This is a genomic window from Nannocystis exedens (assembly GCF_002343915.1).
GTDB lineage: Bacteria > Myxococcota_A > Polyangia > Nannocystales > Nannocystaceae > Nannocystis > Nannocystis exedens.
Genome location: NZ_NETK01000001.1, coordinates 8,260,592 through 8,318,262, shown reverse-complemented (window position 1 = coordinate 8,318,262; position 57,671 = coordinate 8,260,592). Strand labels below are relative to the sequence as shown.

Sequence of the window (57,671 nt, the reverse complement as noted above, 5' to 3'; positions counted from 1 at the left end):
CGGCCCACAAGCACGTGTTCAGCGAGTGGCCGCTGGGCGTGTCGTCGGCCGAGACGCGTGAGCTGGCGGCGCTGGCCGAGCGCGCCGGCGTGCGCACCGTGATCGGCCTGCAGCGGCGGCTGGCGCCGAGCATCCGTTACCTGCGCGACCTGCTGGCCCAGGGCTACCTCGGCCGCCTGCGTTCGGCGACGCTGCACGTGGCGCTGCCGCTGCTGGGGGCCACGCGCCCGCAGAGCTACGCCTACACCGCCGACGCGGCCAGCGGCGTCAACACGCTGGCGACCGTCAGCGCCCACTTCCTCGACACGGTGCTCGCGGCCGTCGGCGACTTCCACACCCTGTCGGCGGTGGTGGCCCGCCAGTTCGACGAGACGCGGATCGCCGAGACCGGCGAGATCTTGCCGGTCACCGCGCCCGACCAGGTGCTCATCAGCGGCACGCTGGCCAGCGGTGCGGTGCTCTCGGCCCACTTCGAAGGCGGCAAGCGCAACGGCCCGATCCTTCAGACCGTGCTCACCGGCACCGAGGGCGACCTCGTGATCGGCCCCGACCTCTCGCTCTCGGGCGCCCGCGGCGACGATCAGCCGCTCGCGCCGCTGCCGACGCCCGCGCGCTACTCCTGGTCGCCGCGCGGCGACCTCACCGGCGACGCCCACCAGGTCGCGGAGCTGTACACCGCGTTCGCCCGCGACCTCGTCGAGGGCACGTCGGTCGCCCCGAGCTTCCGCGACGCCGTCAAGCTTCACCACCTCGTCGACACCATCGCCGAGGCCTCGGCCACCGGCCAGCGCAAGCTGTGGCAGCGCCTGTGACGGCAGGTCTCCCGCGTGTCGAGCTCCGACGACACCGCAGTGCTTGAACCAGGCGGCAGCGTCGACGGGCGAAACAACACCGGTGATCCTTTCGCTGGCGTGGCCGTCGACGAAGCGGGCCCCCGATCGTCGTTCGGGTCGAACCGAACGATTGACCGCGCGCACGACCTGCCCGACGCTGGGGACAGATGAGCCAGCCCCCGGCCACGTTTCGCCTCGAGGACTTTCAATTCCAGACCGACTTCGCCGACGCCGACGGCGTCGACTGGTCGACACGCGCGGTGCGAGCGCTCGTCGCGGCCGCGGGCGTCGACGGGTTCGTCGTGCCGATGAACGCCGCAGGGACGTGGGGAAAAGTCGACCGGGCGAAGCGCGTGGGCGTGAACATCGTCGGCGTGAAAGCAGGGTGCTTGCTCGCGTCGTATGCCGCGTTCGATGCGTCGGGAGCGCCGTGCGCGTGGAGCAGCGACCTCAACCCCGGCAACCTCACCAAGCGCTCCGCTCCCGCGTTCGCACTCTATGCCGACGAGGCCAAGGCGAAGGCCGGCTACGACGCGACGAGTGCGACGCGGCGGGACTTCATCAAGGTCGACGCGGCGCTGAAGAGACGACTCGCGCCCGCCGCGAAGGCGAAGCCCGCGACATCCGCGATGACGCATGAGGGAGACATCCTCGCGCTCGCGGCGTCCCCCGATGGTCGCTACCTCGTCTCGACGGGACACGACGGCGCGATCTGCATCTGGGATTCGTCGACGGGCGCGCAGCTGCATCGCATCACCTCCGCCGGCGGACGTGGCATGCAGTTCCTCCATGCGGTGGCGTTCAGCCCCGACTCGAAGAGCGTCATCGGTGGCGCACGGGCGTTGAAGCGCTTCGATCTGGCGACGGGCGAGCTGCTCGTCGAGTACGCGGGTCATCCCAAGGGCGAGGTCGTCGACGTGCAGGTGTCGCCGAAGGGCAAGTACATCGCGTCGGTCAGCACGAGCGCCGTGAAGGGCGGCGACAACACCGTCGCCCTGTGGGACGCGAAGACGGGCAAGCAGCTCGGCAATTGGGCGCACGGCAATCACGCGGGCGGGCCGATCGCGCGCTTTCAGACCGACGAGAAGCGGCTGCTCGTGGCGATGGAAGGCGACGAGGGGAACGAGCTGATCGAGCTCGCAGTGCCGTCGATGAAGCTCCTCAAGCGCGAGCCGCACGAGTGGTCCGACGAGACGTCGGAGCGCACGGGCTACAAGGAGTCGGATACGTCGCCCGACGGGAGACTCCGCGTGTTCGCCGACGAGGTCGTCGCGGGCAAGAAGCGCAAGAAGCTCGACGCGGATGGAGCTGTCGACAAGACGATGTTCTTCACGTCGCCGGACGGGCTGCGCATCGCCGGCGTCGTCGACGACCGGCGCCTCGGCGTGTGGGATCCCGCGACGGGCAAGCGGCTCCTCCCCCGGGCCTGAGGCCAGCAGCCCGGGGTAGCAGGCGCCGGGACGAAATCGCTCAGGCGAGCCTCGCGTGAGCGACGGATCCGGGCAGTCGAGCGCTCGGCGAAAAATGCCGCGAGTCGCGACCGAAGGACTGGACTGAGGCCTGAGCTCCCGTCATTCATCGACATCCGCCTCCGCGGCCAGGTGCCTCCTCGGAGGGTTCACGTCACGACGCGGTCCACCGAACGGTTACCGCTGGTGTCCGTCACGAGCTCGACGGTCCGTGCCCCGAGTGCGTCGCTGCCTCGAGGCGACCGGCCGGCGAGTGACACGGCTCGGGGTCGTTCCCCGCGTGTGCGCTGGCTTCTGCCGTGAGGTCCAGCAGCGCGCGCACGGCCGGTGACGCGGCGCGCCCGGACGCCGCTTGCAGCCAGAGACATGCAGTGAGGCCATCGCCGCGAGGATGGACCGGCCGGGCGCGTCCGGTCTATCCTCGCGGGGATGACCCCGTTCGCCGCCGAGCTCCTCGGGACCGCGATCCTCATCGTCCTCGGCGACGGCGTGGTCGCCAACGTCGCGCTGGCGCGCACGCACGGGCACGGCGGCGGCCTCGTCGCCATCACCGCCGGCTGGGCCGCGGCGGTGTTCGTCGCCGTCTACGCGGTGGCGGCGGCCAGCGGCGCCCACCTCAACCCGGCCGTCACCCTGGCGCTGGCGCTGCGGGGCAAGTTCGCGTGGGCGGCTGTCCCTTCGTACATGTGTGCGCAGTTGCTCGGCGCCTTCGTCGGCGCGGTGATCGTGTGGCTGGCCTACCGCCGGCAGTTCGACGCGACCGCCGACCCGGCCACGGTGCGCGGCGTGTTCTGCACGGCCCCGGCGGTCCGCGACCTCGGCCACAACTTCCTGACCGAGGCGATCGCGACCTTCGTGTTCGTGCTCGGGGTGCTGCAGATCGCCGCGCCGACCCACGGGCTCGGGGCCCTCGACGCGCTGCCGGTCGCGCTGCTGGTGCTGGCGATCGGGCTGTCGCTCGGCGGGCCGACCGGCTACGCGATCAACCCGGCGCGCGACCTCGGGCCGCGGCTGGCCCACGCGGTGCTGCCGCTGCGCCACAAGGGCGACAGCGACTGGGGCTACGCGTGGGTGCCGATCGCCGGCCCGCTGGTCGGCGCGGCCGCGGCCGCGCTGCTGCACGCGGCCGCGATCGCGGGGTGACACCCCGCGCCCGCGTCGCCTCGGGCTCCGGCGACGCGGGCGCGCGGCATCACTTCGCGGCGTAGATCCGGTGCGTCACGGTGACCGCCAGGCGAGCGCCGCCGCCGGCGATCTCCGAGAAGCGCAGGTACGAATAATCGTTGGGCCCGGGCAGGCTGACCCCGGCCTTGGCGTCGGCCGGCTTCGGGTCCCACTGGATCAGCGCGACCTCGTCGACGTAGACCCGACCCTCGCCCGCCTGCGTCGGCGCCTGCTTGAACGACACGCGGATCGCCGTCGCGCCGGCCGGGGCGGTGAACGAGGCCGTGAACTGTCGCCACCCGTAGGTGCCGGCGGCGTGGCTGTAGCGCTCGTGGCTGCCGATCGCGTCGCCGTCGGCGTCGTAGAACCGCGTCATGACGCGGAAGGTGCCGCCGTTGTCGGCGCGCACGTGGCCGCGCAGGGTCAACTTCGTGCCGCCGGCGATCGGCACCGTCCGCCGCAGCGGCATCTCGACGTCGCTCTCGTGCTTGTCGGTGCGCACCAGCACCGCCGCGGCGACGCCGCCGTAGGCCTGCTTGCTCTGCACGTGGCGGTACTCGCTCTGGTCCCAGCCGAAGCCCTCGAGGTAATCGCCGTCGACGTCGACGTCCTCGAAGCTCCCGTACAGCAGGATGTCGCGGCCGACCTCGACCTTCGCCGCGGCGCCGGTCTTGACGCCGACGAGCGCGTCGGTCGCGTCCTGGCGGGTGAACGCGACCGGGCCGGCGGCGCCGCCGTGGACCGGCAGGCTGAACGACTGGTCGCTGGCGTGGCTGACGTACTGCGACGAATCGCGCAGGGCGACGACGCGGCCCCGCCACGGGAACACCACCGCGCCGCGCAGGCCGTCGGGCTGCGAGCTGCCGCTCGGCGCGAGCGGCAGGGTCGACGACAGGTGGCCGAGCTGCCGCGCGTGGCGCTCGAGCGCGCGGCCGGCCAGCAGCTTCGGCACGTAATTCTCGACGTGGACGGGGATCAGCTCGAGGCGGGCGACGTCGAAGCCGTACGCGGTCGCGTCGACGTCGGCGACGGCGATGAACGACTGCGTGGTGGCGAAGGTGCTCTGGTCGAAGATGAAGTTGCCCAGCGACATCAGCACGAAGCGCGGGCCGTCGCCGGGGTCGACCAGGCCGATGCCGTGCATCGTGTGCGTGTGGTGGGCGACGACCAGGCCGGCGCCGCCGTCGACGAGGTCGACGAAGCGCTCGCGCATGGCGTCGATCGGGTAGCTGCTGAACTCCTGGCCGCCGTGGATCATCGGCACGCGGAAGCGGCCCTCCTCGGCGGCGAAGAATTCGTCGAAGTTGTCGTCGGAGGCGTCGAGCGCCCCCGGCTTGGCCGGGTCGAGCGCCACCAACAAATAATCGGAGAGCTGCGAGCCGTCGGTGCGCAGCGCGGAGAAGCCTTGCAGCGACAGCGGCACCCCCGACACGGTGCGACGGATCGCCGTGTCGAGGGCCGCCGTCTCGCTCATCTCCGCCCCGGTCCAGTCGAGCCCGTGGTCGGCGACGGCGTTGATCGTGTCGTAGACGCCGGTGCCGAGGTAGTCGAACACGTGGTTGTTGCCGAGGCTGACCCCGTCGACCCCGGCCGCCGTGAGCCCGGCCAGGGTGTCGGGGTGCGAATAGAAGGTATAGGCCTTGTAAGGGTGCTCCGGGCCCGGATCGGCGCTCACGGTGCATTCGAGGTTGGCGACCGCGTAATCGGCGGAGGCCAGCGCGTCGGCGACGTAGCGGACGACCTTCTCGGCGTCGGCGGCGCGCGAGGCCGAGCGGATAAGATCGCTCGCCTCCTGCTGGCCGTCCTGATCCTCGTCGGTGAAGCGGCGACCGAACATGGTGTCGCCGACGAACATCAGCCGCACCCGCCCAGGCTTCTTGTCGGTGAGCGTAAGGTTGCCGACCCTGGTCGACGCCTCGTACGCGGGTCGATGCAGGTCGGCGGGGATGATCTCCGGGTAGTAACCGGCGCGCGTGACCTTCAGGAGCACGGAGCGCCGGTCGAGGTCTTCCAGCTCGAACGCGCCGGAGCCGTCCGTCGTGGCGGTGCGGCCCGCGTTCGCGGCCCCGGCCCCGAATGCGAGGACCTGGACCGTCGCGCCGGCGATCGGCAGACCCTGGCGGTCCACGACCGTGCCGGCCAGCGCGATCTTGGTGTTGATATAGGGAGTTTGAATAGAGAGAGTGTTCGCCTCGGCGTCGGAGATAGCGGCGACGAAGAGGCCGACACATAGCGCGGGCCAGAGCATCCGCGGGCAGATAGAGATACGGCGCATGACAGACCCTCGGTATCGCCAAGGATGAACAGCCTCGGACGGACCGCCACCGTCCCCGACCTACCTGTGTGATACCGGCCGCCCCTGGGGGCAGGGCCCCGCAGACGGTCCACACCGCAACGTCAACGACCCTGTTCGAGCACGAATTCGGCCGGCAACGTCGGCGCGCCGACGACCCGGATGAACCCTGTTTCGTCGCCCTCGACCGGCTCGCGCTCGACCCGGCAATCGACGTTCGGAACGCCGCTCCGGCAGCGCAGCTCGGCCAGCCAGTGGAATCGCAGCACCAGCTCCTCGGTCCCGGGCGCGGGCTTCGCGGCCGTCACCGCGAGCCGGCCGAGCCCCGCCTTCACCTCGGCGCTGCCGCGGGCCGCGTAGCCCGACGGTCTGCGTACGCGGTAGGCGCGATAGCGTCCGCCGACGATCCCGCGCGGCTCCAGCAGGTCGAGGCGGCGCTCGATCGCCGGGATGTGCGGCACCGACATCAACACGTAGGCGACGTTGAACGTCTGCAGGTAGCGCTCGAGGCCGTCACCATAGCGCTCGTCGCTGTCGGTCCAGTGGAACAGGTTGGCCTGCTCGTGGATCGTGCGGCGATCGGGGAATCCGCCGAGGATCGGGCGGTCGGTGGCCCAGCGCAGGTACTCGCCGAGGGCCCAGTAATGCACGAGGATCCGGCCGTCGTCGGGCTGGGCCCGGACCCACTGCGCGACCTCCTGGAAGTCGTCGCTGATCGGCCGCAGCCGCATGCTCGGGAAGAACTGCTCCTCCAGCACCGCGCTCTGCAGAAAGCCCATCGGCGACACGTCGACCCCGGGCAGGAAGGTGGCGAGCTGGGCGTAGACCCGCGGGGCCAGCAGCACGAGCAGGCCGATCGCCAGGCCGCGCAGGCTCGCAGGTACTTGCGACCATGTCTTTCGGGTCAGGTTGTCGGCCAGCCACGGGCCGGCCAGCACCGCCGCCCAGCAGGCCATCGGCGCGGCGAACCGGTACGGCTCGGTGGCCGGCACCAGCGGCAGCAAGGCGCCGACGTAGCTGAGCCCGAACAGCCACAGGAGCGTGCCGCCGGCGAAGCGCAGGGCCGGCGCGCGCGCGCGTCGCCAGGCGACCAGGGTGCCGATCGCCGCCAGCACCGCGACGGTGCGGACCAGCGTGCGCTGGCGGACGAACCCGGTGGTGAGCGGGTCGACGAACACCTCGAGCAGGTCGTAGAAGAAGAAGTCGGGCGTGGCCTGGCCGAGCTTGTGCGACGGCGCCATCAGCTCCATGTGCGTCAGCGCGGGCCACAGCCAGTACGAATTGACGGCGACCGTCAGCGCCGCCAGGGCCCACACGCGGGCGTGGCCGGCGAGCGCGAGCCCGCGGGCGCGCGCGAGGTAGAGCCCGATCATCGGCCCCGCCAGCGCGGCGAAGCTCCACACGTGGGTGAGCAGCGCCAGCGGCAGCAGCACCAGCAGCGCCACCCAGCCGCCGCGCACCGGCGACGCGCCGAGCTGACGCCAGAACAGCGCCAGCACGAGCACGCACAGGTGCGAGGCGGTGGCGAACGAGATCATGCCGCCGCCCCAGAAGAAGCGGATCAGCGACTCGAAGTGCCACAGCAGCACGCCGAGCCCGAACGTCCACGCCTGCGCCTTGGCCGACACGCCGAACAGCCGCGCCGCCAGCCACAGCGAGATCGGCATGGCGATCGCCGAGACCAACGTGAACAGGTTGAACGCGGTCGCCAGCGGCACGCCGAGCCGGTGCAGCACGGTGCAGAACAGGAAGTGGGCCTTGTTGTCGACGTCGAAGAACAGACCGGCGGGGTAGCCGGCCAGCATCATCGGGTCGTAGACCCATAGCCGCCCCTCCGCGAGCGCCCGCGTCAGCGTGTGGGTGTGCTGAAAGTGGGTCTGATAGTCGGGCCCGCCGAACGGCTGGGCGCCGAACACCACCCGCAGCGGGATCGAGTTGAGGACCAGCGCGGCGTGGACCGCCGCGAACCCGACGAACATGCCCCGGTGGCCGCGCAGCCAGGCCCAGCGCGTGCTCGCAGCCGCTGCGGAGGGGTCGGTCATCGGCCGCGCGACGATACGCCGGGGCCGCCCACGGCGTCAAAGGCGCGCCCGCCGCGGACGAGCCCGCAGCGCCCGCGGTCCCCTACGGCAACAACCAGCCGAGCCGCTTGCGGTTCGACAGCAGGGCGTCCATGAAATCGTCGGCGGTCTGCGGGCGGCGCAGCCGGAGGACCTCCGGGCAAAAGAACTCGTCCGGCATCGCGGCCGCGAGCCGCTCGCTCACCGCGGCGAACCCCTGGGCCGCGCTGATTTCGTCGAGCCGCGCGGACGCGAATCGCACCGCGGCGGCCCAGCCCTCGAAGTAGGCGGGCAGGCGCGGATCGTCGAGGTACGGGGCGGTGACGATCGTGACCTGCTGCTCCTTGACGTCGCGGATCGATCGGTCGTCGCCGTCGTCCTCCCAGATGAAGAGCCGGATCGTCGCCACCAGGTGACCTTCGTCGTTCACGACGCACCCGCCCCACCCATCTTCGGCGGCGATGCCGGCCCCCTTCGCGACGAACTCGAGCGAGCAATACGGGAACGAGATGGGGAAGTGCCGGGTGAAGGCTTCCGCGGGGGACATCGCGCGCGATGGTAGCGAACCCGCAGCGACGGGGAGCGGCGAGCCGGCGAAAATCGACGCGGGCCGGCGGCAGTGACACGCTGGCCGGGCGTGCCCGGCGGCGTGACCCGGGACGCTCCGGTGATTCGTGCCGCCGATCCCACGGCCCGCCCGGCAGGGCGCCCGTCCGCAGCCGTCTTCCCGGCGCCGCGTCGGGGTGCCCTCATTGTCCACGAGGACGTGACGCAGCGATCATTGCCGCGGGCGCCCGCACGCGCGCCCGCTCAGGCGCCCTCGACCTTGAGGCGGATCCGGTAGACCCGCGCCTGCGCGGTGATGAACAGCGCCTTGCCGTCGGGGTCGCCGAACTTGCAGTTCGTGACCTGCTCCGGGACTGCAATGGTGCCGAGCAGCTCGCCGGCGGGCGTGACCACGCGGACGCCGCCGCCGCCGCTGACGAACAGGTCGCCGAACGAATCGACCGCCATGCCGTCGGGGTTGCCGGGCTGGTCGCTCTGCAGGTCGACGAACACCTGCCCGCCGACGGCGTCGCCGTCGGGCTGGACGTCGAACACGCGCACGTGCTCGGCGTTGGTGTCGGCGACGTAGAGCAGGCTCTCGTCGGGCGACAGGGCGATCCCGTTCGGGCGGTCGAAGTCGTCGGCGACGAGCGACAGCTGGCCCTGCGGGTCGATGCGGAACACGCCCTGGAAGTCGAGCTCCTGCTGGTTCGGCTGGATCCCGTAGGGCGGGTCGGTGAAGTAGATCGTGCCGTCGCTGCGGACCGCGAGGTCGTTGGGGCTGTTCAGGCTCTGGCCCTCGAACTCGCCGACCAGGGTCTCGGCGTCCTGCTCGCCGATCACGCGGCGCGAGACCCGTCGCCCGCCGTGCTCGGCCGCGAGCAGTCGTCCTTCGAGGTCGAACGCGAGGCCGTTCGAGTTGCCGCTCGGGTTGATGAACGGGCTGGCCTGCTCACCCTCGGCCCAGCGGAAGATCGTGTTGGCCGGGATGTCGCTGTAGAGCAGGTACCCCTCGGGGCTCCAGATCGGGCCCTCGGTGAACATGTGGCCGTCGGCGATCAGCTCGAGCTCGCCGTCGACGACGTCTTCCAGCGACATCGGCGGGTCGACCGCGCCGGTGGTCGTGCTGGTGGTCGTCGTCGCGTCGGTGGTGGTCGCGTCGGTGCTCGTCCCGGTGGGCGGCGTGCCGGTGGTCGTCGTGTCGCTCGTGGTCGTCGGCGCGGTCGAGGTCGACGTGTCGGCAGTGCCGGTCTCGGAGGTCGTGCCGGTCTCGGTGGTCGTGCCGGTCGCGTCGGTGCTCGTCGCGTCGGTGGTCGTGCCGGTGTCGGCGGTGGTCGAGCCGCCGCCGCCGCCGCACGCGAGCGCGAGCGAAAACATGCACGATGAGGCGCGCTTCATCATGCCTCCGGGGTATCACGCCGGCCGCACGAGCACCAGGCGCGTGGCGATCGCGCGACCCTCGGGCTACCATCGGCGCATGGCGAAGGTCGGGTTGGTCGCGCTCATCGACATGGACGGCACTCTCTGTGATTACCAGGGCGCGCTCCTGCGCGACCTCGAGAGCCTTCGGGGCCCCGCCGATCCGCCGCTGGGTGGCGACGACGACAGCCCGCCGTGGCTGCGCGCGCGCGAGACGGTGATCCGCCGCCAGCCCGGCTGGTGGCGCTCGCTGCCGCGACTGCAGCTCGGGTTCGACGTGCTCGCCGAATTGCAGGCGCTGCGCTTCGAGATCCACGTGCTCACCAAGGGCCCGGTCGGCACCCCGAGCGCCTGGACCGAAAAGCTCGAGTGGTGCCAGCAGAACCTCCCCGGCGTGCCGGTGACGATCACGATGGACAAGGGCCTCGTCTACGGCAAGGTCCTGGTCGACGACTGGCCGCCCTACGTCGAGCGCTGGCTGGAATGGCGCCCGCGCGGCCTGGTCATCCTGCCGGCCCAGCCGTGGAACGCCGGCTTCTCGCACCCGAACGCGATCCGCTACGACGGCCACAATTTGGGCGAGATCCGGGCGGCGCTGCGCCGGCTGTGCGAGCTCGACGGATGATCCATGGTCATGCCCTTGGGGGCATGTCCTTTTTGCAATGTTCATCAAAGCATGTCCTTGGGGGCATGTAATCGAGGTGCTCCCGCGCGAGGCGTTCCGCTCGGCGCCCCGGTGGCATCGGCTCTCCTCCGCACGGAGCGGCCGCGCGGCGCGTCGCGGACCTTGCGGGCTCGCTCGCTTCGTCAGCAGCGGCGCGGAGCGGGCGGAGCTCCACCGCGCTCGTGTGCTCGTGGCCGGCTCGCGCGGCTCCGCGGCGGGGCGGCGAGCTGCGGGCGTGTCTTCCCGGTCTACCTCGTCGCCCGAGGTGGCGGCCCCAGGATTCACGGACCGCCGAGGTCGCGGCGGCATCGCCCACGCAGCCGCGCGAGAGGCGACCCGGGCAGCGCTGCGGACGGTCGCCGCTCGTGTCTCGTCGTCGTCGTGCGCGTGCGCTCGAGTTGTCGTTGTAATCCTGCGCGGGTGCGGCATCATCTCGCCGGTGTCCGACCCGCGCAGCGAGTACCAGCGCCGGCTCGCCGCGCGGCAGGCGGTCGTCGATCGCGTCGACGGCCAAATTCGCCGGATCTCCGACTGGCGGCTCGGCGTCTTCGTCGTCTTCCTGGTCCTCCTCGGCTTCGGCCTGGCCGACCGGCCGGCGGTGCTCGCGGCCTCGTTCGCGCCCTTGTTCGGGTTCTTCGCGCTGGTGGTCGTCCACGAGGGCGCGTATCGCCGGCGGGCCCGCGCCGAGCTGGCCGCCCTGCACTACCGGCGGGCGCTCCGGCGGCTCGACGACGACTGGCGCGGCGAGGGCGTGCAGCACCGCGAATTCGTGCCGCCCGACCACCCGTACGCCGCCGACCTCGACCTGTTCGGGCCGGCCTCGCTGTTCGCGCTGCTGTGTACGGCGCGCACGCGCGGCGGCGAGGCCACGCTGGCGCGCTGGCTGCTGCAGCCGGCCGCGGTCGAGGAGGTCGCCGCGCGGCAGGAGGCCGTGCTGGCGCTGCGCGAGCGGCTCGACCTGCGCGAGGACCTGGCGCTGCTCGGCGGCGACGTGCGGGCCGCGGTCGCGCCCGAGGCCCTGGTCGCCTGGGGCAGCGCGCCGCCGCGGATCGACCCCACGCGGTTCGTGCCGCTGCGGCTGCTCGCCTCGGCGCTCGCGCTCGCGGGCGTCGTCACGGCGGTGCTGGCGTTCGCCAGCGACGTCGGGTTCGTGCCGCTCCTGGTCGTCGCGGTGATCGAGGGCGTCGTGATGCGCGCGCTGCGGCCGAGCACGGCGGCGATCGTCGCGGCGGTCGAGGGCCCGCGGCGCGACCTCGACGTCATCGCGCAATTGCTCGGCCGCGTCGAACGCGAGCCGACCGCCGGCAGCCGGCGCCTCGCGGAGCTGGCCGCCGAGCTGCGCACCGGCGAGGTCGCCGGCGGGGCCGCGATCGCCGGCCTCGCCCGCGCGGTCGACTGGCTCGAGACGCGCAAGAGCGGCCTGTTCGCGCCGATCGCCTTCCTGTTGATGTGGGAGCTGCACGGCGCGCTGGCGGTCGAGCGCTGGCGGCAGACGCACGGCCCGGCGATCAGCCGCTGGCTGGCCGCGCTGGGCCAGCTCGAGGCGCTCGCGTCGCTGGCGACCTACGCGTACGAGCGCCCCGACGACCCGATGCCGGCGGTGGTCGCCGCCGGCCCGCGCGTCGCCGGCGAGGCGCTGCGCCACCCGCTGCTGCGCGCCTGCGTGCCCAACTCGGTCGCGCTCGGCGACCCGCTGCGCGTGATGATGGTCAGCGGCTCGAACATGTCGGGCAAGAGCACGCTGCTGCGCACGCTCGGGATCAACGTGGTGCTCGCCCTGGCGGGCGCGCCGGTGTCGGCGAGGTCGATGACGCTGAGCCCGCTGCAGATCGGCGCGACCCTGCGGATCGAGGACTCGCTGCAAAACGCCCGCTCGCGCTTCTACAGCGAGCTGCGGCGATTGTTGCAACTGCGCGACCTGGCCCGCGCCGCCGCGCCGCCGCTGCTGTTCCTGCTCGACGAGATCTTCCACGGCACCAACTCGCACGATCGCAAGATCGGCGCCGAGGCGGTCCTGCGCGCGCTGATCGAGGAGGGCGCGATCGGCCTGTGCACGACCCACGACCTGGCCCTCGCCGAGGCCGTGGCCGACCTCGGCCCGCGCGCCTGCAACGTCCACTTCGCCGACGAGGTCGTCGACGGCAACCTGGTGTTCGATTATCGCATGCGTCCGGGCCTGGTCGGCCGCAGCAACGCGATCGCGCTGATGCGGGCGATCGGCCTGCTGCCCGCGAGCGGTTGACTCGGCCGGGCTACGGCTCCATCCGGCATCGCGGTGCCGTGGCGAAAGCCACACTTTCAGGACGACCATCCGGCATGAAAGCGAGCATACATCGCGGTGAAGCGGCCGGGTTTCTTCGTGTGTCCGGGCGCGACCGTTGCTAACTTCCGGTCGTGCATCCGCCTCACGACGAACCCCGCCGCGACGAGCCGTCCCCCCGTGCATCGTGCCCCGCGGGGCGCGTCCGCGGCCTCCCGTTCGTGTTCGCACTCTGGGGCTTGCTCGCCGCATGCAGGCCCCCGGGTACGCGCCCGGCGTCCCTCGAGCCGTCACCTCCGACGGTCGCCGACCCGCCGCCCGCGCGGCCCACCGACCCTGCCATTCCTCCCTGCGAGGCCGTGCTGCGCGCCGCTCACGACGGCGAGCTGTGCCGCGCCGTCGGCACCTACGCGCTCCGTACGTTCACCGTGAAGGGCGGACAGGCCGTCCTCGACGTCTGGCCGGTCGTGCTCCTCCCCGACGGGCAAGCGGTGCTGCTGGAGAGCCTCTGGCACGAGGAGACCCGACCCACCGCGGAAACGATCGCCGACCTCGAAGGCGAGAGCGTCGAGGTCGTCGGCGTGTTGCGGCGCGAGCCGCCCAAGCGCCCCGAGCTGGGCGCCCAGAACCTGTCGATGCCCTGTCTCTCGCCGATCCACTCGATTCACGTCGTCCCCGCCCCTCCCCCGAACTGACGCGTGGAGCTCGGCCCGATCCACAGGCTCGTTCGAACATGTCCTTCGCGCCAGCTCGGCGGCGCCGCTCTTCACTGCGCCGCCGCGGCCGCGAAGCGGACCGCGACCAGGCTGTGCGGCGGCAGCGTCACCTGCACGCGCTCGCCTTCCTGCACGTACTGCGCGGACTCCACCGCCACCGGGAAATACATCGTGTCGTGATCGGCGGCCGGCGGGGCCCATTGCGACGCCGCGGTCGCGGTCCAGCCGGGCGGCAGGTCGATCGTGAACGTGTGGCTGCGCTCGAGGTCGCGGTGGAGCGCCACCAGGCTGCCGGTCTCGCCGGCGGGGTCGACGAAGGCCGCGGCGTGGACCAGCGGGACCGTCACCTTGCCTGTCCCTACGGTCAGGTCTTGCTCGACCTGCTTGGCGAACTCGAGCGGCGCCGCGCGCTCGAGCAGGTGTTCGCCGACGAGGCGGGTGGCCACGTAGCTGGCCATCGGCGCGGCGGTCTCGTTCGTGCCCTTGCGGAACGGGTTGTACCAGGGCTCGAGCAGCGGGTCGCGGTCGGGGCTGTCGAGCGTGTCGAAGTCGAGCGCGAAATGTTGGCAGGCGGCCTCGACGCCGAGCTGGGCGTAGAGCAGCAGCATGCCGGCGACGCCGAGGCCGACCGCGGCTTGCTGGGCGCGCTCGAACCGGCCGCGCGAGGCGGTGCCGGCGACGTGGTACTCGGTGACGACCAGCTCGAGGCCGGGGCGCACGGCGTCGAGGGCCGCGCGGGCGCGGGCGAAGCCGGGGCGAAACACCTCGGCGCCGGCCAGCGCGAAGAACAGATCGTTGGGGTCGGTCCAGCCGAGCGTCCGCGCGTCGTCGAGCAAATAGTGGTGGACCACCGCGCCGGCGACCGCCGGCTCCTTGAACAACGGCGCCAGCGCCTGCACGGCCGCCTCGACCCCGCCCCACCCGTCCATCGACGCCTGCGCGAGCGGGACCCAGAAGCGGGCCTCGGGCTCGACCGCCTTGACCGCGGCCACGTACTCGAGCGCGCGCGCGGCGTAGTCGGCCGCCGCGGCGCTCGGCTTGCCCGACCACTTCGGGTCGCCGCCGTGCTTCGCGTCGGGGTTGGCGTACGAGTAATCGCCGGCCGCCGAATAGCCGGTGTTCCACGCTGCGTAGGGCTCGCTGCCGAGCTCGAACAGCGTCTGGCGATACGGCTGGTCCTGGCCCCAGTGCAGGCGCGCGGCCACGTTGACGTCGCCCGCGTCGGCGCCGTTGAGGTGCGTGACGTAGGCGGCGGCCTCGGCGGCCGTACCTGACCCGAAGTTCAGGGTCACGATCGGCGCTGCGTCGGCGTCCTGCATCAGCGCGAAGTACTCGAAGGTCGCCATGTCGTCGCCGGCCGCCGGCGCGTGGCCGGGCTCGACCCAGCGGTAGAAGTGATAGCCGTCCTCGCCGTGCGCGCCGTCGATCGGCAGGCCCGCGAAGCGCATCAGCGGCGCCCGCCCGTGGCCCGGCCGCGCCTCCGCCAGCGCCTGCGCGGCCGCGACCTTGTGCGGCGTCCGCCACTCGGGGTGCAGCGGGTCGTTCTCCGGGGCGTAGCGGGTGCCGGGGCCGAGGTTCCAGCCGACGAGGTCGCCGACCGGCTCGCCCGGCTTGTTGAAGTCGAGGCTCGCGTGCACGTCGCCCATCATCACCGGGGCGTCGCCGGTCGAGCTGCTGAGCACGCCGAAGGTGGTTTGCGGCGGCGCGATCGAGTTGCACGCGAGCAGCAGGAGCCCGGGGACCAGCGACGCGACCCGACCCATGGACATCGACGCGGTGAATACCACGATCAGGGATCGCCGCAGAAGCGGTTTCGCACGATCGCGGCGGCGCCGGCCCGACCCTGTCCTGGAAGTCATGTGGTATCGGGGGGCCATGCGTCCTCGCTCGACCGGCACGGTCCTCACATTCGCGGCCCTGGCCGCGCTGGGTTGTCCGCGGCCCTCGGCGAGCGAGGCGCCGGCGCGGACGTCTCCGCCGATCGCGGCGGACCTGGTCATCCGCGACGTCCGCCTGTTCGACGGCGAGGCGGTGGTCGCCCGCACCTCGGTCGCGGTCGGGGACGGCGTGATCGTGGCGGTCGGTCCGGACCTCGTGGTCGCCGACGGGGCGACGGTGGAGGACGGCGCCGGTCGGACCTTGCTGCCCGGGCTGATCGACGCGCACACGCACATCCAGTCGCCGGACCAATTGCGCCAGGCGCTGGTGTTCGGGGTCACGACCGAGCTCGACATGTTCACCCTGCCGGCCGTGACCGGGCCGCTGCGCAAGGCCGTCGCCGGGGCCGGTGGGCGCGCCCTGGCCGACTTCCGCAGCGCCGGCGTCCTCGCCACCGCCCCCGGCGGGCACGGGACCGAGTACGGGTTTGCGATCCCCACCCTCACCGGCCCCGACCAGGCGCCGGCGTTCGTCGCCGCGCGCCTGGCCGAAGGGTCCGACTACCTCAAGATCGTGCTCGACGACGGGTCCGGCTTCGGCCGCCCGATCCCCACCCTCGCCGTCGACACCGTGCGCGCCTTGATCGAGGCCGCCCACGCGCGCGGGCTGACGACCGTGGTCCACGTCAGCAGCCAGCGCGAGGCCACCGCCGCGCTCGAGGCCGGCGCCGACGGCCTGGCCCACGTGTTCTTCGACGGCCCGGCGACGGACGCGTTCGTGGCCCTGGCGCGCGACGAGCAGGTGTTCGTGGCCGACACCCTGGCGGTGGTGCTCGGGCTGTGCGAGCCCGGCCGCGCCCGGGGGATCGCCGACGATCCGGCGCTGAAGCCGTTCCTCGGGCCGGCCGACGTGCGCGCGCTGTCGGCGAGCTGGCCGAGGGCCCTGCCGGCCGCCGCGTGCGAGGCCGCGCTGACGACCGTCGGCGCGCTGCACCGCGCCGGCGTGCCGCTGCTGGCCAGCACCGACGCGCCCAACCCCGGCACGGTCCACGGGGCCTCGCTGCACGACGAGCTGGCGCTGCTGGTGCGCGCCGGCCTGCCGGCGACCGCGGCGCTGGCGGCGGCCACGTCTGTCCCCGCGGACAGGTTCAAAAAGCTCCTCGGCGATCGCGGCCGGGTCGTCGCGGGCAAGCGGGCCGACCTGTTGCTGGTGCGCGGCGATCCGACGGTCGACATCACGGCCACGCGCGCGATCGAGGCGGTGTGGAAGGCCGGGCACCGGGTCGACCGCGACGGCTACCGGCGGGCGGTGGCCGAGGAGTACGCCGCGCTCGCAGCCCGGCGCGCCGCCCCGCCGCCGCCCGGGTCGGAGTCGGGCAAGATCGCCGCGTTCGAGGCCGGCAAGGTGGCCGCGGAGTTCGGCGCCGGCTGGCAGCCGGCCACCGACGCGCTGATCGGCGGCAGCTCGACGGTCGAGCTCGGCCTCGTCAAGAAGGGCGCGCGCAGGAGCAAGGGGGCGCTGCGGCTCACCGGCGCCGTGGCCGAGAGCGAGCGGCCGAAGTGGGCCGGGGCGATGTTCTTCCCCGGGGCCGCGCCGATGCAGCCGGCCAACCTCGGCAACTTCCGCAAGCTGGTGTTCGCGGCCCGCGGCGACGGCACGGGCGCGATGACGGTGATGGTGTTCGCCGAGCAGCTCGGCGTCGCGCCGCTGCGCAAGGAGATCGCCGTCGGCCGCGAGTGGAGCGAGCACACCGTCACCTTCGCCGAGCTCGGGCTCGAGCCCTTCGACGTGCTCGGGCTGTTCTTCGGCGCGACCGCGGGCGGTCCGTTCGCGCTCGAGCTCGACGACGTGCGGCTCGAGTAGACGGGCTGTCGCTTGCGACATGTCCTGAGGGACATGCTGCCGAGCTGCCGGCCGGGAGCCCCTCGCCCGCCTCCTACGACATGTCCTGAGGGACATGCAGGCTCTCGACCCGCCGAGGGCGGCCGCGCCCGCGTTTCCCTTCGACCTGCCCGAGAGACACGCGCGCTTTCTGCTCGCGGTGCGCGGCTCGCCGCGTCTCGCGGCGAGCGCTCTCGGACCCGGCGACCTGCACGCTCGTCCCGGTACGGCCGTGGGCCCGTCACCGCCGGGGGACCCGCCCGTGTCTCTCGCCCCCTGCCCGCTCGCCGGCGCCGGACCTCGACGTCGATGCGGCGCCGGGCGCGCTTGACTTCTCGGGAGGCAACATTTAGACGTTAACCTAAACGTCCAAATGAACGCAGGCAAGACAACCTGGGAGGTGCGGGCGGGCGGCGCTCACAGCTCGGCGAGGCGCGCGAGGTAGGCGCGCCAGACGTCGCGCTGGAACACCACGTGGGCGAACTTGCCGTCGCGGACGATCTCGATCAGGCCGGCGGTCTCGAGCTCCTTGAGGTGGTGGGAGATCGTCGCCTGGCTGACCCCGTGGCACTCGACGATCGCGGCGCAGGGCATCTGCTGCGCGCGGTCGGCCGCCAGGTCTTGCAAGATCTTGAAGCGCCGCGGCTCGGCCAGGGCGCTCGAGATTCGCTGGACCTGCTTGTCCGTCAAGCGGATCATTGCCGGCAGCGTAACACGGGGACCGCCGGGGCTCTAGCCGCGGCGGGCAGCCGTGTGCGCGGTCACGCGAGGCCGGCGCGGGCGGGGCCGGCGCGCCGCCGGAAAAAAATGATGGGACGTGGTTTGACTTCGACCGAGCCGTCACTTAGACCTTCATCGAAACGTCGAACTGATAACACGACGAGGAGAGCGAAGATGGTCGAATCATTGAAGGGCAAGGTCGCGATCGTCACGGGCGCGTCCAAGGGCATCGGCGCGGGCATCGCCCGGGCGCTGGCGGGCGCCGGCGCGGCGGTGGTCGTCAACTACGCGAGCGACCGGGCGGGCGCCGAGCGGGTCGTCGCCGACATCACGAAGCGGGACGGCAAGGCGTTCGCGGTCCAGGGCGACGTGTCGAAGGCGGCCGACGTCGCGCGGCTGTTCGCCGAGACGAAGCGGGTGTTCGGCCGGCTCGACGTGCTGGTCAACAACGCCGGCGTGTTCCGCTTCGAGCCGGTCGAGGCCGTCACCGAGGCCGAGTTCCGGCGTCAGTTCGACGTCAACGTGCTCGGGCCGCTGCTCGCGGTGCAGGAGGCGCTGAAGTACTTCGGGCCCGAGGGCGGCAGCGTGATCAACATCGGCTCGACGGTCACGCGCCGGCCGGCGCCGCAGTCGGTCGTCTACACCGCCAGCAAGCACGCGCTCGACGGCCTCACGCAGACCCTCGCGCTCGAGCTCGGGCCGCGGAAGATCCGCGTCAACTCGATCAACCCCGGCGCCGTCGACACCGAGGGCGCCCGCACCCTCCAGATCCCCGAGTCCGACTTCGCGCGCGAGCTGATCGCCGCCACCCCGCTCGGCCGCCTCGGCGAGGTCGACGACATCGCCACGGTGGCGGTGTTCCTCGCCTCGCCCGCGTCCGGGTGGTTGACCGGCGAGATCATCAGCGCCTCCGGCGGGCTGCGCTAGGCGCCTCGAAGCGCGAAAACCCGGCGCCGGACGAGCTGCCGGCCCGGGCCCGCGGGAGCGAGTCGACCGTCGGACGGCGGTCGTTGTTCGCGATCGGCCGCGCGCGAGCGTTCGCCGGGCCCGGCTGCCTCGGCCGGCGCGAATTGCAACTCGTGGTGCCGGCGGCGACGTAATTTGCGGCGACACGCGATCGAGTCACCGGCGGCGATCACTGGACCGGTGGAGGTGGTCTGCGCCGCCTCGCGCGAGGCCGGCGACGACGTGTGCGGCGGCTCGCGGGCACCGTCGTGCTGCCGGATCTCTCGGCGGCGAGGAGCGAGACCCCTTATGCGAGCGACGAGCTTATTGCCGCGAATCCTGTCCTGTGCCGTCCCTGCCGTCTTCCCGGCGCTGCTGGTCGCCTGTCCCGGGGACACCGGCGACTCCACCGCGAGCGAGCCGGGCGACACCGAGACTGCGAGTTCGACCGCCGGCACGACCGACCCGACGACCACCGGGCCGACGAGCACGACGAGCGTCGACACGACCGACACCACGACCACCGGGCCCACCACGACCGATTCGACGACGCTCGATCCCACCGACGGCGCCACCACCACCGATTCGACGACGCTCGACACCACCACCGACAGCACCGCCACGACCGACACCGGCACGAGCCCCGGGACCACGGCCGTCGACCCGGGCGAGTGCGATCCTGGCGAGTCGCGGTCGTGCTACGGCGGCCCGGACGGCACCGAGGGCGTCGGCAACTGCGTGGCCGGCCAGCAGCAGTGCGGCGCCGACGCGATCTGGGGCCCGTGCGAGGGCGAGGTCGTGCCTGCGCGCGAGACTTGCGAGGAGGCGGGCGACGAGGACTGCGACGGCGTCGACGCGTGTCCGGACCCGGGCGCGCACGCGTGGAGTCGGACCTTCGGCCAGGGCGGCCACGAGGTGGGCACGAGCCTGGTGTTCGACGCCGCCGGCAACCTCGTGCTCGCCGCGTGGGGCGACGGTCCGGTCGACTTCGGCGGCGGTCTGCTGGTGGGCGACGGGGTCGACGTGCTCCTGGCCAAGTTCTCGCCCGCGGGCGACCTGCTGTGGAGCAAGCGCTTCGGCGACGCCGGCGTCCAGGGCGGGCCCGACTACGGGCTCGCGGTCACGCCCGCCGGCGACATCGTGCTGGCCGGGGACTTCGCCGGCTCGATCGACTTCGGCGGCGGCCCGCTGCAGAACCTGACGGCCACGCACGACCTGTTCCTCGTCCAGTTGACGGGCGACGGCGAGCACGTGTGGAGCGAGTCGTTCCACGGCGGCGACGCGCTGGTCGGGATCAAGGACCTCGCGCTCGCCGAGGACGGCGACATCTTGCTCACCGGCTACTTCTTCACCTCGCTCGACCTCGGCGGCGCTCCGCTGGTCGCCAACGACAAGGCCGACGCCTTCGTCGCCCGCTTCTCGCCGACCGGCGCGCACCTGTGGAGCCGCAGCTTCAGCGGCACCGACGCCCAGCTCGGCGGCGCCATCGACGTCGATCCGGACGGCAATGCCTACGTCGCCGGCTGGTTCTGGGACTCGGTCGACGCCGGCACCGGTCCGCTCGTCTCCACCGGCGCGGACGACCTCTTCGTCGCCAAGCTCGACCCCGCGGGCGCCACGGTGTGGGCCAAGCACTTCGGCGACGCGGGCAACCAGCGGGGCCGCGGCCTGGTGGTCGACAGCGCCGGCCGCGTGACGATCGCCGGCTCGAACCGGGGCAGCGTCGACTTCGGCGGCGGGCCGCTGGCCGGGCCGAAGGGGTCCGGCTTCCTCGCCCAGTTCGACGGCGACGGCGCCCACCTGTGGAGCCGGCTGGTCTGCACCGACGGCTCGAGCGCAAGCGACCTCGCGACCGACGGCCTCGACAATCTCATCACCACCGGCAACTTCCTCAACACGTGCGACCTCGGCGGCCAGGTGCTGGTGTCCAGCGACCAGTACGACGCCTACCTCGCCAAGTTCACCCCGCAGGGTCAGCTCGTGTGGGGCAACAGCTTCGGGGGCATCGACGCCCAGGGCGGGACCGGCGTCGCCGGATCCGCCACGGGCACCGTCGCCGTCACCGGCACCTTCTTCCAGAGCATCGACCTCGGCCTGGGCCCGGTGGTCAGCCAGGGCAACCGCGACGGCTTCGTCGCCGCGTTCCAGCCGTAGGCGCGAGCGACGTGCATCGCCCTCGCCGCCGCCCCGAACGCGGGCGGCGGCGACGCGCGCTCACGGCCAGACGTTGGTCCCCGGCGCCCCGGCGAGCGGGCGGCGGGCGTCGATGACACAGAAGCGCTGGCCGGTCGGCGCCTCCATCACCACCCAGCGGGCGCCCTTGGCGACCTGCTTGGCGCCGAGGCGCTCGAGGCGGGCGACCTCGGCCGGCTGATCGTCGGTCTCGATGTCGAGGTGGACGCGGCTCGCGTGACTGACCCGCTGGACCTCGATGTGCAGGTCGCGGGCGCTGGCGTCGAGCACCGCGTACCCGTGGCCGTCGTCGCCCTCCGAGGCCATGCCGAGCGCGCGGCTCCAAAACGCGGCGGCGTCGTCGGGCGGGGTGTCCTGACAATCGATGATGAATCCGGCGAGTCGGCTGTGGTGCATCGCGGCCGGTGTACCAGAGTCGGCGACGCGCCGACAGGCGGGCGACGGCGACGAGGCACGCGCTACTGCGTTGATCGGCGAGCGGGCTCGACAGGCGACGGTGCAGGAGCACCGGGGGCGGGGCGCGGCCTCGCCCCCCCGGCCGAGCGGGGAGCCCGGCCCCGACAATTTTTAAATTTGGGAGCCGTGAATTGAACGCGTCGCTGCCTCTACCTGGGCTGCCAGGGTCGCCGGTCGCCGCTCGCGGCCGGCGCCCCGCGACACCTCTCATTCCCATGAGCAAGACGATGCATATGCCCAGGCTCTCGATTCACCGCACCTTCTGCGCCCTCGCGGCGCTCGCCTCCCCCGCCTGCGACGCCCCCGACGGCGTCGACGCCGACGAGCAAGTCCCCTCCTACGACGTAGGCGAACGAGGCGCGCTCGTGCAGTGTGACAACGGCACCTTCGACCTCGAGCAGATGAACGCCACCCTGCGCGCCTACCCCGAGCTCGGCGAGCTCCTCGGCCTCGAGCGCGTCGCCGGCTGCGAAGACGCCGCGAGCTACCTCGCGGGCCTGTCGGCGCACATCGAGGGCTTCCCGTCGCAGGAGCTCGCGCCGCCGGAGGCGGAATTCCGGGTCGCCCACGCGGAGGCCAGCAACCTCACCACCAACGGCGTCCTCCGCCTGACCCACGTCAATTGCACGGGCGTGCTGATCCACGACCGGGCGCTGATCACCGCCGCGCACTGTGTGGCCGCGCTCGCCCCGGAGACCGGCACCAAGAACTTCTGGGTCGAGAACTTCGAGATCGACAACTTCGGCGGCGGCAGCTACGTCGGCCCGGTGCGCGTCAACGTCCACCCCGATTATGCCGGCCTCGACAGCAACTACGTCGGCGACGACGGCGACGACATCGCCGTGGTCAAGCTGACCAGCGGCAGCTTCGGCTTCCCCGCGGAGGATCGCCACCGGATCTACACCGGCGCGATGAGCACGATCGGCACGATGCGCCTGTACGGCCAGGGCGTCACCTCGCACACCGGCGGCGGCGGCGGCGTGCTGCGGCGCATGGTCTACCTGCCCAACTGGGCCGGACCCGAGCACTTCCTGATGGACGCCGAGACCAGCCGCGTGTGCAAGGGGGACTCCGGCGGGCCGGTGATGGACGTGCTCCCCGACGAGGTCACGCGCGTGGTCGCCGGGCTGACGACCTCGATCGAGATCGGCGACCCCGCCGACATGTGCGCCACCACCGGCGGCAAGCAGCGCGCCGTTCGCCTGCAGAACAAGGTCCGCTGGATCGACGACATGATCGGCGGCACCGACAGCGACGACTGCACGCCGCTCGTCATGGACGGCTGGTCCTACGAGCGCTGCTGGTGAGCCGCTGCGCTGCCGTCGTCCGCGGCGAACAGGCCGACCTAGCGTCGGTGCCCGTAGTAAAACCGCGGGAAGGCGCGGGCCTGGAACTCCGGGATCAAATCGCGCGGGAAGAACGGCAACGTGTGAAGCTCGGCCAGCGGGACCCAGACGAGGCCGACCTGCGACGGATCGGGCGAGAGCATGCGCAGGGTCTGGCCGGGCAGCAGGCGGCCGTACACGAACACCTCGACCTGGTGGAAGCCGGGCGGCAGGTTGGTGACGGCCAGACGGTCGGCGATGATCTCGCGGATGAAGGCGACCGCGCCGAACTCGGCCTGCACGCCGAGCTCCTCCCGCAGCTCGCGGTGAAAGGCCTCCTCGATCGTCTCGTTCTCGTCGACGCCGCCGCCGGGGGTCACGTACCACGACTCGTTCGCGTCCTCGAATTGCTCGAGCAGGATCTTGTCGTTCTCGATGAGGATGGCGCGAACGGCGAGGCGCGGCATGGCGAGACCGACGATACCCGCTCGCCGCTCACGCCGGTACCTGGCCCGGCACACGGCGGCGGATCTTCGCGCGGCCGGACGCCCCTCGCTGCGACGCTCACGCGCGCCGGCGCGGGCCTCGCTTGTTCGCGGGGCGCGGGCTCGCCAGCGCGGCGCTCACCAGCTCGCGGAAGGCTCGCGCGCCGGCGTCGAGGTGGGTGCGGTCGTGCCACACGAGGTCGATCGAGAACGCCATCGGCGGGCCCGGCACCATCAGCGGCGTGAGCGGCAGGGCGGGCGCCAGCGCCTCGGCGACCCGGCGCGGCAGGCCGCAGACGTAGTCGGAATTGGCGGCGACCACCGCGGCGGCGACGAAGCTCGGCACCACCACGGCGACGTCGAACGCGAGCCGCTCGCCCGCCAGCCAGGCCCGCGCCGCGCGGTGGCCGATGCCGCCGCGGCCGAGCGCGAGGTGGATGTCGACGTGGCGCAGCGAGGCCCACACCTCGCGCGTGACCGGCCTGCCCGCGGCCGGGTGGTCGCGCCGGACCAGCAGCACACCTGCCTCTTCGTACAGGTGGTGCGCGTGCTGCCCCGGCTGCGGCGCGGTGGCGGGGGCGATCGCCGCGTCGACCTCGCCGCCCGCGAGCCCGCCCGCCGCCTCGAAGTGATCGATGCTGACGATCCGCAGCTGCGCCCGCGGCATCGCGGCGGCGAACGCCCGGGCCACCCGCGGGAGGTCGCAGACCTGATGGGCGTCGGACAGCGCGAGCGCGAAGCTGCGGGTGGTGGTGGCCGGGTCGAACTCCTCGGCGCCGGCGACCACCCGCTCGAGCTCGCGGACCGCCGCGCGCAGGTGCGGCGCCAGCTCGAGCGCGCGCGGCGTCGGCACCAGCCCGCGGCCGCTTCGGACCACCAGCGGGTCGCCGAGCTGGGCCCGCAGCTTGGCCAGCGAGTTGCTGACCGCCGACGGCGTGACGTGCAGCCGCCGCGCCGCCGCGGCCGCGCTGCGCTCGACGAGCACGGTGTGGAGCACGAGCAGGAGGTTGAGGTCGAGCGCCGCGATGTTCACTGCCAGTGATGTTTACCGTCACGATTCGTCACTTGCAATGATTGTCGTGAGGGCGAATGCTCGCGCCCAGGAGGTGCGATGTGACGGACTCGATGCGTGCGCCGATCCAGCGAGCGCTGGTGGTCGGCGGCGGGGTAGCCGGACCGACCGTGGCGATGTTCCTGCGTCGGCTCGGGGTACGGGCGACGGTGCTGGAGGCCCGCAGCGCGGCGGAGGGCGACGCCGGGGCGTTCCTCGGCCTGGCGCCCAACGGGCTGCAGGTGCTGGCCGAGCTGGGCCTGGGCGCGGAGCTCCGCGCCCGCGGTGCCGTGTGCGAGGGGCTGCGGTTCACCAACGCCCGCGGCCGCTGCATCGGCGTGATCGATCACCGCGGCCACGCGCGGCGGTTCGGCGCGCAGATGGTGATGATTCGCCGCGCCGAGCTGCACCGGGCGCTCATGGCCGCGGCCGCCGAGCGCGGCGCCGACTGCCGGTTCGGCGCGAAGGTGGTGGCGATCGCCGAGCGACCCGGCGAGGTGGTCGCGCGGCTCGAGGGCGGCGAAGAGCTCGCGGCCGACGTCCTGCTCGGCTGCGACGGGCTGCGCTCGCGCGTGCGCGCCCTGGCGCTGCCGGGCTCGCCGGCGCCGGCGTTCACCGGTCTGTGCGACGTCGGCGGCTTCGCCCGCTGCCCCGGCGCGCCGCTCGAGCCCGGGTGGACAGTGATGACCTTCGGCCGCCGCGCCTTCTTCGGCGCGTTCGCGGCGCCCGGCGGCGAGGTGTGGTGGTTCCACAACAACGGCGCGCGCGAGGCGATGCAGGTCGTCGACCCCGAGCAGCGCCGCGCGGCGATCCTGGCTTTGCACGCCGGCGACCCGGGGTGGATCGCCGACGTCGTGCGCGCGACGCCGACGCTGCTCGGCCCGTGGGCGCTGCACGACATCATGACCCTGCCCCGCTGGCACGCCGGCCGCGTGTGCCTGCTCGGCGACGCCGCCCACGCCACGTCGCCGTCGGCCGGCCAGGGCGCCTCGCTCGCGCTCGAGGACGCGCTGGTGCTGGCCCGCTGCCTGCGCGACGCCACCAGCCCGCAGGCCGCGTTCGCCGGCTTCGAGCAGGAGCGCCGCGCCCGCGTCGAGGCGGTCGTCCGCCAGGCCCGCAAGAACGGCGACGGCAAGGCGCCCGCCGGCCCGGTGGCGGCCTGGTTCCGCGACCGCATGCTGCCGCTGTTCCTCCGCGCAGGCGCGGCCGCGCAGGCGCGCTTCTACGAGCACCGCGTCGAGTGGTCGACCCCGACGGCGTGACGCCCTGTCCTCGCGGACAGCCCCCGGATGTGCGTCGGCACGCGCGACTCGGGCCGCGCGATGGATGTGTCCTTCAGAACATGTTCACGCAATCATGTGAGGGCTCGCTCGGCGCAGCGTCGGCGAGCGCCGCGCTCGCGCGTGCACGCCGCCCGGCAGCGCGTGCACGTTCATGGCTGCTCTCGACGTTCACCCGGCCAGCATGTCCTTTCAGACATGCTCATCACGACATGCTCGATCGATCACGCGCCCCGCATCGCCCGGCGGTACGCCTGCGGCGCGGTGCCGCGGGCGCGGACGAACGCGCGGGTGAACGCGGGCTCGCTGGCGTAGCCGACGCGGGCGGCGATCGCCTTGATCGGCGCGTCGGTGGTCGCGAGCAGGCTGGCGGCGCGGTCGAGGCGCAGGCGGCGGAGGTAGCTGCCGACCGGCTCGCCGAGCAGCGCGGTGGTGCGGGCGGCCAGCACCGAGCGCGACATCCCGACCTCGGCCGCCAGCTCGCCGAGCTCCCACGGCTTCTCGGGCTCGGCGCGCAGGCGCAGCAGGGCGGCGACGATCCGCTCGTCGCGCAGCGCCTCGGCGCCCGGCAGCGACGCGCCCTCGGCTCGCAGCGCCTGGGCGAACAGCGCCTGCGCCCACGAGGTGGTGATCGTCTCGCGCAGCGCCGGCGACAGCGCGCGGGCCCGGCCGAGCAGCGCCAGCGTGTCGGCCAGCCAGCGGCCGAGCTCGCGGTCCTCGCGGGTGATGTGGACGACCGCCGGCAGCAGCGACAGCCACGGCGCGTCGGCGTGATCGATCTGCAGGTCGACCGTCACCAGGCTCGTGACCGGCGCCGCCTCGCTGACCCACACGTCGGCCGCCGTCTGCTGCATCCCCACGCAGGCGCTGCCGTCGCGCGGCACCGGCGTCGCGGCGCTGTCGCGGATCACGTGCTCGTCGGCCCGCGGCAGGAAGGCGAGCTCACCTGGCCCGAGAGACATGCGCGCACCGGCGACCTCCAGCACCCCGCCGCCGTACAGCGCCGCGTACAGCTTGGCGCTGCCGCGGCCGGCCCGGCGGTGCTTGCCCCACCGCCCGCCGAGCTCGAGGCTGGTGACCTCGCTGCCGAGGACGACGAGGGAGCGCGCCAGCGCGTCGAGCTCGGTCATCGCCGCGGAGCATAGCGCACCGCCGACCCGCCGAGACACGCGCCGACGACCCCGAAGGGCGCCGTCCCGGTCGCGCCGTCCGCGGCGCAGAACGAGGTCGCCTCCCTCGCGCGAGCCGACCCCCTCGGGCCCCGCGGCGACCCCCTCGCGCCGACGCGGCCCGGCTCGCAGGCTGCTGCCGCGCGCGCACGCGAGCCCGGAGACATCGACTCGTGGCGAACACGGCCGGCCCGCCTGCCTCTGCCGGTTCGGACGCGCGGATCGGCGATCCGGACGCGCGGTGCAGGCGGCCGAACTAGCTTGGCCGGCACAGGAGACGCCATGCAAGACCACGCAACCGAACCCATGCGCGCGGCCGCAGCGCTCGCGGCGCACCTCGAGCGGATCGCCCGCGACATCGAGCGCTGGCTGCAGTTGTTCGCCGACGACGCGGTCGTCGAGTTCCCTTACGCCCTTCGCCTCGGGCTGCCGCCGCGGCTCGTCGGCAAGCCGGCGATCGCGGCCTACTTCCGGCGCACCCCGGGGGTGTTCCGCGACCTGCGGTTCTCCGACCTGCGAGTCTACCCCACCACCGACCCCGACGTCCTCGTCGCCGAGGTCCACGGCTCGGCGACGCTGGCCCCCACGGGCGAGGCCTACGAGCAGGACTACGTGATGGTGCTGCAGTGCAAGGACGGGCGGATCGTCCGCTACCGCGAGTACTGGGACCCGACGGCCACGAGCAGCTTCCGCGAGGGCAGCGTCCGCGACGCGCTGGGAGGTGAGTGATGCGCGCGCTCGTCACCGGCGGCACCGGCAAGACCGGCAGCGCGGTCGCTCGCGGGCTGCGGGCCCGCGACGTCACCGTCGCGATCGGCAGCCGTCATCCACGCGGTGCCGATCAGGTCCGCTTCGACTGGGCCGATCCGTCCACCCATGATGTCGCGCTGGACGGCGTCGACGCCGTCTACCTGGTCGCGCCGGCGCTGGTCCCCGACCCCGAGCGGCTCATGGTGCCGTTCATCGACCGCGCGATCGCCCGCGGCGTGCGGCGCTTCGTGCAGCTCAGCTCGTCGGCCATCGAAGCGAGCGCGCCCGGCTTCGGCGCGGTGCATGCCGCCCTGCAGGCGCGCGCGCCGGAGTGGACCGTGCTGCGGCCGTCGTGGTTCATGCAGAACTTCGCCGACCCGCAGCACGCGATCGGCCGCGGCATCCGCAGCGAGCGCGCGTTCGTCAGCGCCAGCGGTCAGGGCCGGATCGGCTTCATCGACGCGGAGGACATCGCCGCCGTCGCGGTGGCCACGCTGCTCGCGCCGGCCAACGCCGATCTCATCCTCACCGGCCCGCAGGCGCTGTCGTACGACGAGGCGGCGGCGATCCTCTCGGAGGTGCTCGGCGAGCCGGTGGTCCACCGCGCGATCACGGTCGACGAGTGGTGCGCCCGCCTCACCGCCGCCGGCATGCCGGCCGAGTACGCCGCGATTCTCGGCGCGCTCGAGCAGGCGATCGCCAGCGGGGCCGAGGACCGCGTGACCGACGAGGTCCTGCGCCGCACCGGCCGCCCGCCGCGCTCGCTGCGAGCGTTCGCGCAGGCGGCGTTCGCATGATGACTCCTCATACATGTCTGATCGAGCATGTGTAAAAAGACATTCGCCGGACCCTCGACGAGCCGCGGCGGCGACGGCTCCAGCGACGCGGGCTCGGCCTCGGGCGCGTCGCGCCGCTCACCGCAGCCGCTGCGCCGCGGGTCGCCCGCGTCTCGGCCCTCGTCCGCCTCGTCGATTTGCCATCGCCGTCGGTTCGTCGGGAAAAATTCTGCAGCACGTCCTGAGACGGGGCGAGCGACCGTGCGACAGGGCTCCCGGTCGTCGAGCCGGCGCCGATGCGTGAGGCCTGCGAAATTCGCCTCCTGACGCCGGCCGCTCGCCCCCCAAGCCCGGTACCCAACCCCGCTTGGGACACCCAACCCGGCCTGCCCCACGAAGCAGCACAAGCCCCCGGGAACGCGGCCCGGAGGGCCTGGCACGGCGCTTGCCTTGGCCCGGCTCACCATGTCGAGCCGCGCCCGTCTCTATCCCCTCCTCACGCTCTGCACCCTGGGTTGCGCCCTGCCCGCCGAACCGGGCGACGCGACCTCCACGACGGACGACGCGACGAGCGAGGCGAGCTCGGGCACCTTCACCGACGCATCGTCGATCACCGAGTCGATCCTCACGACGACGATCGCGGAAGACCCCACCACCGGCACCACCGGCGACAGCACCGGGGACGAGGCGGAGATCCCGCTCGCCACGCCGTACCTCTACGTCGACTACGCGCCGATCAAGCGCTACGAGTTCTCCTGGAAGCCGGTCGCCGGCGCCGAGTACTATCAATTGCTCGAGCGGCCCTATCCCGAAGTCGCCGGCTGGTCGCAGCTCGGAGACGACCTGGTCGGGACCTCGATCACCTGGTCGATGCCGATCCACCTGCGTCTCTCGGCGGCCTACAAGCTCCGCGCCTGCGACAAGACCGGCTGCAAGGAGTCAGAGCCCGTCGAGGTCGACCCGGGCGTCGACGGCGCGATCGGCTACTTCAAGGCCTCCAACGCCGAGAGCGACGACTACTTCGGCTCTAGCGTCGCCATCTCCGCCGACGGTTCCACGATGGTCGTGGGAGCTCCCTTCGAGGACAGCGGCGCGCACGGCATCAACGGCGACGAGCTCCACAACTACGCCAAGAACAGCGGCGCAGCCTACGTGTTCGTGCGCGAGGGCGACACGTGGAAGCAACAGGCCTACCTCAAGTCCTTCAACGTCGACCCCGAGGACTGGTTCGGCGAGGTCGCAATCTCTGGGAACGGCGATACCATCGCGGTCGGCGCGCCTCAGGAGGACAGCGCGGCGACGGGCATCGACGGCGATCGCCACGACGACAGCGCGGAGGACTCGGGCGCCGTCTACGTGTTCGAGCGCAAGGGCTCGGCGTGGTCGCAGACGGCCTACATCAAGGCGAACAACATCCACCCCTCGGCGCAGTTCGGCCGGGCGATGGCGCTATCGGCCGACGGCAATACCATCGCGGTCGGCGCCCGCTACGAAGATAACGCCGCCACTGGCGTCGACGGCGCTCCCTGGCTGGGCCTCGCCCAAAATTCCGGCGCAGCTTATGTCTATTCCCGCAATGGAGAAGGATGGGCGCACCGTGCGTACCTCAAGGCGTCCAACACGGGCGAAGGAGATCACTTCGGCGCCTCCCTCGCCCTCTCCGGCGATGGCACCACGCTGGCAGTGGGCGCGCCTTCCGAGCGCAGCAAGTCCGCGGGGATCAACGGGAATCAGGTCGACGACGACCTGCCGTCCGGCGCGGTTTACGTGTTCACTTTGGAACGGGGCGTCTGGTCACAGCAGGCATACATCAAGGCGTCTAACTCGCCCTTGTCCCGGAGCTTCGGCGAATCCATCGCGCTCGCGTCCGACGGCGATACACTGGCCGTCGGCGCGTCCCTCGAGTCTTCCTCCTCCACTGAAATCGACGGTAACCAGTGGAACGACGAGGCGTTCGCCGCGGGGGCCGTCTACTGTTGACGACGGCGTAGATCCGCGTAAATCCAGCGGCAGAAATCAGCGGCGAAAATCGGCGGCAGAAAACGCCGGCGAGGCCGGCGTCGAGCGAGGGTGACCGTGGCGGCTCAGGATTTGCGACGAGAGCGCCTGGCGGCTCTGCGGGTCGTGTTGCGTTCGACGGTCTCCTTGTTCCGGTAGGATTCGGCGTCGATGGTGAGGACCTCGGCGTTGTGGCACAGGCGGTCGATGACGGCGACGATGCTGGTCGCGCTCGGAAACACCTCCTGCCACTCGCTGAAGATCCGGTTGGTGGTTACGATTGTCGAGAGTCGTTGGTATCGCTGGCTGACCACCTGGAAGAGCAGATCGGCGTAGCCTTGCCCATAGGACATGTAGCCGACCTCGTCCACGACGAGGAGCGCGGGAGAGGTGTAGCGGCGGAGGCGCTTCCGCAGGCGCGTGGTGTCGGGCTGGGCCGCGAGATCGCCGAGCATCTGGGCGGCCTCGACGACGCGGACGGTGTGGCCGGCCCGGATCGCGCGGTGGGCGAGGTTGCGGGCGATCATCGTCTTACCGACGCCGCCCGAGCCGATCAGGACGACGTTGGTGTGCTCGCGGAGGAAGTCGAGCTCGAAGAGAGCCTCGATCGCCTCGCGGTCGATCTTCCGCGGGTGCGTCCAATCGAAGTCGGCGATCGGCTTAAAGGCGCCGATCTTGGCGCCCTCGAGGCGACGCGCGAGGCTGCGTCGACAGCGTTCGTCCTCTTCGGCCTCGATGAGCGGGCGCAGCCACGGCTCGGCCTCGATGGCGTGCCAGCGGGCGAGCAGGCCGTAGAGCCCGAGCGCGGCGGCGCGCTCGCGCAGCGTCGCGTCAGGTGTCTTCGTCGCCATCGTCGTTCTCCTCGGCGGTGAGCGCGTCGTAGGTGCGGAGGTCGTGCGGGCGCACGACGATCGCGCGCAGGCGCGTCGGGAGCTCCGGCGCCTCCCGGTGTCCTGGCGGGGCGAGCTGCTCAATCGCCTTGCGCAGCGCCGGGATGTATAGCAACTCGCGTGCGAGCGCGTCGTCGATGGCCTGCTCCAAGAGACAGGCGCCGTGGGCGTCGAGGAGCTCCTCGAGCTGACGGGTGGCGCGGGCGAGCGGCTCGCCGCGCTCGGCGAGGGCGCGCAGGAAGTCCTGGCTCCGCGGGACCGCGCGCCGCAGGCGATCGAGCTCCCGATGTGTCCGGGCGCCGGTCTTTTCGGACCACAGCGCGTCGATGTGCGACCTGTCCTCGAGGACCTCGCCGGCGCCGTAGCAGCGGGCGTGCTCGGCGATCACGTGCGTCCCGTCGACGACGCGCACGCGCTCGGCGTCGGCGACGACGACGAGCTCCTTGCAGACGTGGGTGTGCGGGATCGAGTAGTCGTTGCGATCGAAGCGCACGTACGGGGTCTTGCCGGCGCGCACGGGCTGCTGCTCGGCGCACGGAAACGGCTCGCCGGACGCCACCAGCAGCAAGGGGCGCTCCTCGGCGAAGGCGCTTTCGACCGTGCGGGCGCGGTCGTCGGGCCACAGTCTTTGCATGGCGAGGGTCTGGCAGAATGCGAGCACCTGCGCGTTGAGGTCGTCGAGGCCGACGAAAGTGCGGCCGGCGAAGAATGCGTCGCGCAGGTAGCGAATCGCGCGTTCGACACGACCCTTCTCGTTTCCCCTCCTCGGCGCGACCGGCCTGGGTTCATAGCGGTAGTGCCCCGCGAACTCGACGAGCGTCGGGTGGAGGCGGATCGCGTCGCCCTGTCGCTCGAGCACCGCGCTCTTCAGGTTGTCGTAGAGCACGACCCGCGCGGCGCCGCCGAAGTACGCGAATGCATGCACATGGCCAGCGAGGAAGCTCGGCATCCGCGCGTCGTAGAAGAAGCGCACGAACAGCGCGCGCGACCAGCTCAGCACCATGACGAAGGCCATCAGCTTGCGCGTCGCCCGGCCGACCTGGACCTTGCCGAAGTCGGCCCAGTCCACTTGGGCCTGTTCTCCGGGCAAGGTCGCAAGGCGCAGGTACGCCTCGGCCCGGCGGGGTCGCAGCTCGCGGACCACCTCGCGCAGCCGCGAGATCTGGCCGGTGTAGCCGCGCGTGCGGACCATCTGCAGGATCCGCGTCGCGCGCAGCTTCGGGTACTTCTCGAGCGTCTCGCGGATGAAGGCGCGGTACGGATCCACCTTCGTCCGCCGCTTCGGCGCCGGCAGCTTCACGCCGTTGTGCTGGAGGATCCTGCGCACCGTGCCGTGGTGCAGGCCGAGCTGCGCGGCGATCGTGCCGATCCGCCAGCCCTCGGCGTGAAACAGCCGCAGGACATTCGCCCGAGTCAAGGCCGACGTCGTCACTTCTCACCTCCGGTCAGATCGAGATCCCACTGCACGGTCGACGGCGGCCGTGGTCGTCGGAGACGGAGGACAAGACGCAAGGGAGCGAGCTCGTAAGCGTGCACCAGCGGGCTCCCGGGATCATCCAGAGTCGCGCCGAAGAGTCCCAGACCCGTGAGCCCAGACGAATCGCAGCTGCCGTCCACACACACAGCAACGCGCAGCGCATCCCCCTGCCACAGCGCGAGGCCCTCGAGCAGCGCCACCAGCGCCCGCGGATGGGAGGGCCGCGGCAGGATCGCCCGCAGCAGCTCCTGCCCCCGCGCTTGCAGCCTCAGCTCGATCGTCGTCGGTCGCGGCCTCAGCCTCATCGACCATGTCCCGATGTTCATGCGATGAATCTCCTTCTGACGCGGTCACCAGCTCCACGCTGATCGATCCCGCGTCCCGGTAGTCATCGCCGTCTCCGCCGTCCTGCGGGAGACACTGCTCCGTCACTTTCTTCGCCCGCTGCGCCGTTCGATACTTCGCCTGTCGCTGAGCGTGCTTGCGCCGACCCTTCCTCGACTGCTGATACCGTCGATTCGACGCCCGTTGCCTCCGCAGCCGCCCCTGCCTGGCGCAGCCCGGCCCGCAGTAGCGCCGCCCGCACCAGCACGCGTCGCACACCCACGTCGCGCTCCCGCACGCTCCACAGCGCAGCGGGATCCCCCTCGGCTCCCGCGGCTCGTTCGGCTCTCGATCGACGACACCTCCGTGCCGGTCCCCGTTGCGGATCCCACCGTCCTGTGGCAGCCTTCACGCGACCTGTCTCTTCGACAATGTCGCTGGGGGAGGTTGTTGGGGGACGCCGGAGAGCGCCAACTCTTGATCCCGGCGTCCCCGTTTTTTTTTCCGGCGCCTCCCCGCTACCCGGCCTCGCCACGCGGCGCCAATCTCCGGACACGCCTCCGGCCCGGCTACGCTCGACCAGAAATTCTTGTGATCTGGCCTACAAGCCTGCGGCCCGTCGAGTTTCTACCAAAACCATTTCGTCGCCTCGCCGCTGGATTTACGCAGATCGAGATCGTCGCTGACATCTACATGTTCTCGCGCCTGGATCAGACTTGGCAGCAGGATGCCTACATCAAGGCCCCGAATGCGGAGGAAGTGGATGTCTTCGGACGAGCCCTCGCGCTGTCCGGAAACGGTGGAGTCCTCGTCGTCGGCGCCCAGAATGAGGAAGGCGGGGGTGTGGGCAGCTTTGCCGACCCATCCGACAATACCGCGCCGAATTCCGGCGCAGCCTACGTATTCACTCACGTGAATGGCGCCTGGATGCACCGGCACTACCTCAAGGCGCCGAACTCCCACACCGACTGCCAGTTCGGAGCGGCCCTCGGCCTCACCGCGGACGGCAGCACGCTGGTGATTGCGGCGCCTCACGAGACAAGCACCGCAACCGGCATCGGCGGAAATCCGCACGACATGGCAGGGACCGGCATCGGCGCGGTGTACATCTATTGACGGGAATAGGCCTCGTTTCGCATCCGAATACGGCTGCGTTCGATACTCTCATCATGGCTGAGGATCTACCAGCAGCAAGATGTCATTCTCGGCCAGCACGGCATCCGGATCATCACAAGCCAGGCTGCCCAACAAGGAGCCGGGAAAGCGATGCCTCCACAATGCCCCGCTGGCGCGGATCCAGCCGGTGACGTGCCACAGTGCGCCGGAGGGGCTCCGGAAGCTGCGGCCGCGCTCATCATGGAAGCCGTGCAAGTACAGCATCGCGCACCAGGGCGGCCCAGGCTGCCCCAAGCGCCGCGGTCGACGGACCCAGATCCCCGGCGCGTCCGGGCCGGGCCACGGGCGGCGATCGATCACGTGCCAGTCCGGGATCGACGGCTCCGGCTTGAAGTGCTCGGCGCGGCCGGCCAGCTCGGCGACCGCCATGAACGCGGCCGACTGGACCACGCCCGGCGTCGACTCCTCATAGCGGTGGCGTACGCCGTGAATCGCCAGCGCGGCGGGATCGAGGCCCAGCATCACCGCCGCCTCCGCGAGGCCCTCCTGCGCCGGCCCGGCGATCCGCTCGGGCAGCCTGGCGACCGCCGGCGAGGCCCCGGGCCCGTACCCGACCGTCACCTCGGCGAACACGGCCTCGTGCTTGTCCTTGCGCTCGAGCCGGTACGTCGCCGTCGCCACGCCGACAGCACAGCGGTTGGGACTCAGGATGTCAAGAGGCCATCCTTCCGAATCAACTCCTTGTGCGCGGGCACATCGCAGTGCACGCGTCGTTCCGCGAGGTTGCGGCGGTTGGCAAGGCACAGCGCGTGCCCCTCCGACACCTCGCCCAAGGCGTCGAACACGGGGGACGGGGACGAGTTCGGCTTCGCTCTCGCGCTGTCCACCGACGGCACCACGCTCGCCGTGAGTGCGCCGTGGGAGAGCAGCAAATCCGCGGGCATCAACGGCGATCGGTCCGACGGCGCAGCGTACTCCGGCGCGGTCTACGTCTTCACCCAGCAGGACGGCGCCTGGGCGCAGCAAGCGTACATCAAGGCGTCGAATACCGAACAGTTCGATACCTTCGGTTATGCCATCCAGGCCTGCCCCTGCCGCGAGAAGACGTAGACCGCCCCCGCGTCGTTCGCCAGGTCGTTCCACGGGGCACCGTCGATCTGGGTCGCGGCAGATGCCTCGCAGCACGACATGACAGGCTCGGGGGTCGGCGCGGTGTACATGTATTGACCGGCTCTCGCTACCACCTCGCAACCAGCCGCGGCCGCGCCCGACATCCACTGTCGGGCGCGGCCGTTCATGCGCGAGCCCGCGGTTCACGCCGAGACGAGCTCGATCCGCTCGAGGCCGAGCTCGTCGCGGTGGATGTTCAGGAGCAGCACGAGCCGGTCGAGCCGCTGGAAGTCGAGTCGTCCGCCGCCCCAGCGCGGCCGGACACGCAGCGTGGTCGCAGACGACCACTGCATGCCGGCGTCGGGCTCGGTCAGTCGGACCGTGGCCTCGGCGAGCGGGTGCTGCTGGCGGAACACGAGGTCGAGCCCGCCGAAGCGCAGCTCGCCGCCGGCGAGCCAGTGGGCGACGTGGCCGGTGAGCGGCAGCGGATAGTGAGCCTGTCGGGCGCGCAGCGACTCGAGGCCGCCCCCGTACCCCCCATCGCGGAACCACATCCCCGTCACGCCGCAGACACCGAACAGCATCAACGCGCCCCATGGCGGCTTACCGAACGCCAGCGAGAGCAAGATCAGCGGCGCGAGCAAGAGCATCGAGCCGATGGCCACGCTGGCGATGAGGGGGGCGTTCGGACGCCCGACCGGCGGCAACGGGCCTTGACGCACCAACACCTCGAGGGGGGTCTCGTCGGCGACGGCGCGGTACGGGCGTCTGGTGAGGCGCGCGAGGGACCTTTGCAGCGAGTCCATGAACGCACGGTCAGGTTAGCAGCGCAGGCGAGGCGACGCCACGCAGCCCGGGCGGCAGCGCGCCCGCTCCTCGCTCCGCCGCGGCCCCGGTCCGCAGCCACAAGCCCATGCCGATGCTGGCCATCGTCCGGTCGCGTCGCATGAAACCTGCTGTCAGCTCGCCCCCCAAGTCCGGTACCCAACCTTGGTTGGGGCCGCCAACCCGGCCTGCCCGGCGAGGCAGCACAAGCCCAGGAATCGCGCCCCGGCAGGCCTGGCACGGCGCTTGCCTTGGCCTCGCTCACCATGTCGAACCGCGCCCGTCTCTATCCGCTCCTCACGCTCTGCACCCTGGGTTGCCCGATGCCCGCCGAACCGGCCGACGCGACCGCCACGACGGACGACGCAACCAGCGACGCGAGCTCGAGCACCTTCGCCGAAGAATTATCGACCAGCGAGGCGATCCTCTCGACGACGTTCGCGGAAGACATTATCACGACTGGCAGCACCAGCGACAGCACCGGCACCGAGGACGAGGCTCCTCCCGCCGCGCCGAGCCTCGTCCTCGACTATGCGCCGATCAAGCAGTTCCACTTCTCGTGGGAGCCTGTCGCCGGCGCCGAGTATTATCAACTGCTCGAGCGCCCCTACCCCGAGATCCCCGGCTGGTCGCAGCTGGGAGACGACCTGCTCGGAACCTCGATCACCACGTCGATGCCGATCCACCTGCGCGTCGGCGCGGCCTACCGGCTCCGCGCCTGCAACCAGGCCGGCTGCAGCGATTCGGCGCCCGTCGAGGTCGATCCAGGGGTCGACGAAACGATCGGCTACTTCAAGGCCTCCAACGCCGGGAGCGGCGATTACTTCGGCTACGGTATCGCCATCTCGGCCGACGGGAGCACCATGGTCGTAGGAGCTCCGCTCGAGGACAGCGGCGCTTCCGGCATCGACGCCGAGCAACTCGACGAATCGAGCGTCGATAGCGGAGCGGCCTACGTGTTCGTGCGCGAGGGCGACACGTGGAAGCAGCAGGCCTATCTCAAGCCCTTCAACGCGGACACGCAAGATCGGTTCGCCCAGGTCGCCATCTCCGCCGACGGCGACACCATCGCGGTCGGCGCGCCAACCGAGGACAGCGCGGTGACGGGCATCGATGGCGATCCGAGCGACAACAGCGGGCAAAATTCGGGCGCGGTCTACGTGTTCGAGCGCAAGGGCGGCGCCTGGTCGCAGACGGCGTACATCAAGGCGAGCAACACCGAATCGTACGCCAATTTCGGCGGGAGGGTGTCGCTGTCCGCCGACGGACATACCCTCGCGGTCGGCGCCCCCTACGAGAGCAGCGCCGCAACCGGCGTCGACAGCAACCCGTGGAAAGGCGTCGTGGAGGACTCCGGCGCCGCCTATGTCTATTCCCGAGAGGGCGACGCCTGGAAGCAACGCGCGTACCTCAAGGCGTCGAACACGGGCAAGGGGGACAGTTTCGGCAGCGCCCTCGCGCTCTCCGCCGACGGCACCACCCTCGCCGTGGGCGCGACTCACGAGGACAGCGGGTCTCCGGGGATCAATGGCGAGCAATTCGACGACTCGCTGGACTCGGGCGCGGTCTACATGTTCGCCCTGGAGGGCGGCGCCTGGTCGCAGCAAGCGTACATCAAGGCCTCGAATCCGAACGGTCCCGACCTCTTCGGTTTCAGCGTCGCCCTGGCGCACGACGGGGACACGCTGGTCGTCGGGGCGCCCGCGGAGGCCTCCGCCGCCGCCGGGGTCGACGGGGACCAGTGGAGCGACGAGGCGTACGCCGCCGGGGCCGTCTACGTGTTTTCGCGGCAGGGCCAGGCCTGGCAGCAGGAAGCCTACATCAAGGCCCCGAACGCGGAGGAAGACGATCACTTCGGGATCAGCGTCGCGCTGTCCGGAGACGGAGGCGTCCTCGCCGCGGGTGCCCCGGGTGACGACAGCGGCGAGGCCGGCAGCTTCGCCGACCCATCCGACGATACCGGGCCGAATTCCGGCGCCGCCCACGTGTTCACGCGCGTGGCCGGGCACTGGACCCACCGGAGCTACCTCAAGGCGCCGAACTCCCGCAGCGGCCACGAGTTCGGCTCGGTGGTCGGGCTCACGGCCGACGGCGGCACGCTGGTGGTCGCTGCCCCCCTGGAAACGAGCACCGCCAAGGGCGTCGGCGGGAATCAGCGCGACGCAGCGGGGGAACAGGTCGGCTCGGTGTACATGTATTGAGCGCAGACTCGTCGCGCCGCACGCCATCGCTCGGGGCGCGGCCTTCAGGACTACGGTGAATCGTCACTCGAGGCTCCGCAGCATGATCGCTGTTCGTCCCGTTCTTCGTTGAACAGAGGAAGACGGCATGACCCCTCGCCCGAGCCATGGGCGCACACGATCCTCTCCGCGCTCCCATCACTCTTCGCTTCGAGACGCCCCACGAGCCGGCCCACCCCCTTCGCGGATGAATTGCCCGTCCCCGTCCTCGGGCAGCGCGCGCGCCGGCTCGGGCCAGTGCTCGTCGTCCGGGTCGAACACCAGCGCCCCGTCCGGCACCTCCGCCAGGCGACCACGTCGCCGACCCTGTATGTCCGATCGGTCAGGTTGTTTCTCTCGTGCCTGACGACCCTCGACGAAGCCTCTCCGAGCGCGCGCCGAGGGCCGCGCGAGGATACGCCAGGGGGCCCTGGGAGCGCGACGCCGATCCGCGCGAAGGTTCGCGCCGATCACTCGGTGTCGACGGCCCAGATCGCAATCTGCGGCTCGGGCAGCGTCGAGCCCGTCAGCAGCCACAGCGTGTCCTCGGCGACCACCGCGTCGACCACCAGCTCGCTGCGCTCGAAGCCGAGCGGTCGGCGCCACTGCTCGGTCCGCAGCAACGTACCGGCCATGTCGGGATCGGGCGCGAGCGTGCTGGCGACCAGCTCGCACGGCTTCTCGACCGTCTCGCCGGCCACGGCCTCGCAGCGGCACTTGTCGCACAGGCACAGGATGTCGAAGTAGTGGTCCTCCTGCCAGGTGAGGCTCACGTCGTGGGGGCACTCGAGGTGCCACGCGCGGACCACGTCGGGGCCGTTCTGCAGCGCGACGCCCCACGCCTCGGCGCGCGACTCGACGCACGGCGGCGCCGCCTCGCAGCCGCCGGCGCAGGTCGGCGTCGGGCACTCGACCGTCACGCCGCCGAGGATCTCCTCATACGTCCACGGCTCATTGGCGATCAGGCGCGTCGGTTCGCCGAGATCGCGCTCGGTCATCACCACGCCGTGCGCGCCGTCGCCGAAGGACGACAGGACCGCCGTCAGCGGCCGTCCCGCCGAGAAGTCGCCGATCCGCACCAGCGGGGTGCCGGGCTGGTCGGCAGGGGCGTCGAGGTCGCGGACGAACAGGTACGTACCGTCGAGGTCGTCGGCGAATTGCGACCAGCTCATCTTGAGCGTCCCGGCGACGTCGTGCAGCCAGATCGACCACGCCGGGGCGCCGGCGATCAGCGGCTGCTCGACGCGCCCGTCGGGGAGGTCGTACAGCGCGCGGATGTCCTGGTCGGCGACGGTGAAGTACGCCATCGGCACGTCGTCGGGGCGCGTGCGGGTGCCGAGGAACCACTCGACGTCGTCGCGCACCGCCGCCGGGATCGAGTAGCCCTCCGGATCGATCTCCGCCTGCGGCGGGTAGTGGATCGTCGGCGGGTTTTGCCCGTCCTGGAACCACAGCTCGATCTGCCCGTCGAGCCGCGGCATCAGCGCGCCCGAGCGCCCGCCGAACGTGTTCTCCGTGACCCACATGTCCGCGAAGGCGCTGCCCTCGTCGGTCAGCAGGAACGCCTCGTGCTGGATGCCGAAGGTCGGGACCGCCTGCGTCTCCACGTACAGCGCGGCCTTGCCGAGCGGGGCGGCGGCGAGGTGGTGATAGAAATCGGCGCCGTCGCACTGCAGGCGCATGACCCCGCGGATCTTGCAATCGTCGGCGCCGGCGCAGGCGGCCTCGTGCAGCTCCAGCGCCGGGACCAACTGACAGCGCTGGATCGGCGCCGGGCCCGGGGGGGTGCCGGTGGTCGGGAGCGGCTCGCCGGTGTCGCTGCTCGTGGTGCCGGTGGTCGTCGTGCCGGTGGTCGTCGGCGCCAGCGTCGTCCCCGGCGGCTCGCCGGTCGTCGTCGTCGTCGTCGTCGCCGCGCCGGTGCTCGCGTCGGTGTCGAACTGGGTCAGGTCGACGCAGCCGGCGGCGAGCATCGCTGACAGGACCCATGGGACATGTCCGAGAGCGCAGATAAAAAAAGCGGGCCGGACGCGCGGGTGGGGCGAGCTGAATAGAGGCATCGCCATAACATAGTAGGCACACCCGGCGGCCGGCCCGCGAGCCGCGCTCGGGCCGCCGTGGCGGCGATCACCGAGCCCGGGCAAAATCGGGCGAGGATGCGTATGTCGTTGCGGGTCGGTGTAGGGCCGCGGCGCCGCGGCGCCCGGCGATACGTACACGATCGGCGCGGCGGCGGACACTGTTCATAGCAGCGGCAATGACGGGACCGCGCGTCAGAGCGCCTCGAGGATCCGGCGGATCTCCGCCAGGTCGGCGTCGCCGGGCAGCGCCGCCTCGGCGCGCGCCAGGGCGGCGAAGGCCGGGTCGAGCACGCCGGCGGTGGTGACGTCCGCCCGCAGGGCCTTGAGCGCCTCGGCGTACTCGAACACCGCCGCGCCCTTCTTGAGCAGGGCCGACTCGGCGGCCAGCACCTCGCCGAGCTGCAGCGAGACCTCGACCTCGCGCTCGGCGAAGGTCACGGCGTCCTTCCACTGGGCGACGACGGTGAACTCGGCGTTGGGGTCGAACTCGGCCGGGGCGCAGGTCTCGATGGTCTGGTGGAACACCATGGCGTCGTCCGGCGCGAGGTGCTGCGGCTCGACGTCGGCCGGGTCGGCGGAGTACTCCTCGCCGCTGAACTTGACGATCGAGAAGCCGGGCGGCATCTCGAGGCGTACGCGCACGTCGCGGGCGGCGACCGACATGGTCTGCACGAACCGCTCGCGGAACATCCGCCGCGCCTCGTCGGCCGAGGGGATGAACAGCGAGGCGCCGCGGCCGACGTCGGTGACGGTGTCCATCAGCGCGTCGTTGTAGCTGTCGGGGTCGCCGACGCCGACGCCGACGAGGTAGATGCCCTCCTGGTCCTCGGCGCCGGCGCCCTCGGCGATGATCTCCGCGTCGGTGACGCCCGCGTTGGCGCCGCCGTCGCTGACCAGGACCACGCGGTTGAGCTTGCCCGCGTCGAAGTGCTTGCGCGCCAGCTCGTAGCCGGCCGACAGCCCGCCGTGGAGGTCGGTGCCGCCGCCCGCGGCGAGGGCGTTGCACACGGCGACGAGCGCCGGGTCGTCGGCGCCGGTGACGGGGTGGCCCGCGAGCTTGACCGCGTTCTCGGTGTCCCAGCCGACCACCGACACGACGTCGCCGGCGCGCAGGCTGCCGGCGATCTGGCGACACACCTCCTGCTGGAGCTGCATCGGCACGCCGTCCATCGAGCCCGACTCGTCGAGCACGAGGGTGACGCTCATCAGCCGCCGGTCGGCGTTGCCGATCGCCTCGCCGGCGACGCCGATCTGCATGAGGTACTGGCCCTCCGGCATGCCGTCGACGCGCGTCAGCTCGGGCGTCACCGTGATCTGGCCCGGCTCGGCCTTCGGGTACGCGAACGAGTAGTAGTTGAGGAACTCCCACGTCCGCAGCGGCACGCCGTCGAGGCTGCCGCGGCTCAGGATCGCCTCGCGCGCCTGCACCGGCGACGACGTCGAGTTCGAGTCGTCGGGCGACAGGAAGAGCGTCATCGGCGTCTCGGTGTCGCACGCCGGACCCTCGCCCGCCTGGGCGTCGTCCGGCATCTGCTTCGGCACCGGGTCCTCCTCGGGCGGCTCGCCCCAGCTGTCGTAGGCGCCGCCGGCAGCGTCGTCGCCGCAGGCGCCCGTGAGCGCGGCCAGCAGCGGGAGGATCAGCGCGCCCCGCCGACCGGCGCGCGCGCGTGGAGTGCAAGGAAGGTGTAAGCCAAGCATGTTCGTCCCTCCACGGCGGAGTAACCGCGGCGGCCGCCCGAATTGCGGGCGCGAGAAAAAACCGCCGCGGCGCGAGCGACCCCGGCGGGGGCCGTGCGAATTGCGGGCGCGAGAACAACGCCGCGGCGCGAGCGACCCTGGCGGCGGCCTCGACGGGACCTGGGTCGTCGCGGCCGCGGCCAGGCGCCCGCGCGCTCGGCCGAGGCCGGCGACGCCCTGGTGAGGGCTGGCCGAAGGACCGCGCGGGGGCTCGCTGTCGCTCTCCTCGCGCAGACCCGACGGCTCACGGTCGGCGAGTTCGGGGCGCCTTGGATGTCCCGGCCGGCGGGCGCAAAGGACGCTCCGGGGCGCTTCTTGCGAGCCGACGCGCGGCTCTGCTACCGTGGGCGCCCGTGGCGGACGCCAGCGATTCGCAGCTGCTCACGGCCTGGCGCGGCGGCGATCAGGCGGCCGGCGAGGCCCTGTTCGCCCGCCACTTCGCGTCGATCGCCCGCTTCTTCCGCAACAAGATCCACGGCGACATCGAGGAGCTGATCCAGCGGACCTTCCTCGGCTGTCTCGAAGGACAGCAGCGGTTCAGCGGCGAGGGCAGCTTCCGCGGGTTTTTGTTCGGGATCGCGCGCAACGTCCTCTACAACCAACTGCGGACGAACCACCGCCACGGCCAGCCGCTCGACCTCGACGAGGTGTCGCTGTGCGAGCTGGGCCCGACGGCCAGCGCCGTGGTGGCCAAGGAGCAGGAGGAGCAGCTGCTGCTCGACGCGCTGTTCCGCCTGCCGCTGGCCCACCAGCTGGTGATCGAGCTGTTTTATTGGGAGGAGCTCAGCGTGGCCGAGATCGCCGAGGCGCTCGGGGTGCCGGTCGGCACCGCGGCGACCCGGCTGCGGCGCGCCCGGCAGCTGCTCGAGGAGCAGATGGCGATGCTGACCAGCTCGCAGGCGGTGCGCGAGCGGATCCCGTTCGGCTTCGAGACGTGGGCCCGCAACCTGCGGGCGCAGCAGTAAGGCGCCATGGACCCGGAGCGCCCAGGCCCGCGCCCCGGCGCGCTGTCGGACCTCGAGGCGAAGCTGCTGGCGGCGAAGGTCGGCGGGCGCCTGTTCCAAAGGCCAGCCGAGCCGGTGCAGCTCGGCCGCTACCGCCTGCTCGGGCGGCTCGGCCAGGGCGGCATGAGCGTGGTGTTCCGCGCCCAGGACCCGCAGCTGCGGCGCGAGGTCGCGGTCAAGCTGCTGCACTCGCCGCGCGGCCAGCCCGACCCCGAGCAGCTGGCCCGCCTGCGCCGCGAGGCCCAGGCGCTCGGTCGCCTGTCGCACCCCAACGTGGTCCAGGTGTTCGAGATCGGCGAGGCCGACGGGCAGTCGTTCGTGGTGATGGAGTTCGTGCGCGGCACGACGCTGCGCGAGTGGCTGCACGAGCGCCCGCGGGCGCTCGGCGAGGTGGTGGAGATGGTGTCGCAGGCGGGCCGCGGGCTGGCGGCCGCGCACGCGGCGGGGATCATCCACCGCGACTTCAAGCCCGAGAACGTGCTGGTCGGCGAGGACGGGCGCGCCCGCGTGGTCGACTTCGGGCTGGCGCGCGCGAACCCGGGGGCGCCGGCCGAGACGTCGACGGGCGGCCTCGACGCGCCGCTGACGAAGTCGGGCACGGTGCTCGGGACGCCGGCGTTCATGGCCCCCGAGCAGCTGCGCGACCCGGGCCGCGCCGACGCCCGCGCCGACCAGTTCAGCTTCTGCGTGATGGCCTACGAGGCGCTGCACGGCGAGCGCCCGTTCGAGGACCTGGCGGCGGTGTCCGCCGGCCGCGTGCGGCCGCCCCCGCCGGGGACCGCGGTGCCGGCCCCGCTGCGCGAGGCGCTGCTCCGCGGGCTGCGGACCGACCCGACCGAGCGCTGGCCGACGATGGACGCGCTGCTGGCCGCGCTGGCGGCGGCGGACAGCCGGGCGACGGCGAGGCCGCGGCGCCGTCGCTGGCTGCTCGGGGCCGGGGCGGTGGCGCTGGCGGTGGCCGCAGTGCTCGGGGGCCGGGCCTGGTCGGCCCGCCGCGAGGCGCAGGCGAGCGAACGGCAGGCGGTCGCGCTGGAGCAGCGGCTGGCCCGACTGCTGGCGGCCGGCGAGGTCGAGGCCGCCGGTCACGTCCTGGCGGACGTGAGCGACGCGCAGGCCGGCCGGGCCTGGACGAGCTGGGCCCTGCTGCTCGAGCAGGCTCCCGGCCGCTCGGCGCGCGCGGCGTGGGCCCACGCGTACGTGTTCGCGGGCGCGGACGCGCAAGCGCGCCGCGAGGCGCTGCTCGGGCTGGCCCGCGCCGCGGTGGCGACGCGAGAGGAGGCGCGCTCGCGCGCGTCCGGGCCGGTGCCGACGCGCGCGGGCGCGCTTCCGGGCGACGCTTCGCCCGCGGCGACCCGCGCCGACGCGCTTTCCGGCGCCGTCATCCCGACGCCGACGCGCGATTTCGCCCTTCCCGGCGCTTCCACGTCGGCGCCCGCCCTCCCCGGCGTCACCGCCCCGACGCCGACGCGCGACTTCGCCCTTCCCGGCGCTGCTACCCCGACGCCCGCCCCTCTTCCCGGCGTCACCGCCCCGACGCCGACGCGCGACTTCGCCCTTCCCGGCGCTGACACCCCGACGCCCGCCCCCCTCCCCGGCGTCACCGCCCCGACGCCGACGCGCGACTTCGCCCTTCCCGGCGCTGCCACCCCGACGCCCGCCCCCTCCCCGGCGTCACCGCCCCGACGCCGACGCGCGACTTCGCCCCTCCCGGCGCTGCCACGTCGGCGCCCGCCGCCCTCCCCGGCGCTGCCGCGCCAGCGCCGACGGGCGCTTTCGCGCCCTTCGGCGCCGCCGAGCCGACCGAGCCGCGGTCCGGCGCGCGTGCCGACGCGGCCGGGGTGCTCGCGCTGATCACCGCCGAGGCGCCCGAGCTGCTGTCCGCCCCCGAGCTGGCGCCGCTGCACGCCGCGACGCGGGCCGCGGGGGCCTTCGGGGCGCCGCCCGGGCCCGACCAGGAGGGGCTGGGGCAGCGGCTCGTCGACGCCGCGGCGCCGCACGAGGTCCGCGCGCTGGCGCGGGCCGGGCTGCTCGACCTGGCGGCGGCGACCCTGCTGACCCTCGCGGGCCGGGCAGAGGCGCCGACGCGGGCGCGCTGGCGCCTCGCGGCGGCGACGGTCGTCGCGGCGGCCGGCGACGGGCCGCGGGCCCTGGCGTTGGCGACCGCGGCGGCGCAGGAGCCGACGGCCCGCGCGGCCGCGCTGGGCGAGCAGGTCGCGCTGCTCTCGCGCGACGGGCAGATCGAAACCGCCGCGGAGGTCCTCGCGGCCCGGCTGGCCGAGGCGACCCTGGACGACGCGGCGCGGCGCGAGGCCGAGGCGCTGCGCGACCGCCTCGCGGCGATGCTGGCCGCCCGCTCGCGCCTGCCGCTGCGCTTCGGCGAGGCGGACGCGTGGCTCGCCGTCGAGCCCGCGGCGCTGCGCGGCGACCCCGTCGAGCCCGCGCTGGTCGTCGACAGCGACACGGGCCTGCTCGCGGCCTGGCCGCTCGAGCTCCGCGCCGATCGCCTGCTCGTGGAAGTGCAGCTCACGGCGTCCTCGCGGCCTGCCGACGCCGCCTTCGCGGTCGCGGTCACCAGCGCGGACGCCTCGGCCCAGGTGGGCCTGCGCGTCACGATCGGCGAGGGCGACGAACCCGTGCTCGCGCTGGCCTGCGAGGCCGCGCCCCGAGCCCCGCACGCGGACGCGAGCCCCGAAGACCAGCCCGAGGCGAGCGATCCGCTCCGCGGCAGCGCCGCAGCTCCCGACCGCGCTTCGCCCCCGGGCGCCAGCGCTCCTCTCCACCGCAACGCTACGGCTCCCGCCGACGCTTTGCCCTCCGACGCCGGCGCTCCTCTCCACCGCAGCGCCGCAGCTCCCTCCGACGCCGCTCCTCTCCACCGCAGCGCCGCTTCTCCCTCCGACGCCGCTCCTCTCCACCGCAGCGCTGCGTCTCCCTCCGGCGCCACCGCTCCACTCCAGGCGAGCGCGGCCTCTCCCACCGGCGACGGCGCTCCTCCGCCGGGCGCCGTCGCGGGTGCGCCGGTACGCGTCGCCACGCCGCTCGCCCCGGTGCGCGCCGACCATGCCTTCGTCCCGCTGACGCTGCAGCTCGACCTCGACGTCGCCCGCGGCACCGCCACCTGTCGCGTCCGTGACGCGGAGCGGATCACGCGAGCCCGCGACGTCGTGGCTCTCCCGGGAGCCTGGCCCGTGGGCTCGGTCGCGCTCGAGCTGCGGGGCTCCGCGGCGCAGCGAGTCACCCCCATGCGGGTGCACCTCCGCGGCATCGAGCTGCTCGGCGCCTCGCCCGGCGCCGCCGGGCCGCGCTCCCCGTTCCTGCGAGCCGCGGCGCTGCTGGTCGACGGCGATCCGCGGGCGGCGATCGAGCAGCTCGCCGCCGTCGCCTCTCCGCGCGCCCGCCTGTGGCAGGCGCTCGCGGCGAGCCGGCTCCATCGCTGGCGCGACGTCGCGGCGCCGCTGGAGCGCGCCCTCGCCGACGAACCGGCCCTCGAGCTCGAGCTGCAGCGATGGCTGCGGAGCGACCCCGACGGCCTCGGCCCCGCGCTGCGGCACGCTCTCGGCGAGGCGCGCTACCTCCAGCTGTTCGCGCGCGCTTGGAGCCACGAGCTGGAGGCGCCGCGCCTCTCGCCCGCGATCGTGCGTCGGCTGCTCGCCGAGCTCGGCGGTCTCGACGAGCGCTGCGCCGGCGCCGGCGCGTGCGCCGAGCTGCACCGCGCGCACGGCCGGGCGCTGGCGCAGATCGGCGAATCGTTGCGGGCGCGCCGGGCCTTCGAGGCCGGGCTCGCGGTCGCGCCGGCCGACGCCTCGGGCCGCGCGCTGGCCAGCCAACTCGTCCTCGATCTCGCGCTGGTCAGGGCGCCGTGATCCGCGAGCCAGAAGGGGCCTCGTCGCCGTCGCCGCGATGCCGTCCGATGCCGTCGCCGCGCGGGGCCGTGATGCCGTACGCCGCGGGCTTTTTGCCGCGTCCTCCCGCAGGCGCGCGACACGGGTGTCACAGTTGACGGAGCAGCACGCGCGTGCTGTGCTCGCACGAGCGATGCGCGGGACGTCCTTGTTGTCGGGGCTTTGCGGCGGGGCGCTGCTGATCGGCTGCGGTGACGACGGCGGCGCGACCACCGGCGGGCAGATGATGTACACCACCCACGGCAGCGTCAGCGACGGCCTCAGCCCGGTGGGCGACGTCATCGCCGCGCCCGGCGACGGCGTGTTCGGCGTGGAGAGCGGCAGCGGGGTCGGCCAGATCCGCGACGGCTGGACCGTCGAGTACCAGAAGATCCTCGTCTCGCTCGGCACCGTCACCCTCACCACCGCCGCCGAGGGCGACGTCGAGGTCGTCGCCGACTTCATCATCGATTTGCAGAGCCTGCCGGTCGGCGGCAGCCTCCTCGAGCGCGCCGACATCCGCGAGCGCGCGAGCACGATCGCCTTCACGCTGCCGCGGGCGAGCGCGGGCAAGAGCCGGCCGTTGTCGCCCTACACGGTCGAGCAGGACGCGAAGCTGATGGTCGACGGCGGCTACGCGATCTACGTCGAAGGCACGATCGAGAAGGCCGGCGGCATGTCGTGCAAGCCCGAGGCTCCGGCGGACTGCGTGCCGGCCCCGCTGGTCCGGTTCCGCTGGGGCCTGCCGCACGGGGTGGCCTACGGCGACTGCGAGTGGGCCGACCCGACGGTCGCCAACGAGAAGGTCACGCTGACGTTCCCCGCCGTCGGCTGGCTGCAGACCGCCATCGGCGCCGACAGCCCGACCCTGCGCGCGCAGTGGATCGCCGACGCCGACCTCGACCGCGACGGCGAGACCACCCTCGCCGAGCTGCAGCAGATCGACGCGAGCACCCTGCTGACCCGCCGCCGCGGCTACGACCTGTCCGGCGCCTCGGGCACGATCGCCACCGCCTACGACTTCCTGCGCGAGCAGGCGCGAGTCCTCGGCCTGCGCAGCTACGGCGAGTGCGCCTCGGCCCGCGACCTCTGACCCGCCCCGCCCGGCGCGAGGGTCCGTTCGAGCCGTGGACCCCGAGCGCGGTGTCGCGGCCAGGGACGACGGCGCCGAAGAGGACCGGCGCGCAATGGGCTTCGCGCAGGCCGACCGCGCTCGACTTGCGCCCTCACGCGGCCTTCGCCGACGGTCGAATATGGCACCGGCGAGGTCGGAATCCAGCGAGTGCGCTGGCCCCCTCGCTGGCGAGCCCAAAATGCGTCCTCGAGCCATCCGCCGAGCGCGCGTCCGTTCGCTCCTTCGCTCCAACGCCCGCTTCCAGATCCGTCGTAACCGTTCACGCCCCAGTCATGCCGTGTTTGTGAGCAGACGAGGTATCGCGAGGCCGTCTCGGGCTGCGGACAGGGCACCGGTCAAGGATTCGAAGGCACGACGGCTCTGGCGTTTGCACGTCTGCATGACGGACAGGATCCGCTCGACGAATCGACCCCCTTCGGGCTGTCGGTTCCGAAGGACGAGCGACGACAGACGACCGGGTGTCGGATGTCGCGCTCGGCGCGGTTGTTGGTCGGCGCGCCGTCCGGCTTGTCACGAATGTCCACAGGGCAGGTTCGAGAGCCAGGAGGTTCTTGCACCTCCCTGCGATCCCGTCGCCGAGGTGCTCGGACCACTGCTCCAGTGCCCGGCGGACCTCACCGCGGAGCATGTTCATCCGGCGCACATAGGATGCTTTCGTGATCTCTTCGGACGTGTAGCCGTGCTGGGCCCGCCACATCCGCCGCTCGAAGGCTCGCATCTTTCGCCGAAGCGGGCCGCATCCCCGCTCAGCTCGATCTTCGACTGCAAGTTCCGCCCGAGGTGGAACCAGCAGACCTGCCGTTGCTCGGGGTCGAGGACCAACTCAGGGCCGAGGATCTCGGTGACGACGTCGCGGCTCCGCTCCGCCTCGATTCGGTAGTAGACGCCTCCGGCGTCGATGCGACCCAGAGCCACGCCTTCGAGGCATCCTCGGTCCACGAGGTCTCGTCCATGTTGACGTGCGGTGCGGTGCGGATATGGGCCAGGACCTCCGCATGGGGCTCTGCGAGGACCTCGCTCGCACGCGCCTCCAGCTTGCTCACCGAGCCCAGCGCCAGCTCGACGCCGAGCACGTCGCTCAACAGCTCCCGGACGTTCCTCTTCGAGACCCGATATCCACCCGTCAGCAGGGCGACCAACGCTGCCAGCCGCGGCCCGAAGCACCCCGCCGCCTCTGCCGGCACCTCGGCCCGCGTGTGGTGGCCGCACGGGCACTCGAGCGTGTGGACGCGATACTCGGTGACGGTCCCGCGACTTCCGGCAGCTCAATCACCTGTCGTCGACTCGGCGCCGGATCATCGCCGCGGAGCGGTTGTTTGCATCCTTCGCAGACTGTCGGTCGGATGTGGTAAATCTCGTCGACCTCCCCCGGCGGCGCGAGCTCCCTCATCGATCGCTGGTGCCCCTTCTGCCCTCCGCGCCGCCGCTTGCTCTTCGGCTTGCGCGTCCGACTTGCTCGCGCATCCGCGCCGTCACGCGACGGCGGCAGCGACGAGTTCATCGAGTTCCGGCCGAGCCGGGCCTTCAGGTCACGCACGAGTTCCACCACCTCGGCCAGTTGCGCCTCGAGCTCCGCCACCCGGGCTTCCAGCTCGGCAATTCGTCGGTCCTTGGCCTCGAGCTCGGTCACAGAGGCACAAGAGCATTTTCGAGCGCCCCTGTAAACTTCTCGGCCCGTGAACGGTACTCCTCGCCGGCGTGGCGACCCTCGATCCCGGCGGGCGCGACGTGTGGGTCCGGCGGATCATTGCCGACCGACCGTCCCGCGCCGCAAGCCCGACGAGGACGAGGCTCACCCCGAGGCACCGCCGGGTTCGGCCCGGCCGGCGCGACGGCGGCGCGGCGGCCACCCGAAGGCCGCATCCTCCCGCCGGGGCGGGCCACGATCCCGACCCGGCGATCTCGTCCGACGTCGATCCGACGCCGCGTCGACCCCCCTCGGCCATAACAGGGCCCGACGGGTACGACGCAGAAGTGACGACTCCCGCGGCATCGATCGCAATTCCTTATGATTGAGCAGCCTGCTTCGCTGGCCCGTCTGCGCCGCGTCGTCCTGGTGCAGCGTCGATTCGCGTTCGACCGCGCACATTCGCGCGACTCCGACCGCTCCGCCGCCAGGATCTGCGGCCCCAACTCACATGGCTCGAAGTTCAGGTGCTCGCCTCTCGGCGTCGATCCTCGGCGAATATCCTCCTGCGAATGCATCGCTACGGTCGGGACCTGACGTCCACGGCCGTAGCGATCGTGCCGGCTCCCCCGCTCGCGCCGCGCCTGGCCACGGCGTGGGTCGTCCGTCATCCAACCGATCGGAGTAGCAAACAGATGGAGAACACGAAGTACCTCGAGGTTCGCCGCGCCTATGCGTGTACGCTGGCGACGGCGCTGCACGTTTTGGCCACCGGCTGTGACGGTGGCGTGGAAGTCTCGATCCATATCACCAATCCAGCGCCCGACGTCCCCTGCGGCGACGGTCAGCTCGACCCCGGCGAGGAATGCGACGACGGGCCCGAAAACGGCAACGACGCCGCTTGCAAGCTCGACTGCACCCTGGCCGTCTGCGGCGACGGTCACGTCGGCCCCGGCGAGGCCTGCGACGACGGCAACGACGTCGACGACGACGAATGCAGCAATACTTGCGCGCCGGGTCCGATCTGCGGCGACGGCGTCGCCGATCCGGGCGAGGCCTGCGACGACGGCAACGACGTCGACGACGACGCGTGCAGCAACGCCTGCGGCCTCCCGGCCTGCGGCGACGGCATCGTCCAGATCGGCGAGGCCTGCGACGACGGCAACAGCGACGACACCGATCTATGCACCGCCCTGTGTGTCCCCGCCAGCTGCGGCGACGATCACCTGCAGCCCGCCGCTGGCGAGGAGTGCGACGACGGGGCCGGCAACGGCGCGAACGCGGCCTGTCGCGCCAATTGCATGCTCAACATCTGCGGCGACGGCGACATCGGCCCCGGCGAGGCCTGTGACAACGGCCCGAGCAACGCCGACAACGCCGCCTGCAAGCTCGACTGCACGCTCGCCGTGTGCGGCGACGGCCACCTCGGCCCCATGGAGGGCTGCGACGACGGCAACGCCGTCGACCTCGACGCGTGCAGCAACGCGTGCGTCGTCCCGCTCTGCGGCGACGGCGTCGTCCAGGCCAGCGAGGCCTGCGACGACGGCGACGCCGACAACACCGACGACTGCACCGACGCCTGCACCCTCGCCGCTTGCGGCGACGGCTTCGTCCAGGCCGGCGAGGCCTGCGACGACGGCCCGGACAACAGCGACGGTGGCGACTGCACCCTCGCCTGCACCGTCGCCACTTGCGGCGACGGCCACGTCCACGATCAGGGCGGCGGCGACGAGCAGTGCGACGAGGGCCTCGCCAACGGCCCCGGCCACGCCTGCCTCGCCGATTGCACCCTTAACGTCTGCGGCGACGGCGACCTCGGCCCTGGCGAGGCCTGCGACGACGGCAACCTCGCCGGCGGCGACGGCTGCGGCCCGCTGTGCACCCACGAAGCGTGCGGCAACGAGGTCGTCGACGCCGGCGAGCAGTGCGACGACGGCCAGGACGGCGACCCGGACGACGGCTGCACCGACGCGTGCATGCTGCCGATCTGCGGCGACGGCTTCGTCCAGCCCAGCAAGGGCGAGCAGTGCGACGAGGGGGCCGGCAACAGCGACGGCAGCGACTGCACCAGCCAGTGCAAGCTGGCGACCTGCGGCGACGGCCTGGTCCAGCTCGCGGTCGAGCAGTGCGACGACGGGGCCGGCAACGCCAACACCCACGCCTGCAAGCTCGATTGCACGCTGGGCTACTGCGGCGACGGCTACGTCGGCCCCGGCGAGGCCTGCGACGACGCCGACGCGATCAACGACGACACCTGCAGCAACACCTGCAAGCTGCCGACCTGCGGCGACGGCCTCAAGCAGGGCGCCGAGGGCTGCGACCTCGGGCCGCTCAACGACAACAGCGGCGAATGCACCCTCGCCTGCACCGTGGCCAAGTGCGGCGACGGCCTCGTGCGGGCCGGGGTCGAGGCCTGCGACGACGGCAACGCCAACAATAACGACGCTTGTCTGAACACGTGTCAGCTCGCGGTGTGTGGCGACGGCGCGGTGCGGACCGGCGTCGAGACCTGCGACGACGGCAACACCCTCGGCGGCGACGGCTGCAACGCCTTCTGCTTCCGGCCCAAGCGCGTGTTCGTCACCGGCTCCTCGTACTCGGCCAACCTGGGCGGGCTCAGCGGGGCCCAGGCCAAGTGCCAGGCGGAGGCCGCCGACGCCGGCCTGACCGGCACCTGGGACGCCTGGATCAGCACCAACGTCAGCAGCCCGGCGACCCGTTTCATCAAGTCGACGACGCACTACGCCCGCATCGACGGCCCCGAGATCGCCCAGAGCTGGGAGGACCTGACCGACGGCACCCTCGACGCGCCGATCAACATCAGCGAGGGCGGCCTGCCCGTGATCCCCATCGGCGTGTGGACAGGCACCGCCGCGAACGGCAGCGCCCTCCCCGAGACCTGCGTGAACTGGACCAGCTCGCTGTCCACGAACAAGGGCTACGACGGCCGCAGCGACGCCGTCGACTTCAACTGGACCGCGCGCTCGCTCGCCCTCGGCTCCACCTGCCAGGCCTACCAGCGCCTGTACTGCTTCGAGCAATGAGCCCGGGCCGCCACTCGACATCTTTCTGGAGATTTCATCACCATGTCCATCCGCATTCGACCCATTCGTTCCTTGCAAGCGGGCCTGCTCGCGGCCGGCCTGCAGCTCGTGATCCCGGCCTGCGACGGCGCCCTCGACGTCGCGGTCGACATCAACGTCACCACCGCCGGCGGCGCCTGCGGCGACGGCGAGCTCCAACCCGGCGAGCAATGCGACCACGGCCCGGCCAACGGCCCCGGTCAGGCGTGCCACGCCGACTGTCAGCTCAACATCTGCGGCGACGGCGACCTCGGCCCCGGTGAGCAGTGCGACGACGGCGACGACAACGGCCCCGGCGCCCCCTGCACCCCCCAATGCAAGCCCAGCGCGTGCGGCGACGGCTTCGCCGGCCCGGGCGAGGCGTGCGACGACGGCAACGCGCTCGACACCGACCTATGCACCTCTGCCTGCGTCCCCGCGGCCTGCGGCGACGGCCACCACCAGCCCGTCGCCGGCGAGCAGTGCGACGACGGCCCCGCCAACGGCCCGAACGCGGCCTGCCGCACGAACTGCACCACCAACGTCTGCGGCGACGGCGACATCGGCCCGGGCGAGGCGTGCGACAACGGCCCGAGCAACGACAACAACGCCGCCTGCAAGTCGAACTGCACCTTCAACGTGTGCGGCGACGGCCACGTCGGCCCGCTGGAGGGCTGCGACGACGGCAACATGATCGACCTCGACGCGTGCAGCAACACCTGCGTCGCCGCCACCTGCGGCGACGGCCTGGTCCAGGCCACCGAGACCTGCGACGACGGCAACGCGCTCGACACCGACGCTTGCACCGCCGCCTGCACCGCCGCGGCCTGCGGCGACGGCCACGTGCAGCCCGGCGAGGCCTGCGACGAAGGGCTCGAGAACAGCGACAGTGGTGACTGCACCCTCGCCTGCGCGCAGGCGACCTGCGGCGACGGCCTGCTCCACGATCAGGGCGGCGGCGGCGAGCAATGCGACGAGGGCCCGGCCAACGGCCCCGGTCACGCCTGCCTCGCCGACTGCACGCTGAACGTCTGCGGCGACGGCGACCTCGGCCCCGGCGAGGCTTGCGACGACGGCGACCTCGTCGGCGGCGACGGCTGCACCGCGACGTGTACGCTCGAGGCGTGCGGCAACGGGGTCGTCGATCCCGGCGAGCCGTGCGACGACGGGGCCGACGGCGACCAGGACGACGGCTGCACCGACGACTGCACCGTGCCCGCCTGCGGCGACGGCCACGTGCAGGCCAGCCTGGGCGAGCAGTGCGACGCCGGCGCGGGCAACAGCGACGGCGGCGCCTGCACCCTGAGCTGCGAGCACGCCGTGTGCGGCGACGGCCTCGTGTGGCTCGCGGAGGAGCAATGCGATCAGGGCGTCCACAACGGCGACGACAAGCCGTGCAAGCTCGACTGCACCGGGGCCGTCTGCGGCGACGGCGTCGTCGGCCCCGGCGAGGCCTGCGACGACGCCGACGAGGACGACGACGACGAGTGCACCAGCGCGTGCAAGGCCATGACTTGCGGCGACGGCGTCGTCCAGGTCGGCGAGCAGTGCGACGACGGCCCCGCCAACGACAACGCCGGCGCCTGCACCCTCACCTGCTTGCAGGCCAGCTGCGGCGACGGCTTCGTCCAGGCCGGCGAGGCCTGCGACGACGGCGACGACGACGACAGCGACGCCTGCGTCGCCTGCCAGGCGGCCACCTGCGGCGACGGAGCGCTGTGGAGCGGCCACGAGGCGTGCGACGACGGCAACAACGTCACCGGCGACGGCTGCAGCGACGACTGCACCGTGCCCAAGCGCGTGTTCGTCACCTCGATCGGTTACACCGGCGACCTCGACGGGGTCGTCGGCGCCAAGGCCAAGTGCCAGGCCCGCGCCGACCTGGCCGGCCTCGGCGGCGTCTGGGACGCCTATCTCTTTTATTCGATGTACGACACCCCCACCACGCGCTTCACCCACTCGGCCACCGGCTATCAGCGCCTCGACGGCGCGATCGTGGCCGACGACTGGGCCGACCTCGTCGACGGGTCGATCGACGCGCCGATCAGCATCAACGAATTCGGCGGCCACGTCGGCACCGAATGGGTGTGGACCGGCGCCGGGTCGCAAAGCAACTCGAACCTTTCAACCTGCAGCTACTGGAGCACCGACTTCTCCTCCAACAAAGGGTGGGTCGGTCAGACCCAGGCCGTCAACGGCACCTGGAGTCTCTATTCCGATGCGGCGCTCGCGTGCAACGTGCCGCGCCGTCTGTACTGCTTCGAGCAATGACCCGTCCGCGCGACCTCAAGAATCCCAGGAGACTTTGACATGAAGAACCACACGATCCTCCGTACTCTCGGCATTCGCGCGGCCCTGCTCACCGGCGCCCTCCTGCTGTCGGCCGCCGGCTGTGACGCCGACGTCGCCGTCGACCTCGACGTCGACCCGCCGAACCTCGGCAGCGGCGGCAGCCTGGGCGTCTGCGGCGACGGCCAGCTCGGCCTCGGCGAGCAGTGCGACCACGGCCCGAACAACGGCCCCGGCCAGGTCTGCCGCAGCAACTGTCAGCTCAACGTGTGCGGCGACCTCGAGCTCGGCCCCGGCGAGGAGTGCGACCAGGGCTCCGCCAACGGCGACCATAAGCCCTGCACCTCGCAGTGCCTGCACGCCGTGTGCGGCGACGGCCTGCTCGGTCCCGGCGAGGCCTGCGACGACGGCAACGACGTCGACGGCGACGCCTGCACCAACGCCTGCGTCCTCGCCTCGTGCGGAGACGGCATCACCCAGCCGCCCGAGACCTGCGACGACGCCAACACCGTCGACGACGACGCCTGCCGCAACACCTGCGCGGCGGCCACCTGCGGCGACGGGGTGCTGCAGACCGTCGTCGGCGAGCAGTGCGACCACGGCCCTGCCAACGGCCCCGCCGCCGCCTGTCGCGCCAACTGCCTGCTCAACGTCTGCGGCGACGGCGACCTCGGCCCCGGCGAGCAGTGCGACAACGGCGCGAACAACGGCGACCACGCCGGCTGCAAGCTCGACTGCACGATCAACGTGTGCGGCGACGGCCACGCCGGGCCGCTGGAGGGCTGCGACGACGGCAACGCAGTGAACGACGACGGCTGCACCGACGCGTGCACCGTCCCGACCTGCGGCGACGGCATCGTCCAGGCCACCGAGGCGTGCGACGACGGCAACGCGATCGACACCGACGCCTGCACCAACGCCTGCACCGCCGCGGCCTGCGGCGACGGCTTCCTGCAGGCGGGCGAGGCCTGCGACGACGGCGCGGGCAACAGCGACGGCGGCGACTGCACGCTGGCCTGCACGATCGCGGTGTGCGGCGACGGCCTCGTTCACGACCAGGGCAGCGGCCACGAGACGTGCGACAACGGCCCGAATAACGGCCCGCACAAGGGCTGCCTCGCCGGCTGCCAGCTCAACGTCTGCGGCGACGGCGACCTCGGCCCCGCCGAGGGCTGCGACGACGGCAACCTGGCCGCGGGCGACGGCTGCAGTCCGGTGTGCACGCTCGAGACGTGCGGCAGCGGCGTCGTCGATCCCGGCGAGCAGTGCGACGACGGCATGGATCACGACCAGGACGACGGCTGCACCGATCTGTGCAGCGCCCCCGTGTGCGGCGACGGCTTCACCCAGCCGAGCCTCGGCGAGGAGTGCGACCTCAACGACGTCAACAGCGACAGCGGCGCCTGCACGCTGAACTGCAAGCAGAACGTGTGCGGCGACGGCCTGCTATGGGTCGGCGTCGAGCAGTGCGACGGCGGCGCGGACAACGGGGAGGACAAGCCCTGCAAGCCCGACTGCACCGGGGCCATCTGCGGCGACGGCTTCGCTGCTCCCGGCGAGGGTTGCGACGACGGCAACCTCGTCAACGAGGACGGCTGCACCAACGCGTGCAAGCTGCCGACCTGCGGCGACGGCTTCGTCCAGGCCGGCGAGCAGTGCGACGCGGGCGCCGGCAACGACAACAACGGCAGCTGCACCCTCGCGTGCAAGGTGCCGGCGTGCGGCGACGGCTTCGTGCAGCTCGGCGAGGGCTGCGACGACGGCAACCTCGTGCAGACCGACGACTGCCCGAACCACTGCCAGCTGCCCGTCTGCGGCGACGGCTACGTGTGGGCCGGCCACGAGCCGTGCGACGACGGCAACGCCACCCAGGGCGACGGCTGCTTCGAGTGCCAGCCCGCCAAGCGGGCGTTCGTCACCAGCACCACGTATGACGGCAACCTCGGCGGCCTCGCAGGCGCCGCGGCCAAGTGCCAGACGCGCGCCGACGCGGCCGGCCTCGGCGGCACCTGGGACGTGTGGCTCAGCACCGACGCCGGCTCCCCGTCGACGCGCTTCGCGCCGCCCCTCCCCGGCTATCGGCGGATCGACAACACCATCCTCGCCAACACGCTCGCCGACCTGACCGACGGGACGATCGACGTCGCCCTCAGCGTGACCGAACTCGGCAGCACGGCCAGCGCGTCGGACGTGTGGACCGGATCCAGCCCGAACGGCCAGGCCACCACCGCCACCTGCACCAACTGGACGACCAATAGCTCGGCGGTCACCGGCGAGTACGGACGCAGCAACGGGACCAATGCCAGCTGGAGCGACAACGGCAACCCTGCGACCTGCAACGGGCTCCGCCGCCTGTACTGCTTCGAGATCTGAGCAGCCAATACGAATCGAGCCGCGCTCCCGAGCACCGCTCGGGAGCGCGGCTCGTGCGAGCCGGGCAATTACTACCGCGGGCCTGCAACGCCTCGACGAGGCCCGGCACGTGCTCCGCCGTGAAGGTCAGGCCGATGAGCGTCGCGTAGCCGCCGTAGCTGGCGCCCATGATCGCGACGCATGCCTGGTCGCT

The 57,671-nt window shown here is 72.3% G+C and carries 44 protein-coding genes (2 of these 44 running past the window's edge); 24 read left to right on the top strand and 20 right to left on the bottom strand.

The features are described from left to right. From NAEX_RS32755 to NAEX_RS32745, 3 genes are all read left to right on the top strand, one after another. On the top strand, positions 1-812 hold the 3' portion of the coding sequence (locus NAEX_RS32755; protein ID WP_245913846.1) for a Gfo/Idh/MocA family protein. Its footprint begins 274 nt before the window's first position; only the last 812 of its 1,086 coding nucleotides appear in the window; its start codon lies beyond the left edge, outside the window; it ends in the stop codon at positions 810-812. A 188-nt stretch (positions 813-1,000) separates the two neighbouring features. After that, the gene (locus NAEX_RS32750; RefSeq protein ID WP_096331408.1) at positions 1,001-2,263 is read left to right on the top strand and encodes a WD40 repeat domain-containing protein; all 1,263 of its coding nucleotides are present in this window, start codon (positions 1,001-1,003) and stop codon (positions 2,261-2,263) included. 468 nt (positions 2,264-2,731) lie between these two features. Continuing rightward, positions 2,732-3,445 (top strand): MIP/aquaporin family protein, encoded by a 714-nt coding sequence (locus NAEX_RS32745; protein WP_096331407.1) that lies wholly within the window; start codon positions 2,732-2,734, stop codon positions 3,443-3,445. A 49-nt stretch (positions 3,446-3,494) separates the two neighbouring features. Here the strand turns inward: NAEX_RS32745 and NAEX_RS32740 are convergent, their stop codons facing one another. The 4 genes from NAEX_RS32740 to NAEX_RS32725 all read right to left on the bottom strand — a co-directional run bounded on the left by NAEX_RS32740 (position 3,495) and on the right by NAEX_RS32725 (position 9,742). Further along, positions 3,495-5,714: a CapA family protein gene (locus tag NAEX_RS32740; RefSeq protein ID WP_177326059.1), complete on the bottom strand. Its 2,220-nt coding sequence runs from the start codon at positions 5,712-5,714 to the stop codon at positions 3,495-3,497. 149 nt (positions 5,715-5,863) lie between these two features. Then, a complete protein-coding gene (locus NAEX_RS32735; RefSeq protein WP_096331405.1) occupies positions 5,864-7,801 on the bottom strand; it encodes a hypothetical protein in 1,938 nt (645 codons plus the stop codon). 82 nt (positions 7,802-7,883) lie between these two features. Then, the gene (locus NAEX_RS32730) at positions 7,884-8,366 is read right to left on the bottom strand and encodes a hypothetical protein (protein ID WP_096331404.1); all 483 of its coding nucleotides are present in this window, start codon (positions 8,364-8,366) and stop codon (positions 7,884-7,886) included. Between the two features lie 263 nt (positions 8,367-8,629). Further along, positions 8,630-9,742 carry an SMP-30/gluconolactonase/LRE family protein gene (locus NAEX_RS32725; RefSeq protein ID WP_211302514.1) on the bottom strand — a complete coding sequence of 371 codons (1,113 nt, stop codon included), beginning with the start codon at positions 9,740-9,742 and terminating at the stop codon, positions 8,630-8,632. Positions 9,743-9,842: 100 nt separating this feature from the next. Between NAEX_RS32725 and NAEX_RS32720 the strand changes: the two genes are divergently transcribed. The 3 genes from NAEX_RS32720 to NAEX_RS32710 all read left to right on the top strand — a co-directional run bounded on the left by NAEX_RS32720 (position 9,843) and on the right by NAEX_RS32710 (position 13,403). Further along, positions 9,843-10,409: a 5' nucleotidase, NT5C type gene (locus NAEX_RS32720; RefSeq protein ID WP_170136184.1), complete on the top strand. Its 567-nt coding sequence runs from the start codon at positions 9,843-9,845 to the stop codon at positions 10,407-10,409. A gap of 478 nt (positions 10,410-10,887) precedes the next feature. Further along, positions 10,888-12,690 (top strand): MutS-related protein, encoded by a 1,803-nt coding sequence (locus NAEX_RS32715; RefSeq protein ID WP_096331402.1) that lies wholly within the window; start codon positions 10,888-10,890, stop codon positions 12,688-12,690. Positions 12,691-13,067: 377 nt separating this feature from the next. Then, positions 13,068-13,403 (top strand): hypothetical protein, encoded by a 336-nt coding sequence (locus tag NAEX_RS32710; RefSeq protein WP_096331401.1) that lies wholly within the window; start codon positions 13,068-13,070, stop codon positions 13,401-13,403. 71 nt (positions 13,404-13,474) lie between these two features. Here NAEX_RS32710 and NAEX_RS32705 read toward each other — a convergent pair whose 3' ends face one another. Next, positions 13,475-15,193, bottom strand: coding sequence for a hypothetical protein (locus NAEX_RS32705; protein WP_143141440.1), 1,719 nt, complete (start codon positions 15,191-15,193; stop codon positions 13,475-13,477). Positions 15,194-15,299: 106 nt separating this feature from the next. Here NAEX_RS32705 and NAEX_RS32700 point away from each other — a divergent pair, with 106 nt between their 5' ends. Next, entirely contained in the window at positions 15,300-17,165 is a 1,866-nt protein-coding gene (locus tag NAEX_RS32700; protein ID WP_096333800.1) for an amidohydrolase family protein, read from the top strand. 435 nt (positions 17,166-17,600) lie between these two features. Here NAEX_RS32700 and NAEX_RS32695 read toward each other — a convergent pair whose 3' ends face one another. After that, positions 17,601-17,882: an ArsR/SmtB family transcription factor gene (locus NAEX_RS32695; RefSeq protein ID WP_096331399.1), complete on the bottom strand. Its 282-nt coding sequence runs from the start codon at positions 17,880-17,882 to the stop codon at positions 17,601-17,603. Between the two features lie 195 nt (positions 17,883-18,077). Here NAEX_RS32695 and NAEX_RS32690 point away from each other — a divergent pair, with 195 nt between their 5' ends. Both NAEX_RS32690 and NAEX_RS32685 read left to right on the top strand, forming a co-directional pair. After that, entirely contained in the window at positions 18,078-18,830 is a 753-nt protein-coding gene (locus tag NAEX_RS32690; protein ID WP_096331398.1) for an SDR family NAD(P)-dependent oxidoreductase, read from the top strand. 345 nt (positions 18,831-19,175) lie between these two features. Continuing rightward, the gene (locus NAEX_RS32685) at positions 19,176-21,002 is read left to right on the top strand and encodes a hypothetical protein (RefSeq protein ID WP_096331397.1); all 1,827 of its coding nucleotides are present in this window, start codon (positions 19,176-19,178) and stop codon (positions 21,000-21,002) included. A 60-nt stretch (positions 21,003-21,062) separates the two neighbouring features. Here the strand turns inward: NAEX_RS32685 and NAEX_RS32680 are convergent, their stop codons facing one another. Beyond that, positions 21,063-21,437 (bottom strand): VOC family protein, encoded by a 375-nt coding sequence (locus tag NAEX_RS32680; protein ID WP_096331396.1) that lies wholly within the window; start codon positions 21,435-21,437, stop codon positions 21,063-21,065. A 287-nt stretch (positions 21,438-21,724) separates the two neighbouring features. On the opposite strand from NAEX_RS32680, the gene NAEX_RS32675 reads away from it, so the two are divergent. Then, positions 21,725-22,804: a trypsin-like serine protease gene (locus NAEX_RS32675; RefSeq protein WP_170136183.1), complete on the top strand. Its 1,080-nt coding sequence runs from the start codon at positions 21,725-21,727 to the stop codon at positions 22,802-22,804. A gap of 38 nt (positions 22,805-22,842) precedes the next feature. On the opposite strand, the gene NAEX_RS32670 is transcribed toward NAEX_RS32675, so the two are convergent. Continuing rightward, positions 22,843-23,289, bottom strand: coding sequence for an NUDIX domain-containing protein (locus NAEX_RS32670; protein WP_096331394.1), 447 nt, complete (start codon positions 23,287-23,289; stop codon positions 22,843-22,845). A gap of 97 nt (positions 23,290-23,386) precedes the next feature. Beyond that, positions 23,387-24,340: a LysR family transcriptional regulator gene (locus NAEX_RS32665; protein WP_096331393.1), complete on the bottom strand. Its 954-nt coding sequence runs from the start codon at positions 24,338-24,340 to the stop codon at positions 23,387-23,389. 80 nt (positions 24,341-24,420) lie between these two features. Between NAEX_RS32665 and NAEX_RS32660 the strand changes: the two genes are divergently transcribed. Continuing rightward, positions 24,421-25,620 (top strand): FAD-dependent oxidoreductase, encoded by a 1,200-nt coding sequence (locus NAEX_RS32660; protein WP_170136182.1) that lies wholly within the window; start codon positions 24,421-24,423, stop codon positions 25,618-25,620. A 242-nt stretch (positions 25,621-25,862) separates the two neighbouring features. Here NAEX_RS32660 and NAEX_RS32655 read toward each other — a convergent pair whose 3' ends face one another. Continuing rightward, a complete protein-coding gene (locus NAEX_RS32655) occupies positions 25,863-26,768 on the bottom strand; it encodes a helix-turn-helix domain-containing protein (RefSeq protein WP_245913845.1) in 906 nt (301 codons plus the stop codon). A 321-nt stretch (positions 26,769-27,089) separates the two neighbouring features. Between NAEX_RS32655 and NAEX_RS32650 the strand changes: the two genes are divergently transcribed. The 3 genes from NAEX_RS32650 to NAEX_RS32640 all read left to right on the top strand — a co-directional run bounded on the left by NAEX_RS32650 (position 27,090) and on the right by NAEX_RS32640 (position 30,313). Beyond that, positions 27,090-27,536: a nuclear transport factor 2 family protein gene (locus NAEX_RS32650; protein ID WP_096331391.1), complete on the top strand. Its 447-nt coding sequence runs from the start codon at positions 27,090-27,092 to the stop codon at positions 27,534-27,536. Then, positions 27,536-28,354, top strand: coding sequence for an NAD(P)H-binding protein (locus tag NAEX_RS32645; protein ID WP_096331390.1), 819 nt, complete (start codon positions 27,536-27,538; stop codon positions 28,352-28,354). Before NAEX_RS32650 ends, NAEX_RS32645 begins: the two co-directional genes overlap by 1 nt. A gap of 429 nt (positions 28,355-28,783) precedes the next feature. Beyond that, positions 28,784-30,313, top strand: a complete 1,530-nt coding sequence (locus NAEX_RS32640; RefSeq protein ID WP_100793526.1) for a hypothetical protein — start codon at positions 28,784-28,786, stop codon at positions 30,311-30,313. Positions 30,314-30,417: 104 nt separating this feature from the next. On the opposite strand, the gene istB is transcribed toward NAEX_RS32640, so the two are convergent. The 3 genes from istB to NAEX_RS32625 are packed head-to-tail and all read right to left on the bottom strand — an operon-like array spanning position 30,418 to position 33,024. Then, positions 30,418-31,182 (bottom strand): IS21-like element helper ATPase IstB, encoded by a 765-nt coding sequence (istB, locus tag NAEX_RS32635; protein ID WP_096325670.1) that lies wholly within the window; start codon positions 31,180-31,182, stop codon positions 30,418-30,420. Continuing rightward, on the bottom strand, positions 31,163-32,653 hold the full coding sequence (gene istA, locus NAEX_RS32630) for an IS21 family transposase (protein WP_096325671.1): 1,491 nt from the start codon (positions 32,651-32,653) through the stop codon (positions 31,163-31,165). The genes istB and istA overlap by 20 nt, the downstream gene beginning before the upstream one ends. Further along, on the bottom strand, positions 32,650-33,024 hold the full coding sequence (locus NAEX_RS32625) for a hypothetical protein (RefSeq protein ID WP_096327535.1): 375 nt from the start codon (positions 33,022-33,024) through the stop codon (positions 32,650-32,652). Before NAEX_RS32625 ends, istA begins: the two co-directional genes overlap by 4 nt. Positions 33,025-33,613: 589 nt before the next feature. Between NAEX_RS32625 and NAEX_RS32620 the strand changes: the two genes are divergently transcribed. Continuing rightward, positions 33,614-34,138: an FG-GAP repeat protein gene (locus tag NAEX_RS32620; protein WP_100793507.1), complete on the top strand. Its 525-nt coding sequence runs from the start codon at positions 33,614-33,616 to the stop codon at positions 34,136-34,138. Between the two features lie 51 nt (positions 34,139-34,189). On the opposite strand, the gene NAEX_RS32615 is transcribed toward NAEX_RS32620, so the two are convergent. Next, a complete protein-coding gene (locus NAEX_RS32615) occupies positions 34,190-34,819 on the bottom strand; it encodes a hypothetical protein (RefSeq protein WP_096331387.1) in 630 nt (209 codons plus the stop codon). Between the two features lie 111 nt (positions 34,820-34,930). Between NAEX_RS32615 and NAEX_RS32610 the strand changes: the two genes are divergently transcribed. Continuing rightward, positions 34,931-35,248: a hypothetical protein gene (locus tag NAEX_RS32610; protein ID WP_096331386.1), complete on the top strand. Its 318-nt coding sequence runs from the start codon at positions 34,931-34,933 to the stop codon at positions 35,246-35,248. Positions 35,249-35,451: 203 nt separating this feature from the next. Here NAEX_RS32610 and NAEX_RS32605 read toward each other — a convergent pair whose 3' ends face one another. Next, positions 35,452-36,054 carry a hypothetical protein gene (locus NAEX_RS32605; protein ID WP_096331385.1) on the bottom strand — a complete coding sequence of 201 codons (603 nt, stop codon included), beginning with the start codon at positions 36,052-36,054 and terminating at the stop codon, positions 35,452-35,454. A 342-nt stretch (positions 36,055-36,396) separates the two neighbouring features. On the opposite strand from NAEX_RS32605, the gene NAEX_RS32600 reads away from it, so the two are divergent. Next, positions 36,397-38,274, top strand: a complete 1,878-nt coding sequence (locus NAEX_RS32600) for an FG-GAP repeat protein (protein ID WP_170136181.1) — start codon at positions 36,397-36,399, stop codon at positions 38,272-38,274. A gap of 488 nt (positions 38,275-38,762) precedes the next feature. On the opposite strand, the gene NAEX_RS32595 is transcribed toward NAEX_RS32600, so the two are convergent. Next, the gene (locus tag NAEX_RS32595; RefSeq protein WP_096331383.1) at positions 38,763-40,262 is read right to left on the bottom strand and encodes a hypothetical protein; all 1,500 of its coding nucleotides are present in this window, start codon (positions 40,260-40,262) and stop codon (positions 38,763-38,765) included. A gap of 300 nt (positions 40,263-40,562) precedes the next feature. Beyond that, positions 40,563-42,068, bottom strand: coding sequence for a vWA domain-containing protein (locus NAEX_RS32590; RefSeq protein ID WP_096331382.1), 1,506 nt, complete (start codon positions 42,066-42,068; stop codon positions 40,563-40,565). 392 nt (positions 42,069-42,460) lie between these two features. Between NAEX_RS32590 and NAEX_RS32585 the strand changes: the two genes are divergently transcribed. The 4 genes from NAEX_RS32585 (at position 42,461) to NAEX_RS32570 (ending at position 48,085) form a co-directional block, all read left to right on the top strand. Continuing rightward, positions 42,461-43,072 (top strand): RNA polymerase sigma factor, encoded by a 612-nt coding sequence (locus NAEX_RS32585; protein WP_096331381.1) that lies wholly within the window; start codon positions 42,461-42,463, stop codon positions 43,070-43,072. A gap of 6 nt (positions 43,073-43,078) precedes the next feature. Further along, positions 43,079-44,962, top strand: a complete 1,884-nt coding sequence (locus NAEX_RS54010) for a serine/threonine-protein kinase (protein ID WP_096331380.1) — start codon at positions 43,079-43,081, stop codon at positions 44,960-44,962. Continuing rightward, a complete protein-coding gene (locus NAEX_RS32575) occupies positions 44,950-46,974 on the top strand; it encodes a hypothetical protein (protein ID WP_096331379.1) in 2,025 nt (674 codons plus the stop codon). The genes NAEX_RS54010 and NAEX_RS32575 overlap by 13 nt, the downstream gene beginning before the upstream one ends. Before the next feature lie 172 nt (positions 46,975-47,146). Next, positions 47,147-48,085, top strand: coding sequence for a hypothetical protein (locus tag NAEX_RS32570; protein WP_100793508.1), 939 nt, complete (start codon positions 47,147-47,149; stop codon positions 48,083-48,085). Positions 48,086-48,873: 788 nt separating this feature from the next. Here NAEX_RS32570 and NAEX_RS54740 read toward each other — a convergent pair. Then, positions 48,874-49,311, bottom strand: a complete 438-nt coding sequence (locus tag NAEX_RS54740; protein ID WP_096331377.1) for an IS66 family transposase — start codon at positions 49,309-49,311, stop codon at positions 48,874-48,876. After that, positions 49,251-49,757 (bottom strand): DUF6444 domain-containing protein, encoded by a 507-nt coding sequence (locus NAEX_RS51070; protein WP_170136178.1) that lies wholly within the window; start codon positions 49,755-49,757, stop codon positions 49,251-49,253. Before NAEX_RS51070 ends, NAEX_RS54740 begins: the two co-directional genes overlap by 61 nt. Positions 49,758-50,449: 692 nt before the next feature. Here NAEX_RS51070 and NAEX_RS32560 point away from each other — a divergent pair. Genes NAEX_RS32560 through NAEX_RS32550 form a run of 3 tightly spaced genes read left to right on the top strand, consistent with a single transcriptional unit; the run spans position 50,450 to position 57,478 of the window. Beyond that, on the top strand, positions 50,450-52,798 hold the full coding sequence (locus NAEX_RS32560; protein WP_170136177.1) for a DUF4215 domain-containing protein: 2,349 nt from the start codon (positions 50,450-50,452) through the stop codon (positions 52,796-52,798). Between the two features lie 42 nt (positions 52,799-52,840). Then, complete coding sequence (locus NAEX_RS32555) at positions 52,841-55,087, top strand: DUF4215 domain-containing protein (RefSeq protein ID WP_096331375.1); 2,247 nt, start codon at positions 52,841-52,843, stop codon at positions 55,085-55,087. A 39-nt stretch (positions 55,088-55,126) separates the two neighbouring features. Then, positions 55,127-57,478 (top strand): DUF4215 domain-containing protein, encoded by a 2,352-nt coding sequence (locus NAEX_RS32550; protein ID WP_096331374.1) that lies wholly within the window; start codon positions 55,127-55,129, stop codon positions 57,476-57,478. On the opposite strand, the gene NAEX_RS54735 is transcribed toward NAEX_RS32550, so the two are convergent. Next, positions 57,372-57,671 carry the 3' portion of an alpha/beta hydrolase family protein gene (locus tag NAEX_RS54735; protein WP_211302513.1) on the bottom strand. Its footprint extends 51 nt past the window's final position, so only the last 300 of its 351 coding nucleotides appear in the window; the start codon falls outside the window, past its right edge; its stop codon occupies positions 57,372-57,374. The genes NAEX_RS32550 and NAEX_RS54735 overlap by 107 nt on opposite strands.

Coding starts and splice junctions, on each gene's coding strand:
- NAEX_RS32750 (WP_096331408.1), top strand. CDS start 1,001: ATGAGCCAGCCCCCGGCCACGTTTCGCCTCGAGGACTTTCAATTCCAG.
- NAEX_RS32745 (WP_096331407.1), top strand. CDS start 2,732: ATGACCCCGTTCGCCGCCGAGCTCCTCGGGACCGCGATCCTCATCGTC.
- NAEX_RS32740 (WP_177326059.1), bottom strand. CDS start 5,714: ATGCTCTGGCCCGCGCTATGTGTCGGCCTCTTCGTCGCCGCTATCTCC.
- NAEX_RS32735 (WP_096331405.1), bottom strand. CDS start 7,801: ATGACCGACCCCTCCGCAGCGGCTGCGAGCACGCGCTGGGCCTGGCTG.
- NAEX_RS32730 (WP_096331404.1), bottom strand. CDS start 8,366: ATGTCCCCCGCGGAAGCCTTCACCCGGCACTTCCCCATCTCGTTCCCG.
- NAEX_RS32725 (WP_211302514.1), bottom strand. CDS start 9,742: ATGTTTTCGCTCGCGCTCGCGTGCGGCGGCGGCGGCGGCTCGACCACC.
- NAEX_RS32720 (WP_170136184.1), top strand. CDS start 9,843: ATGGCGAAGGTCGGGTTGGTCGCGCTCATCGACATGGACGGCACTCTC.
- NAEX_RS32705 (WP_143141440.1), bottom strand. CDS start 15,193: ATGTCCATGGGTCGGGTCGCGTCGCTGGTCCCCGGGCTCCTGCTGCTC.
- NAEX_RS32700 (WP_096333800.1), top strand. CDS start 15,300: ATGCGTCCTCGCTCGACCGGCACGGTCCTCACATTCGCGGCCCTGGCC.
- NAEX_RS32695 (WP_096331399.1), bottom strand. CDS start 17,882: ATGATCCGCTTGACGGACAAGCAGGTCCAGCGAATCTCGAGCGCCCTG.
- NAEX_RS32690 (WP_096331398.1), top strand. CDS start 18,078: ATGGTCGAATCATTGAAGGGCAAGGTCGCGATCGTCACGGGCGCGTCC.
- NAEX_RS32680 (WP_096331396.1), bottom strand. CDS start 21,437: ATGCACCACAGCCGACTCGCCGGATTCATCATCGATTGTCAGGACACC.
- NAEX_RS32675 (WP_170136183.1), top strand. CDS start 21,725: ATGCATATGCCCAGGCTCTCGATTCACCGCACCTTCTGCGCCCTCGCG.
- NAEX_RS32670 (WP_096331394.1), bottom strand. CDS start 23,289: ATGCCGCGCCTCGCCGTTCGCGCCATCCTCATCGAGAACGACAAGATC.
- NAEX_RS32655 (WP_245913845.1), bottom strand. CDS start 26,768: ATGACCGAGCTCGACGCGCTGGCGCGCTCCCTCGTCGTCCTCGGCAGC.
- NAEX_RS32650 (WP_096331391.1), top strand. CDS start 27,090: ATGCAAGACCACGCAACCGAACCCATGCGCGCGGCCGCAGCGCTCGCG.
- NAEX_RS32645 (WP_096331390.1), top strand. CDS start 27,536: ATGCGCGCGCTCGTCACCGGCGGCACCGGCAAGACCGGCAGCGCGGTC.
- istB (WP_096325670.1), bottom strand. CDS start 31,182: ATGGCGACGAAGACACCTGACGCGACGCTGCGCGAGCGCGCCGCCGCG.
- NAEX_RS32625 (WP_096327535.1), bottom strand. CDS start 33,024: ATGAACATCGGGACATGGTCGATGAGGCTGAGGCCGCGACCGACGACG.
- NAEX_RS32605 (WP_096331385.1), bottom strand. CDS start 36,054: ATGGACTCGCTGCAAAGGTCCCTCGCGCGCCTCACCAGACGCCCGTAC.
- NAEX_RS32600 (WP_170136181.1), top strand. CDS start 36,397: ATGCCCGCCGAACCGGCCGACGCGACCGCCACGACGGACGACGCAACC.
- NAEX_RS32595 (WP_096331383.1), bottom strand. CDS start 40,262: ATGCTCGCCGCCGGCTGCGTCGACCTGACCCAGTTCGACACCGACGCG.
- NAEX_RS32590 (WP_096331382.1), bottom strand. CDS start 42,068: ATGCTTGGCTTACACCTTCCTTGCACTCCACGCGCGCGCGCCGGTCGG.
- NAEX_RS54010 (WP_096331380.1), top strand. CDS start 43,079: ATGGACCCGGAGCGCCCAGGCCCGCGCCCCGGCGCGCTGTCGGACCTC.
- NAEX_RS32570 (WP_100793508.1), top strand. CDS start 47,147: ATGCGCGGGACGTCCTTGTTGTCGGGGCTTTGCGGCGGGGCGCTGCTG.
- NAEX_RS32560 (WP_170136177.1), top strand. CDS start 50,450: ATGGAGAACACGAAGTACCTCGAGGTTCGCCGCGCCTATGCGTGTACG.
- NAEX_RS32555 (WP_096331375.1), top strand. CDS start 52,841: ATGTCCATCCGCATTCGACCCATTCGTTCCTTGCAAGCGGGCCTGCTC.
- NAEX_RS32550 (WP_096331374.1), top strand. CDS start 55,127: ATGAAGAACCACACGATCCTCCGTACTCTCGGCATTCGCGCGGCCCTG.